Raw genomic sequence first — 57,671 nt, 5'->3', positions numbered from 1 at the left:
CGTAATATGTATTTTTTCATGCAGATCATAATAAAAATCTGCCCTTCTCTCTCCCATTATTTCCGGTACTAAACCAAAATCAAAGTAATACACTTTGCCTCCTTTCATTTTTATTTCTCTTGCTAATTCTTTAGCAAGTAAAGTCTTTCCACTTCCACCTACTGGAGAATAAACGCCAATAATCTCCCCTCTCAAGAATCCATTACAAGGCATATCTGGTAAAGTCTCTAATGCCTTTAACACATTCTTAAGGATTATATCTGCTGACTGGTATCTGTTTATATAGGCAGCATTTGTCTCATGTTCAGATAAATATAACACTTTCTTCACTTTCTCACCTAATTTGAGGTCTTGTAAAGATTCGTCCAAAAGAAGCAATGCAATATCTCTATCTATCTCTTCTAAACTTTTACAATTTGTAATTAGCATTGCTTCAAACAAGGCTTCCCCTTTCTTCATAAAATAAGACAATAGTCTATTCCCATATTCCAAATCCAAATCATAAATCACCAATAACTTTTTTTTCAACTTGCACCCCCAGCTAAAAAAGATAAATATGCCAGTAATATTGGTACACAGAAAGGAATTGTGTCCCTCTTATTTAGTCCATCCCTATAAGATAACCTTTTCCTTTTTGTTAAACATTTGAAACAAAACTGAAGAAAATACAGAAAACGCTCTTTTATATTTCCATAAAGAACAATCTTTAGAAATGACCAGACAGCCCCATATAATAAGGCTATTAGAAAAATCTTCAAACAAACGCTCCAATTGTAAAAACCACCGATTACCGACAACACTTTAATGTCACCAGCCCCTATCATTTTAAAAGCAAACAATAAAAACAGAATCAGAACCGGCACACTAACCCCTGTTACCCAAACAACACTATTTTTTCGATACATACATTGGTATATCATGCTGATATAATAGCCAAGAACTATTAATTCATTAGAAATTTTAGAACAGCACATATCTTGCCATGCTGCAATAATCAGAAACGTAAAAATAAATATGTAAATAAAGAAATCCTCCCACTAAACTATAATGTTAAGACAAATAGGATACTTATACTTATACACGAAAAATTTACCTTTGTCAACAGTTTTTTTCTATTTTATTGAACTTAATGTTTCTATCGAAACGATAAGCAAAAATCCTGGCACCCCTAATAAACCTACTGTTGCAAGTGTTGTTGTATTTATCCCTACATGACATGGAAGCAAAGCCTGACTGCACACAATACTCGTAAGGTAAAGAACTACTCCGCCTATACACAAACGTGTGGCAAAGTTCAAGAACCATTCCATTTTTTTTGCTAAAAGAGAAATTATCAGAATTACTGCTGATAAAATTGGAATAAGAAAAATATAGTAATTCATAACCCAGTCTCCTAGGACATCTTTTTCTTAACTATATGATAATTCTTTCAATTATATTCTAAATTGTAAAAATTATGGAATATTTTTACCAAATCATGACTATACTATATATATAATATTTTGTACCAATTTAAAAGTCTTGAGAACTATGTTCTAGAAAGAAGGGAACAATGAGATTAAGAAAGAACCGAATCCCAAAAGAGTGGGAAATGCTTCACCATCAGATACAACGGACTCAGTTAGCTTTAGAGACAGCTTATTCCAACTTCGATAACGCAGTAGACCCTGAACTGATTGACAGCTTTATCTATGAAGTAAACGCAGTCCAGCAACGCTATCAGTACTTAATTCAGCAAATAAAAGAATTAGATTCTCAATTAGAGTGCAACAATCCAGCATCAGCCTTATAATGGCTGATGCTGGTCTTTTTATTGCTTTATAATTGCCTGATTTCTTCCTTGCTTTACTTCCATGATTTGCAACGTTATTTTCAAGTATTCCTATATAATTTAAAGGAACATAGAAATTCGTGGCCAAAATAAAAAACGGACTATACCACATGATACAATCCGTTTTTTATTCCTTTAAGCACGAAAACCTCTATTTTTACTATCTGCCATAACTGACATCTCATTAATATCTTCTTTTCCGTACGTAAGTCCCGCATAAACTTTTTGTGTATTTTGCATTAGCGGTGCTGACTTATCCTGTTCGCTTACCTGTTTAAAACTTGATAAAAGACTTTCTAGCATACCCTGAATTCTCGAAAGCATTTCACAAGTATTTTTCTGCTTTGCTTCTATTAACTGTTTATTAATAAAAATGTATAACGATAATAAATTACTGGAAATCTCATAGTTAAAATCAAGACTTACCATAAGCTCTTTTAAAAAAGACTGTGCTTTTTCTAAACTATTCACAAATTCTTTTCTGTTTTCATAATATTTTTTTGCATTTTCAACATGTTCAATAATGATTTCATAAGTTATGACCACAAGTTCGGTTCTATTTGCCTGTGTAATCCGCTTACTATATGCCTGTATACTATCTTTCTCCATATCTTCACTACCTTATACCCTACTTTTTTTACTTCAACATTAACTTTGTAATAAGGACAGTACTGTCTGAGGCTGTTCGTTGGCTTGTGCTAACATAGAAGTAGAGGCCTGTACTAATACCTGTAACTGCGTATACTTCGTCATCTCTTCTGCCATATCTACATCCTCAATTCTGGAAAGTGCCTCATCTAAGTTAAGAGAAGCTATATCTACATTTGCAATGGAACTTTCTAAGCGATTCTGATACGCACCTAATTTTGCACGCACTTCAGAAACAAGGTTTACAGCATCATCTACCTTAGTAATTGCATGCTGTGCCCCAGCCTCCGATAAAACATTTATATTTTCTACACCTAATGCCTTTGTTGACATTTCTGGTATGGTAACACCAACTGTCTGATGTTCATTCGCACCAATCTGCAGCACCATTGGCCCCGCATCAAAAACACTAATAACTGCTTCTTGATTTGTTGGATCTGTAAGTGCTGTATTTCCATCCTTAATTGCTTTTAACTGTTTTGCAGCTGGCTCTAAATCAATTTTCATTTCAAATCCATTATAATCTGTTATTATTGCATTATGATTTGTATATGTAATTGTTGCAGTATTTTTAAATCCATCCACTTTTTGTAAAACAGGATCTTTTCCTTTTTCTTCAACATCATTATCCATGCCAAGAGCCGTTGCCAAAGCACTATTGGAAATATTGATTTCCAGCTTTTGTTCAGAACCGTACTCTAAGCTTACAAAACGATATGCTGTTCCAACTGCTGTCAAATCAGCATCCTTTACCTTTGTTTCCATAGCTACATCTACACGAGAACACAAGTCCCTCACTTTTTCAATTACTTCTGCACGAGTTTCCCCTTCATAGATCGTAACGGATTCGTTGTTAATTGTGATAACTCCCTCTTCTCCAGCAGAAACTCTTCCATCTGTTCCTCCAAATGCAGAAGATGCCCCTCCTTCATATCTGGCCTGTTCTGGAACAGCTGCAAGTTTTACTTTATAGGAACCACTTCCTACTGTTTCATTTGCAGAAAATACCTGAATGAGTGGATTAGACGAATGGGATTTTCTATCTAAACTTCCATCTAATAATGCCTTTGTATTAAATTCTGTATCTGTAGAAATTCTATCTACTTCCTGTTTTAACTGGTTAATTTCATCTTGAATCGCATGTCTGTCATCTTCTGTTAATGTTCCATTTGCAGCCTGAACAGACAATTCCCTCATTCTCTGCAACATATTGTGAACTTCCGTCAACGCACCTTCTGCTGTCTGAATAACAGAAATACCATCGGATGCATTTCTTGATGCCTGATTAAGTCCCGCTATTTGGGTCTTCATTTTTCTTGCAATTGCCATTCCAGCAGAATCATCTGCTGCACGATTGATTTTGTATCCTGAGGATAATTTCTCAAGGCTTTTATTCATTCTTCCTGTATTGGTTTTTAACTGGCTATTGGTTCTTAAAGCCGGCATATTATGATTAATAAACATATAATCAACCTTCCCTTCTTTCAACCATTGATAATGTTCCAATAAAGACTTTTGCTATCTGTAACAGCTGCTTTGTACTTACTTTCTCCTTAACTTCATCTTGCAAATCTGCAAACTTCTGGTTAGAAGACATACTGTAGTCTACTTGTCTGACTTGGAATCCTAATGCTTCAAATCCTTTTGTCATAGCATCTTTCTCGGATCTCATCAATTCTAATCCAGGCTGGCTGTCAGCTGTTATAAATCCTTTTATTTCACCATCTCTAACTGTCCATTTTGCCTGAACTTTTCCAAGCGTAGATGATCCATAGGAGACCTGAACTTTTCCTCCTGTCACATCTTTATGTTGAATTGTAACATTTACATTAGATACCTGTTCTCCAATTACCATCGGAATATTATATCTTTCCTGTTTTGCAAGAGAACCTGTTAATTGCAAACTGCTTCCTACTAATTTCAAAAGTGACACATCTACATAAGTATTGGTATCTTTTTGTTTTTCTTTCTGTACCTGCTCCTGAACCTTCTGTGTAAATCGTTCAAATGCTTTATCAAAAGAATCTGAATCCATAACATTTACAAGTTCCTCTGCATCCTTGGCAAATTCCTCTTTCTCTACATCACTTATTTTTTTAAAGACAGGATTCCAGTTTTCATTATTTAAGACCTGTTCCGCTGCTCTAATCATTTCGAAAGTAACTTCCTGATGACTGTTTTCCAGCAGTTCTACACAAGCTTCTGGATTTTCCATTTCTGAAAATAATTTATCTAATTTTTCTTTCTGATAAGATAAATTTTTGCTATTGGCATCCTTATTCACTGTCTCACTAAGCTTTTCTAAGGAAATGCTTCCGTCCTTTAACTGTTCTGGATTTACCTTATCCAAAATATCTCCGCTAAGGCTTCTGTAATAGCGAATCTGCTCCTCTATTGTTTCCCCTTTTTGTTCTAACGCTTCTAAAGTTCCAAAGGATTCATCTAAAGTTATATCCAAATTACCAGCTTTCTTTGTTTTTACAGCTGTCATAAGATTATCTAAGGTAAGTTCTTTTCCAGCCTTTATTACAGATCCAATTGCAGCTCCATCTGATTTTTCAATCTGGTTAAGCATTCGGTACATTCCAATATAAGCTTTACGTTCTTCTGGTGTAATAGAGTCTGATTTATCTAATTTCCATAAAAACTCACTGTATTTATCATCTTCTGATACTCCGATTGATTTCTGAATGTCTTCAATGATCTTGTTTATCTCTTCAATTGGTTTCTCTAATGGATTTACTCCTGACTGGATCATTTCCATTGTAACCGCAGGCTTTAACCCATCCATTAAAGCTCTTACCTGCTTATCGTAGAACTTCATTTCATGAATGGACTGCTCTGTAATTGCAATATTGTTATAGCCTAATATCTTTACTGCTTTTACATTTGCCTCTGTTGGCTCAAGTCCCATGTCTTCTAAGATATCTGAAATATTCTGAAACGCTTTTTTTATAGAATCCCCTAAGTCCTTGCGTACTTCGGTTCCCATGGTATCATATGCTTCTCCAGCCTTTTCAAGCTGATTCTTTAACTGATTTCCTGACTCGACTAATGAATCTAAGGTTTCTTCTCTTCGAGTTGCAAATGTCTTTCCTAGAAGTATATCTGGCATAGCAGCCAGGGCATTGACTTTTTCTGTTGTCTGCTTTAACAGTTCTGTCTGTTCAGGGGTTGCATCTATCCCTGCATCTGTTAATAATCCCTGATAGTAAGAATTTTCAATTTCTTTTAGCCCTTCAATAATATCCGAAATATGTTCCATATCTATCTGGACTCCCATTTCTTTTAACTGCTGGCTAACTTCCATTGTCATCTTCAAACGGATTTCTTCTAACTCTCTGTGGAATGTAACATCCTTAATTACGAAATCCTTGTCAGTCAGCTGTTTTTCTAAATCTTTTAAAAAAACAGCTAAATCAGCCTTAGTCTTAGCTGACCCATATGATTTTAAACTGGCATGTTCTGGCTCTACTCCAGTTTCATACTGTTTGACAATTTCTTCTGCAATATTATCTACATCCACTTCTTTTTTTATCTCTTGAAGTTCTAATAAACCTTCTATGGTTTCCTCTGTAATAGGCAAGTCATTTGCAAACAGCCACCTGCCGTTTTCCATCATATCTTCATCAGCTTCATATCCTGCTGCTTCAATAACCTGTGCTACCTGTCCTTCAATGGCTTTCCAGCCCTCCATATTTAATGAGGATACACTGTTTTCAGAAACATCATAAGCTACATTAATTGCTTCATATGCTTGAATATTCTGGTTTCCTGATCCCATGCCTGTCTTTCCACCAGCATACTCTGCCTGATAACAGTTAAAGATCGTAGGCTCTAACTGATTGGATACCATATAAGACATAGCCTTATCGGAAAGCTCTCGTATTGCTCCTGCCATCTCAACTGCCTGTGAGATTTTTAAAATATTTTCTTCTGTGACTGGAAGATTCGCATTTTCAAGAGCCTCTGCTACCTGGCTGCTTCCTGTACCATGGATTGCTGAATGGATTGCTGCTCTCTCCAGATCCTCAGCCTGCTGCTCACGCTTTTCTACGCTGCTTTCAATTGCTTCTCTCTTTAACTGTTTCTGCTTTTTCATACGGGTTAAGGTTCTGTCTAAACGTTCCATGTTATATTTCTCTAAAGACATGCCTTCCTCTTCTATATCGTTAGCATCTTCTTGTGTCATTCTATTCTTAATGTCTTCAAAACACTCTATCGCTTCCTTATTTTTTACTTCCTGCTTGCCAGATGCCTTTCCCTCTGCCAAAGAAGTTTTTCCATAAGTGTTGCATGAGCTAGCAAGAGCATTCTGAATACTGCTTTGTCCCACTGTTATGTGTGAGCTTTTTTTGGTTTCAAGCACATCACTTGGTCTGTTGGAAACTTTATTTGATTTTTCCGAACTCTGGTTTAATAAACCCACTTGATTAATATTCATAAACTTCACACTTTCCTCTTTGATTACTTACTGTGTATTTCGACTGTTTAAGAGGAAAACTTAACTGAAATTAATGGCAAATTTCAGCACTATCAAGCAAAATAGTAAATGGCCCGTCATTTAACAGAGATACTTTCATGTCTGCTCCAAACTCACCAGATTCCACCTTTCCAAATTCTTTTTTAACCAAATCTAAAAAATATTCATAAAGTTCATTGGCTACATCTGGCTTGGCTGCGTTAATAAAACTTGGGCGATTCCCTTTTTTGCAGTCTGCATATAGGGTAAACTGAGAAATTACCAGCACTTCACCTTCTACATCCTTTATACTAAGATTAGACTTTCCATTTTCATCAGGAAAAATACGAAGTTTCTTCATCTTATCCAATAGCTTATCTGCCAATTCTTTTGTATCTCCTTCTGCCACACCAAGGAAAATCAAGTATCCCTTTCCAATCTGTCCAATTACTTTGCCTTCTACTTCAACTTTTGCTTCTGTCACTCGTTGTAAAAAAACTCTCATCTATTATTCTCCTAGTTTCATTTGATATAGTTTTCTATTAGAATACACTGGATACTCCCTGTCAAACTCATACCCTAGCTTTTCTGCCAGTTTTACAGAAATCAGATTTGCGGCATCCCAGTTTGGATACAGTCCACGTTCCGTACATTCTAAGATAAACTTTGCTCCTAATACAGTGGCTAAGCCTTTTTTTCTGTATGCTTTTTTTGTGTCAATTTCTATCTCAAGCCCCTTGTCATAAAAGGCATAACTTGATATTCCTGCTACTGGCTTGCCATCCCTCAGCACCAGAAAACCTAATGCATGTTCTGCAAACTCTTTTCCTGTCAGTCCATCTGTACAAAGATCTTTTCCCCAAGGGTCCTTTTTCAGCTCTTCAAACCATTTTTCATCAATCGCTGTCAGTTCATAGTCCTTACTCAGTCCTCTTACATATTCCTGTAACCGTCTCCTGTCAAATGGCTCTGTCCGTTTCTTCAATCGGTAACGACAAGACTCATAAAATGTCCCACTCTCCTTAAAAAAGTTTAGCCATTTTGGTGATTCAGGAACCATTATGCTCCATGTTTTATCACATTCTGAAAACATATTATTAAGCTGTTTTTCTATCTCTCCATCTGGCAGTTCTCCAAAATAGAAACTAAAATCTCCATATACCATAACCAGACTCTCTGGTTTCTCTACGGAATCCACAAATGCCCCTCCTCCTAATCCCTGTATTACAGTAAAACAAGTGGAATCATGAAGGACTGATTCATACTCCTTTATTCTATCTAACTGTTCTTTTTTTAAACGGATCATATTTCTTACCTCCATTTTTCATAACCTTCTATCACGCAAAAAAAGAATGACTCCATACTACACTCTACAAGTAGTGTACGAAATAGAATCATTCTTTTCCGAAAGTTTTTGCTCTCTCAATCCCCATTAAAACGAACAAAATACTTTAACTCGAGCAATTATAGTATACTACTTTTTGTACATTATGTCAATATATTATGAAAAAATGAACTTATTTTTGTGAATTATTTTGTTATCTAAATTAATTTATAAATGTATACTACTTTTTTTGATCCCGTTTCTTTTTCTTACGTGTACTAAACTTAAACATCATAACCGACAGTGGCGGCAATGTCAATTCAATGGAAAACGGCTTGCCCTGACAAGGTATTTTTTTGGACTTTATCGGATTTCTATTTATTTTACCGCATCCACCAAACTCAATGGCATCTGAATTTATAATTTCTTTATAACTTGTTAATGCTGGTACCCCTACTAGATACTTTTCCCGAATAATTGGTGTAAAACTACATACCACAAGAATCTGATCTTGTGTATTTTTCCCTTTTCGGATAAAGGAAATTACACTATTTTCACAGTCAGAGCCGTCTACCCATTCAAATCCATTTTCATGATAATCATTACTATAAAAAGCCGGATACATCTGATAGACTTCATTTAATTTTTTCACATAAGCCTGCAGTTTCCTGTTTTTTTCATTTTGTAATTCAAACCAGTCCAGTTCCCGTTTTTCACTCCATTCCCTTGACTGGGCAATTTCCTGTCCCATAAATAAAAGTTTCTTTCCAGGATGTGCATACATAAGACCATAAGCAGCTCGAAGATTAGCAAACTTTTCTTCTATGGTTCCTGGCATTTTATTAATCATGGAACCTTTTCCATGCACTACCTCATCATGAGACAATACCTCAATAAAGTTTTCACTTCCTGCATATGCAAAGCTAAACGTCAGCATATTCTGATTAAATTTTCTAAAGTAAGGATCTAATTTCATATATTCTAAAAAATCATTCATCCAGCCCATGTTCCATTTAAATAGAAAACCTAACCCATCCATTCCAACTGGTGCAGTAACTCCTGCCCATGCAGTAGATTCTTCTGCTATTATAAGAGCACTTGGATGTCTTTCTTCTATTACACGATTTAAGTGCTGCATAAATTGAATCGCTTCCGTATTTTCATTTCCACCCTTTTCATTTGGAAGCCACTCACCATCACTTTTTCCATAATCTAAGTAAAGCATAGATGCAACTGCATCTACCCGAAGTCCATCTATATGAAATTCCTTAATCCAGAAAATTGCATTTCCAATTAAAAAGTTTTCCACTTCTTTCTTTCCATAATTAAAAATGTAGGTTCCCCAGTGTGGATGTTCTCCTCTTCTTTTATCTGGATGTTCATATAATGGCTCTCCATCAAATCTCCCTAACCCATGTGCATCTTTGGGAAAATGTGCTGGTACCCAGTCAAGAATTACTCCTATTCCTCTCTGATGCATATAGTCCACAAAATACATAAAATCTTGTGGTGTCCCATATCTTGAAGTTGGCGCATAATACCCAACTACCTGATATCCCCATGAACCGTCAAATGGATGTTCTGCAATTCCCATAAGTTCTACATGGGTATATTTCATTTCTAATAAATAATCACCTAGTTCCTCTGCTAACTCCCTATATGTATAAAAACCGTCTTCTGTGCCATCTTGATGTTTCTTCCAAGAACCAGGATGCACTTCATAAATGGTTATAGGCGAATCCATTCTGTCCCTGCGTTTTAATTTTGCCTTTCTTTCCTCCCATTGCTTATCCCGCCAGTTATAGTTTTCCAAATCAGTCACTTTAGAAGCATTATCTGGTCTTACTTCTGCATAGTTTCCATATGGATCACTCTTAAACAGTTCTTTTCCATCTCTTGTCCGTATAAAATATTTATAAACAGCATCTTCTCCCACTCCTGGAATAAATAATTCATAAATTCCTGACACTCCAAGGATACGCATTGGATGAAGACGGCTGTCCCACATATTAAAATTCCCTACTACACTTACCGCTCTTGCATTTGGAGCCCACACTGCAAAATATGTGCCAGAAACTCCATCTATAATCATTGGGTGTGCTCCTAATTTCTTATAGATTTCATAATGATTGCCTTCTCCAAATAAGTATCGATCCATTTCTCCAATTACTGGTTCAAAATTATATGGATCATTTGTATATACAACATCATCTTCTCCATAGCGAACTGCTAATGTATAGGTATCAAACTCTAACTTATCAAAATACCTTCCAAATACTCCATTATCATCAATTCTCTGAAGTTCTTCGCGAAAACCTGACTCTTCATGTATCACCTCCACAGACCATGCCTGTGGACGATACACAATAATTCCTTTGCCTCCTTCTATCTGGTGCATTCCTAAAAGCTTATGCGGACAATTGTTTACTCCTTCAATTAACTCTTTATATTGCACCTCATTGATCCAATTTCTTAGAACCTCCTGCATTTATTTACCTCCCTGACTTTCATTAGCCTCTCACATAAAATACTCTTCCGCTGTTTTTTTCTAACATAACTCGAATTGTTCCATTTTCAACCCGCACTTTTTCCCCTGTAAAAATATCCTGTGCTTCTGATGCCTGCATATGAACTGGAACATAGCTTTCCGCTGCCTGTTCGTCATTATTAACTACTGTAATTATAGCTTCTCTATCTAACATTCTTCCAAATGCAAACTGACGGTTTGTCAACATCAATTCTTCATAACGTCCTTTTGCCAGTACTTCACTTTCCTGTCTTAACTCTCCCAGCTTTGCAATTTCTGATATTAACCTGTCCCCTTTATGCTGCTGCTCAAGCTGTTGTAAATCAAGCTCTGGCCTTAACCCATCATCACTGCCATTTACCTTTACACCTTCTACTGCAAACTCTGAACCATAGTAGATGGATGGCACTCCTGGAAGTGTATATAAAAGATAATAGATTGGTACAAGATTGTCTTTATTGTTCACTTTAGATGCAATCCTGTCAACATCATGGTTGTCTAAGAAATTGTATAATTTTAACAAATTTCCATTTACCTGATTATAGACATATTTCACATTATGTGCAATTTCAAAATAATTATGGTCGTTATGTCCTGAGAATAGTGCCTTGTGTAATTGATAGTTCGTAACAGAATGAAGCATATCATCATTTACCCATCTGCCGTAGTCTCCATGTATAACCTCTCCCATAAGCCAAAACTGATCCTTTACTTCTCTTGCAACAGCTCTAAGTGTTTTCATAAATTCAAAATCCAGCACATCTGCTGCATCCAGACGAATTCCATCAATATCAAACTCTTCTACCCAAAAACGAATCACATTACAGATGTAATCTATTACGGCTGGATTTCTTTGATTCAGTTTTACAAGCAGGTTATAACCTCCCCAGTTCTCATAGGAAAAACCGTCATTGTATTCATTGTTTCCGCCAAAATTTACATTACAATACCAGTCCCGGTACTGGGAACCCTCTCTCTTTTCTTTTATATCCTTAAATGCAAAGAACTCTCTTCCTGTGTGATTAAATACGCCATCTAATACAACCCTGATTCCCTGTCTATGGCATTCATCCACAAAGTTCCTTAATGTTTCATTGGTTCCAAGTCTTCGGTCTACTGTTTTATAATCCGTTGTTTCATAGCCATGTCCAACAGATTCAAACACTGGTCCTAAATAAATGCCATTGCAGCCAATCTCTTTAATATGGCTAATCCAAGGCAGGAGTTTATTTAGACGTTCTGTCACTTCCTGTCCTTCATTTAATTTTGGTGCTCCACATAACCCTAATGGATAAATATGATAGAATGATGCATTTTCATACCATGCAAAATTAGGATTTCCCTTTTTCACTACCGGTATTGGAACTCTCTTTCCGTTTACATCCACGGAAGAAGCTGGTGTTTCACAAACAGCAGGATCCTGTACGGCTTCTTTTGATAACTCTGCCTTAAATACCTGTACATTTTCCATTGCATTCTTAGGACTTCTCTCAATAAATGTGTATCCCTGCACAATATATCTGGCATGATCAAATGCAATGCCATTTGATTCCTTTACTGAATATTCTGATATCTGAAGAGGTGTACCTAGCTGTATCTTTTCAACTACAAGTGCTGTCAGTTCCCGTTCTCCTTGTGTTGTCATTGTCAGCCTGTATTCTACCTCCTTCACTGCTCCTTTTTCTGTCTCTGACACTTTAGCCACTTCTACGTTCCACCACTTTGCGTCTTTTGCATCGTCTGCTGCCACTGGTTTTTGTGTCCCATCTTCAACAAGACCAACATATGCAGTTGTAACGACGCGATCTCTTGGGTCTCTCTCTACTTCTCCGTATGTATACATCTGCGTAAGAGGAATATCCGTCAAACCAGTCTCCTCTTTTAATTCACGCTTTGCGGTTTCCACTAAGTCTTCCCTTACTTTGGCAAATCCACCAGGAATTGCCCAAAAACCAATACTTGGATGATTCTTTCTTTTTACCATTAGCAATTTTATTTCATTTAGTAAGTCTTTTTGTCCACTCTGATATGCAAATACTAATACATCTGCTGTTACACTTGGTTTTTCATACTTATTGGCATTATAACCTTCCAGAAACTGTTCCAGTGCCTGTCCTTGTTCATTTACTTCGCCTGTTCCGCGAAACCCTTCTAAATTAGATAAAAATGATGGCATACCCAATTTTCCTTTCTTATCATATTGTTTTCTCTTTTTTAACCTATCTTCCAAAATATTATATCATAAATTTCATTGCAAATGTGAAAGATATAAAATATAATCTTATGTACAATTTATATAAGAAATTTATATAGAAAGAAGGCTTCTACCATGAATGACTACATAAAAAAGATTGACGAGTTATCTTTCAATGCATGGCCATCACACAAAACCGAACTTTATGATGGCTGGATTTTACGTTATTCAAGCAACTATACACATAGAACTAACTGTGTAAATCTTATTGGACAATCCAGCTTGCCACTTTCCCAAAAAGTAGCCTTTTGTGAAAATGAATACAAAATGGAAAAAACGCCTTGTATTTTCAAAATAAGTCCATTAATTGATAAAGAAGTAGATAAATACTTAGAAAGTCAAGGCTACTGTATTGAACATATAACCGATAACATGACTCTTTCTTTTCAGAATTTCATATCATTTCCTAATGATATTGATGTTATATTAGAAAATGAGCTTACAGATGAATGGATCAATAATCTGCTTCACTTAAATGGCACGACGGATCCTAACTTAAAAAAAATTGTTCCTTATATGTACCATTCAATTCCCAAACCAACTGTTTCCGCTTCCATTTATCAAGGCGGAGTCATGGTTGCTTCTGGTCTTGGCATTCTGGATAGAGAACACATTGGCATATATGCTATTTATGTGCATCAAGATTATCGAAGAAGACATTATGCCCATGCAATTTGTGATGCCTTGATTCATGCCGGCATGCAAAGAGGAGCTGTTCATGCTTACCTGCAGGTTGTAAAAGACAATACCCCAGCCCGTACTCTATATGAAAGCCTAGGTTTCAAATATTTGTATACCTATTGGTTTCGTACTAAGTATATGTTATAATGGAAGTAATAAACTGTAAAAGAGGGATACATATGTCTGAAAATACAAATAGTGAAGAAAAATTACAGGAAATAATTCCTTCTATGGATGAATTTAAAGATGAATTAAACCGTTCTTTCCGTTCAGTAAAGGAAGGAGAGCTGATTACAGGTACTGTAATCGGGGTAACAGATTCAGAAGTTATGATTGACTTGGGCTATTACGCTGAAGGAATTATTAAAATTACTGAGTTAAGCAATGACCCAGGATTTTCAATTAAAACTGATATTGCAGCAGGTGATTCCATTACCGCAGTTGTTCTTCGTGAAGATGACGGAGAGGGTAATGTGCTTCTTTCTTTAAAACAAGCTCATGATATACTATCTTGGGAAATCTTAAAGGAAGCTATGAAAAATGAAACGGTTTATTCCTGTAAGATTAAAGAAGTTGTAAATAGTGGCGTCATTACTTATGTTGAAGGGATTCGTAGTTTTATTCCTGCATCTCAATTAGCTCTTTCTTATGTAGAGGATCTGGAACCATACAAAGGAAAAACCATAGATGCCGTTGTCATTACAGTAGATGAAGATAAAAAGAAGCTGGTTCTTTCAGCTAAACAAGTTGCAAGGGAACGTGCAGAGAAAGAACATAAATTAAAAGTTTCCAGTCTTCAAATTGGGCTTGTTACAAGTGGTGTAGTTGAAAAACTTGCTCCTTATGGTGCATTTGTAAAAATCGGCGATGACTTGAGTGGTCTGGTTCATATTTCCCAAATCTGTGGAAGACATTTAAAGAGTCCGAAAGAAGTGTTAAGTGAAGGCCAAGAAGTAAATGTTAAAATTATTGACGTAAAAGACGGCAAAATCAGCTTAAGTATTAAGGCCGTTGAAGACAAAGAAGATATTGTTGAAGATGTAAAAGACGCTCCAATTGAATATACGGAACAGGAAACAGCATCAACTAGTTTAGGAGCTCTATTATCCAACTTTAAATTTGACTAAAGTTAGAAAAATAGGAGGTCATATGAAAAAACAAAAATCAGTGTGGCTAGTATTATTAGCAATTCTTTTATTCGCAACAACTTGCGTACAGCCTGATAATGCTAAGGCGGCTAGCATAAAAGATACCGTCTTCTATGTACAGTTTAATACCAACGGAGGCAGTTCTGTCGCAGCCATAACAAATGTACGCTATGGCTCAACTATTGATGAACCCGATAACCCATCCCGATCTGGTTACTGGTTTCGTGGCTGGTATACGGATTCATCCCTAACCAGTAAATTTGACTTTTCTCAAAAAATATATAGAAATACTACTATATATGCAGGCTGGGAAAAACAAAGTTCTACACCACATATTCTTAGCCAGAGCATTTCCGATGGTACCTATCATTCAACAGTAACGGTTGACATAACTGGACAGCAATACGGAAATGCTTGTGAAATGCAGCTTATGACTTATGAGAGAAGCATATTAAAAACAGTTGTCTTTACACAGAATAAGACAACAAAATACATAGGATTTGAATTAAATATTGCCGACCTTGTATTTCAGGAAAGCTCTCCTTTACCAGTAAAGATAAAACTTCCATCCAGCTTTTCTAAAGAATGTGTACAGGTCATCTATACAACTAACCGAAAATCTGTCTCTGGAATTCCAGAGGGATATGTCAATAGCAATAATGAGTTTGTCTTTGATGCCTATTATTCCGGAACCTATATCTTAATGGAAACTGTAGATAATGTTAAAGCACAGACAGATCCAAAGCCACATTTAGCAATTCGCTGTGCTTCTAATAAAATAAAATTAAACAGACAAATGGACTTAAATTATGCTCTGATTAATTACAATGATGACGAGAGCCAATACGATTTTAAATGGTACAGTTCCAAACCTTATATCGCATCTGTTTCCAAAGAAGGAGTTTTAACAGCAAAACGGCCTGGCCAGACAGTTATCAGCTGTGTTTCTACCAATAGCCGGTTTGTTGCTTCTAAAACTATAACTGTTTATGGACATCTTGTAAAATCAATTAAGACTAACATATCCACAAAGAAACTGAAAAAAGGAACCTTTTTCAACATTCGTTCCACAATATCCCCGTCCAATGCAACAGTAAAAAGATTGCGCTATACTTCTTCTAAAAAAACCGTTGCCAGTATTTCTAAAAGTGGGCGCATTACAGCCAAAAAAAGAGGTATATGTTATATAAAGGTTTCTGCAGCTGATGGAAGTGGAAAATATAAACGTATCAAAATAATTGTTGTTTAACGAAATAACAGAATATAATATCCAAAAAATGCGTACAGTTATAAACATAATCTGTACGCATTTTTTTATGCCTGTTTTTTACGAAAAATCCGCTTCTTCACTTGACCGCCAAGATCCGCAAATGGGTTGGAACTTGTTATAGATTCTGCCCCTGCATTTTTTTCTTCTGGCTTCTTTATATTCTGGTTCTTTGCAGCACCTTCTTCTTCATCATCCTCGACGATTTTTCCATAACTCTCTTTCAGGCAGTTCAGATAATTTTGAGACATAATCTCCTTATAATCACTTAGATTATTTTTCGTATAACTTTGAATTTCACCATTTAAAGACATCATCTTGTGATCTAGATATCCAATAATATCTGCACACTCTTTTAAGTCCTTTTTAATTCTTTCTGGTGCATTTCCTTCAAACTTATAATATATTTTATGCTCTAAACTAGCCCAAAAGTCCATGGCTATAGTTCGTATCTGAATTTCAACTTTGGTGTCAATTACATTATCTGTCAAGAAAATAGGAATTGACACTATCATATGATAACTCTTATATCCATTTTCCTTAGGACTGGTAATATAATCTTTTACCTTTAATACCTTTACGTCATTCTGGTTGGCAATTGCATCTGCCAGTCTGTAAATATCAGATGTAAAAGAACAGATCACACGTATCCCCGCTACATCATTTACATACTTAACAATATTTTCAACTGTCAGTTCCTTATTCTTATGACGGATTTTTTTTGCTATACTTTCTGGTGATTTCACCCTGGAAGTAATGTGTTCTATCGGATTATAACTGTGTGCTAACTTGAATTCATCGTTTAAAATTTCAAGCTTTGTATTAATTTCACGTAAGGCAGAATTGTAGAGGAAGATCGCACTTTTCCACTCTTCTGCCTCATCATAATAAATTGGTAATTCCATATATCCTCTCCTATACTTCTCTGTGTGTTTACATGGTTTTTCACTCAATTTCTAAGCTCATTTTACCACAAAATTGTAACGGAAACTTGAACTTTGAAAATGTTAATAAAAACTTAATAGACTTCACAGAAAACATAGAAGATAAACCCTAATTTTATAAAATACCTTTTACCGTATTTACAACATTTTCAGTTGTGAAGCCAAATTTCTCAAATAGTAGATTTGCAGGTGCACTTGCTCCAAAGGATTTCATTGTTACATATGCGCCGTCTAAACCAACGTATTTTCCCCAACCAAAGTCGGAAAGTGCTTCAATTGCAACTCTCTTTCTACATTCAATTGGTAATACTTTTTCTTTATATTCCTTAGACTGCTGTTCGAATACATCCATAGATGGCATACTTACTACTCGAACATCAATATTTTCTTTTGCTAGTTCTTCTTTTGCACTGATCGCTAAAGACACTTCAGAACCACTTGCAATTAAGATAGCATCTGGTGTTTCTTTTGTGGAATCTGCGATTACATATCCACCTTTTAATGCTTCCTTGCTTGAACCTGCTAACTGAGGCAGATTCTGTCGTGTTAATACTAATGCAGTAGGTGTTTTCTTAGATGTTACTGCATAATACCAGGCTGCAATTGTTTCTGTAGCATCTGCTGGACGGTATACAGTAAAGTTAGGCATTGCACGTAACATTGCTAATTGTTCAATTGGTTCATGTGTTGGTCCATCTTCTCCAACACCAATACTGTCATGTGTTAATACAAATGATAATGGAGCCCCCATAAGTGCAGATAATCTTGCCATTGGTTTTACATAATCACTGAATACAAAGAATGTAGATACGAAAGAACGTAATCCTCCATGTATCATTAAACCATTTCCAATAGCTGTCATAGCTAACTCACGAACACCAAAGTGTAAGTTACGTCCCCCATAATTATCTTTTGAGAAATCTCCCATGTCTTTCATATATGTCTTAGTGGATGGAGCTAAATCTGCTGCACCACCAATAAATCCAGGAACAATATCCTTAATACGGTTGATTACCATTCCAGATAAGTTTCTAGTTGCTTCTGGTTTATCTTCAAATTTCCAAAATTCTTCGTTCTCTAATAATGCCTGTGCATCTACGTCGGAATGCATCTCATCCCATAACGCTTTCATTTCAGGATATGCTTCACAGTATTTTGCAAACATGGCATTCCATTCTGCTTCTTCTTTTGCTAAACCATCTGTGATTTCTTTGTAATGTGCATATACCTCATCAGGCACATAAAATGGCTCTTGTGATGGCCACTGTAAGTTTTCTTTTAATGCTGTTACGTTATCCACTCCTAAAGGTTCACCGTGAGCACTGGCTTTACCTTCTTTTGCTGGACAGCCAAAACCGATTTTTGTTTTGATCGTAATGAAAGATGGTCTTGTTTTGTCTGCTTTTGCAGCTTCAATTGCTTTGCCGATCTCTTCTAGGTTGTTACCATCTTCTACAACTAATGTCTGGAAGCCAAATGCTTCTACACGTTTTTGTACGTCTTCTGTAAACGCAATATCCGTATCACCTTCAATAGAAATTTTGTTAGAATCATAAAGGATAATTAACTTGCTAAGCCCTAATGTTCCAGCAAGGGAAAATGCTTCAGAAGAGATACCTTCCATCATACATCCATCTCCACCAAGTGCAAATGTATAATGATCCACAACATCATAGCCCTCTTTATTAAAACGTGCTGCAAGATGTGCTTCTGCCATAGCCATACCAACTGCCATACCCATACCTGCTCCAAGAGGTCCAGTTGTAGCTTCTACACCAACAGTATGGCCATACTCTGGATGTCCAGGTGTAAGTGAATCTAACTGTCTGAACTGTGCTAAATCCTCTTTTGAAAGGTTTCCATAACCAAATAAATGTAATAAGGAATATAATAAAGCAGAACCATGTCCACCTGATAAAATAAAACGGTCACGGTTAGCCCATTGTGGATTAGCTGGGTTATGTTTCATATGTTTCGCCCATAATTCATAGCCAATGCTGGCACAGCCTAATGGTAGACCTGGATGTCCAGAATTTGCTTTTTGAATAGCATCTGCTGCAAGCACACGGATTGCATTAACTGACATTGTTTCAATATTACTCATAGTTGATTTCCTCCTATCAATCTTCCCTAGTAGCTTTTCTTTCCATATAAACCGAATCCATTATACACTAGATTCTCCAAAAGATCCATTCCTGTTTATATGTTAAAATACCCTACAAACTTCATAATTTCTTTTTTTCCGGGAAGATGTCTCATGCAGTTCCTTTCTTACATTTTCATATAGCATTTTACACCTCATACATTCATAATCAGAAACTGGCTTATTGTTAAAAACTTTCAACTATTGTAATAGAATCAAACGGTGCAATAATCTCCTGTTTGTTTTGCCATAGATCACTCTCCTTCTGTTATTCTATCCACTTCATGATAATGATACTTTACTCTTTTTCCTGTGCTGGTTCTAAATCATCCCATTTTTTATTTATAGGCAGAACCAGTAAAGCTTCTAAGATAAACTGCATAATCATCTCTTTTCACTTTATCCCTAGACAAATCGGAATATCTTCTTTTACGGAAACAATAGACTCTTTATGTGCCTGATACACAACCTTAGGCATTACGGACATGAAAATGACTGCAGCAACTCCCGCACTTACAAATACCAAAACTTTTGCCTGAATTTCTAGCAAACTGTCCTTTTTCCTGTACGAAAGGACAGAGGAAGAAATTCCATTAGAAATGCAACTAAAATATTGTGATTCTGGTATTAATCTTACTACAAAAATAAGGGAAAATACGGATATTGAAGAAATTAAAGCTATTAATGACTTTTTATAAATTTTTCTAAAAGATTTTATCAAAAAAACTGTAATCTCCCTACCCTTTCCTTTATTAAAATTCAATACCCTTTCGGGCATTTACTCCCTTATCATATGGATGTTTTTCCTTTTTAATTTCTGTTACATAATCTGCAAGCTCTACAATTTCTTCCTGTCTGACTGCACCAGTAATTACAATTTCTTTTTTCTGCCCATACTCTTTTAGAAAATCCAGTAACTCCTGCTTGTCTATAAAACCATAGCCAAATACAATATTTACTTCATCCATAACAAACATATCATACTTTTCTACATTTTCTTTAGAGATCGCTTTACGAAGCATTTCTGTATAATAAATCTTTGCTTCTTCCTTCTGCTCTGGTGTCATATCAAATGTAAAACCAAAACTTTTTGTAATGGGCTCAACGATAATGTTTTCAAGTTGTCTTAAAGATTTTACTTCTCCCGAATTTTCTGTCTTTAAGAAACGAACCACATATACTTTCATGCCAGTTCCTGCTGCCCGCACAGCTAATCCTGCCGCTGCAGTTGTTTTTCCTTTCCCATCTCCATAATATACATGAATCATATCATTTCCTCCATTCCCTCTTAGTATTGTTTATTTAAAAAAAGAACTGTATTCTTACTCATTTATTATTGAAAAGATCCATCTTAACCATCCCATTACACTTGAAGCTCTTCGCCCCACCAGATTAGGACCACACACATTTAATTCTGACATCTTCTTTTGTATAAAGTCCTTATCTACTAACCTTCCTGCAATTGCAGACGGAAAAAATGTCTCCCTGAAAATCTCATGTTGAAACATCAGTTCTATATACATAAGCTGACGTTCTTTATATGGAAGATTCATTACCCTTTTTCCAAGTGCCGAAAGTTCTACTTTCTTAGAACCATCTGCATCTGTAATCTTTTCTGTTAAACCTAAGTACTTGGCAGCGTTAAAATAATAATCCCCCTGCCTTGTGGCAAAGCCAATTCGGCTAGAAATCTCCGCAATTGTTTTTGGTTCTTCCGTAACAATTTCCAATAGTGAAATTACCGTATTAAAACTGTCTGCCTGAATAAACGGAATTTCCCTTGGCTCTTTTAAGGCCCTTGTTCTCTGATAACACTCCATTAAATCAGAGTGTTTAATATCTACATCTTCAAAACTATAGTTTTTCTGTCTTATAAACTGGATAGAACTATAACAGTCTGTCTGTGTAAATTCATATTCTAACAAACGGAAAACGTTATTGCTATACACCATAAAAACAGTTCTTACTGGTTTACCTACCTTCTCCTCCCAGCAACGGTATGGATAATAGAGCTGTCTTACAATAAAATCTTTATGGACAACATTTTTTGCTTCCATAATACAGACGCAGTTTTGATTTTCAAAGCCTGCATCAACTTCAATCTGTGCATTTTTTACTGCAATTTTATGAAATACCTGCTGCCTTGTATCCTGTATAAAAAAATCAAATACTCCAGATTTCATTCTGCCGCTAATAGTTTGTATCATTCCATTTTCAGAAAGAAAATCTTCTAAAATATTTGTAACCCCTAAAACATTAATAACATTGGCTTCACTATTAATATTTCTTTTACTTATGGTCTGCAAATAGTCTGGAAATTCCACATGCTTTATTCTTCTTTCCATATCGGGAAACTCCAGATAAGTATCAAAATATCCAATTACATAACTTCCTCTGCTATCAGGCAATATAGACATTTTTTCTTTTCCCTTTCCAAATGCCCTAGGAATGGAATCTCTTGTATCAAACTTTGTCATAAGCCGTGGTTCCCTGAATTCTTTAATCTGACTGGCTGTAATATGGAACATTCCATTTTTTCTTACCTGTTCCACAATATCATACCGTTCAAATATACAATCCCATGCTTTGTCATTTAACGTAACAGATTCTGTTATGCCTTCCGCATTATTGAATTTCATAATTGGCGATTAATACCTCCCCCACTTCTCCACGTTTATCTGCTTTGGAATTAATAGCACGCTTTGCAGACACCTGTTTTATATGGTACTCCTGATATAATTGTGTTATAAAGTCACAATAAGAATTAGATAATAAAAACCTTACTCCCCTTTTGTTGAGTTTATCACACTGTGCCTTTAACTCCTGCTGTTCCTTTATTCCGAACCCATTGTTTGTATAACCTGTAAAAGAACTGGAATAGGATATAGGATGATATGGAGGATCTAAGTAGACAAATGCTCCTTTTCTAGCTCCTTTAATTGCATCTTTGTAATCCCCTGACTTTATTTCTATCTTTGCCTTTTGTAAGTATCTAGAAATAGCACGTAAGGTTTCTTCATTAACAATATTAGGATTTTTATATTTGCCATAGGGTGCGTTAAACTGGCCAGACTGGTTTACCCGAAACAAACCGTTATAACAAGTCTTATTTAGAAACACGATTCTTGCTGCCCGTTCTGTTGCTGTCATGGCCTCATATAATGCCTGATCCCTGTCAAATCCTCTAACTTCATAATAATATTTTGCTGTATTGTTCTCATTATGTTTTTTTAACAGTTCAATCAACTGATCACAATCATCACGGATCGTCCGATACACATTCATAAGTTCTTCGTTCGCATCATTTATAACGGCCTTTTCTGGCTGCGTTTCAAATAAAACTGCACCGCCTCCAAAAAAGGGTTCATAATACATTGTAAGTTCTTCCGGTATCAGCGGCTTTATATCTTTTAGTAATTGTCTTTTTCCTCCCACCCACTTTAATGCCGGTGACACGAAAGGATCTTTATTCATAATTCTTCCTCCGTTTTTTTGCTCTGGTACTAGTATACCACAAAAACATTTTCTAATTTACAGGAAATCAAGCTTCAGATACTCTTTTCCTTAAAAATGTTTTGTCGAATTTATGTTCGAATGCTTAGCAAATAAAAAGCCCTTACCCAACGACTCATATGTTCGCTAAACAAGGACCTTGAGATGCGCCTCCAGGGGTTCGAACCCTGGACACCCTGATTAAGAGTCAGGTGCTCTACCAACTGAGCTAGAAGCGCTTATTTATTAAATTTAATTCATTGCCTTAACGCAAGTATGATTATATATGATTAAACCTAAAAAAGCAAGCTTTTTTTTAAAAAATTATATTTTATTGCGCTCCATTCTCTTTCAGTCTATAATATTGATAAAAGATAATACATTCAACTTATTTTAAAATATGTTTAAAGAATAGAAAGGAACTGAGGAATATGTCCGTAAATGAACACAAATCTGGTAAAGAAAAACGGAATGTTTTTGAAACAAATTCAAAGTACTTTACCATATGTATTTACTCTCTTTTTGTAATAATAACTGGTAGCATTCTTGTTTACTGCATCTTAAACTGGAGCAAAACGCAAAAAACAATAGCAAACCTTTTTCGTACTCTGTCTCCTTTCTTTATTGGATTTTTTATTGCCTATATATTAAATCCTATTGTAAAAAAACTGGATAACCTTCTTGGAAAACTATTTAATGAATCCAAGCTAAGACTAAGTCTTCGTCACACTTTATCTATCTTATTATCTTATTTTATTGCTCTAGGCCTAGTAAGTATCATAATGATTTACATTGTTCCCCAGTTTGGTGCCAGTTTTCAGGATCTGACGGATCGTTTCCCTGATATGTACAATGCTGCTTATGATTTCTTAAACGGCATTCAAGAACGCTATCCAAATCTGGATGTTGCCTTTATTCGCGACAAGATTAACGATTTAAGATCACCTCTTGTTGATTTTGGAACTAATATTGTAACCAATGCATTTCCTTTGCTATTTAATATTTCCATGTCAATTGTAAAGACACTGATTAACATTATTCTTGCCATTGTAATTTCTGCTTACATTTTAATTGACAAAGAACTGCTAATAAGAAATGCAAAACGTTTAGTTTATGCCTTCTTACCAAAGGATACTGCCAACTACTTCTGTTCTACAGCCTCTAAATGTAATGCTATTTTTAGTGGCTTTATTTTTGGTAAGCTTCTGGACTCTCTTATAATTGGAATGATATGCTTTGTACTTATGTCTATTCTTAAACTGCCATATGCAGTGCTTCTTAGCACAATTGTAGGCATAACCAATATGATTCCTTACTTTGGTCCATTTATTGGTGCTGTTCCTGGAGTAATTATTTATTTGCTGCTAGACCCTATTCAAGCCATTGTATTTGCCATTCTGATTTTTATTTTACAGCAATTTGACGGATTGTATTTAGGACCTAAAATTCTAGGTGAGTCTACTGGATTAAAACCAATATGGGTTATCTTTGCCATTACGATAGGGGATGCTTACTTTGGGGTTCTTGGCATGTTCCTTGGAGTTCCTATTGTAGCAGTTCTTGCATTTTTGCTAAATGAATTTATGAACCGCAAGTTAAAGAAAAAAGGAATTCATATGTAACCATGCAAACACTGGAACTAACTCTCCAGTGTTTTTTCTTCAAATACTAAAATTTCTGAATAAATATACATATGTTTTCTTATAGCCTAATAGTCCTACTTCAGCCAAATCAGCTTCTTTCTAAGGTATAAAAAGAGGTTTCTTTCTTGTCTGATATGTAAATGTGTGGTAGTATTTATTTAAAAGATTATATCTTTTTTTATACATAGGAGGTGGATACTATGAAAAGTATTGGGGAACGTATCAAAGCATTACGCAAAAATGCTCACTTAACACAACAGGCACTCGGTGTAATTGTTGATTTACATGGTTCTAACATAAGCCGAGTGGAACAGAACATGGTAGTGCCAACAGGAGATGTAATAGCTAAAATGTCTGAATACTTCCATGTAAGTTGTGATTACATACTTCGAGGTGCATCAGCTGACGGCACCCCACAGACAGATATTGCACTAACAGACCATGTCAAATTACAGATTACAAGTGCAGCTGACGCAGAAGAAGATAATAATGTGAAAATTTTAGAAGAATTCTGTCCTTTGCTAGTTCAGCTTAATGAAAACAATCAGGAAGAATTACTTGAAATCCTAAAAATTAAACTTAAGCATCAGCAAAATGTGTAAAAAGTAAAATGAATTGGAAATACTATGCTGTTTCTTATACGAGAATATTTTCTGTACATAAATTAAATAGGACTGTTCCCTTACTAATACAAAAGTATTAGGGGACAGTTCTGTTTTTTTGTTGTTTTAATGTATTTTTATTTTATCAGATGCTAAATATTTTGCATTTGCTAATTTTTCTAAAAAAATTTTTTATTTGACAATAACATATTTTTTCCCTATAATATTCCAGTAAATAGGAAAGTCTACAGTTTAAACAATTTAGAAGGTAAAAATTAATGAAAATAAAAAATATAATTGGAGCAACTTGTATGTTTGCTTTTCTTACAACCTGCACAATAGTTTTGGCCGCAGAAGAAGAGTATACTACACATTATAGTTTTTCATGCTCCACTACAAGTAGAATTCATAATGCATCAGGAACGCCAACTGTTACAATTATAACATCTAATATGACTGGTGATGACAATGATGATTTATGGATTGAACTTGAAAAAAAATATATCTGGGGTTGGGCTGCAACAGGAAGTGGTTCTGATTCAACCACAGTATCTAGTGTACATGGTTCTACATCGAAATTAAAAGGAGACAAATCCGGTGATTATAGACTTCTCTTTGGTAAAAATAGCATGCTATCAACTGGAAAATATAACATAAAGAGCTCTAAATGGTACGCTGATTTATACATAAAATACAATAAATAAAACTGATAGGCATGGGTGATAACTATGATAACAATTCAACTTTTTCCACAAACATTTTTATTTATGTTTTTAGTGATTTTTATTATAACAGCACTTTTCTACATAATGCACAAACAGCATAAAATTACCTTATGGTTTTTAGGAATTCTAGAGATATATATTTTATTTATTTTTAGTACTGGAATATTGCCAATCAGGATGCCTACTTCAGACCGTATCGTTGAGTACAATCTTTCAGATAGTATTCAGCTTATTCCTTTTCAATCTATAAGTCACTTAATAAAGAATAACACTCTATTCAACAGACAGATTATTGGAAATTTAATTCTTTTGTTTCCACTGCCAATCTTTTTAGGATTTTTAAACAAGAATAGAAAATATATATCTTTATTCCTTTTATCATTTTTAAGTAGTATTATGTTGGAAACACTACAACTTTTTATAAATTTAATTACTAAATATCCAAGCAGAATAATTGATATTGATGATATCATTTTGAATACTACAGGTATTATTGCTGGATTAGTTGTATTTATAATAATAAAAAAAATACCCGTGTTGTATAAATGGATTAGTACAAATATTGTATACAAAACCAATTTTCATATATAGGAACTGATTATGTTTATTAAAATTATAATACTTAGTATAAGAAATAATAAATTATTAATTAATATGCAAATAATTGGGATTTTCTTAACCTGTATAATATTAAACTTTGGCTTTATTGATTTGTACAGTAATTTGCCCTCCCAAAAAAAAGACAAAATAATTTACATTTTACTCAATCTATTTTATTATAATATATGTAACACTATTATTATTATAATTATGCTTCTTATTCTGATAAATGGATATATGTACTATATAAGTAAGAGAAAGTCATTATTTCAAACTCTATACATAAATGGATTTTTTAAAAAGAAAATAAGCTGTTTTATTATTTTAGAAAGCACAGTTATATTTCTTTTTCCAATGTTGTTAAGTAACCTTTTGTACTTTTTATTTTGCTTTTTAACCAGTACAAACTTTACATATAGCTTATTTGTATTGGAACTATTTGTATTACTATTATATGAAATTATTATAGGTATAAACTATGCTAAAAATCATCTCAAATTATTATAAGATAATGAAAAAGCAGAACATTATGGGTGTCATAATGTTCTTTCATATGTTTATGATTTTATTTTACCTTACAGTTGATGAACATTTATCTATGCTAGATAAAGAAAATATTTTTACAAAATTCCCTATAAATGCTCATTATTTATCTCAGCCTTTTTTTAATAATACCAATATCAATTCCAAGGACTTTGTAAATATGATACAGAATAACAACTTAAACTCCTTTGTCGGATTCGAACTTTTAGATACAAAAGCTCAAATTAACGAAACACATACAACCCTTGTATATTTAAATGAATATTTATCAAAATTTCATTACCCTTTAACTAAGGGAAAGTGGCTTAATAAAACCAAAAAAAATGGTATTGTTATTGGGGGAGCACTTACTCAAAAATATAACATTGGAGATAAGGTTTCCTTAACATCTAGCAAACATACTGAAGAGGCTGAAATTATTGGCATTATGGGGATAGATTATAAATTTATGTTTCTAAATGTAGCAGGGAAAAACTTAAACTTTGGAAAAATATTAACCCAAAGCAACGATAATCTTATCTTAACACTAAATATGAACTTTTTGAGTATGTCTAGCTGCAGCTTAAGTACATTAGCTCTAACTGTAGATGAAGGAAAATTACATTCTGTTTCGAATCTTGGTATTAATACGGAGAATAAAACTCCAATTAGAGAGATGAACAATATAAACTCGAAATCAGAATATATAAATGTACACAATAAAGTAATGCTAATTACAATGCTTTTTTCAATTGTATTTAGTATTGTTTATCAAATTTATATTTATATACTAAAAAGCAAAGAATCAATACTAATACTCTATGAACAAGGAATGAGTTACATAGAGTTGTCACTTGTCTTAACTTTTCCTCAATTCCTTAACATGTTAGCTGCCTGTACCCTCGAAATAATATATCGTTTGGTTACACATAGTGAAAAAAAACAGATTATATGTTGGGATATTAGTATATTATTCAGTGTTTTATTTCTAATTACAATATTAGTACATCTTGCTACTAGACGCTTATTAAAAAAAACTATGGCTTAGGAGGCCTTTACTTTATGTGCATTATAAAAATAGAGAATCTATGTAAACGTACTACAAGCAAACAGGACACCAAAATAATTTTAAACAATTTAAGCTTATACATAAATAAAGGAGATTTTGTCGCTATTACTGGGACCTCTGGTGCTGGCAAAACTACTCTTCTTAAAATATTAGCACTAATTGAATCATTTGACTGTGGAGATTACTGGTTGAACCATAAGAAAATCAGCTTTCGTAAAGATGCTATAAATGCCAACATTAGAAAAGTTAATTTTGGATATATCCCACAAAATTTAGGACTTATAGAAAGTATATCCGTCTATGAAAATATTTTAATTCCTCTTTATATACAGAGGCGTAATGTGATAGCCATAAAGCAAAAAATTGATACATTATCCCGTATCCTAAACATCCATCATTTATTAGCAGAAAATACGGACCATTTATCCTTAGGTGAGAAACAGCGTGTCGCAATATTACGTGCATGTATAAAACAACCAAGCATTTTATTTGCAGACGAACCAACTGCTTCTCTTGATCCTGAAAACAAAAAAATTATAATGAAACTGTTTCAAGAATTAAACCATAAAGGCACTACAATTATCATGAATTCTCATGATCATGAAATTATTGAATGTACTAACACAAGATATCTCATTAAAAATGGCATAATAAAAAAATTATAAGTGTTAATTTACAGTTCATTTCTATCCAGCCAGATTAACCACGAACTTCTTTTACAATCTCAACAGCTTCCTTTGTAAGCTCTGTAATCTTATTAAATTCACCTGCTTTTACTAAATCACCTGGAACCATCCAGCTTCCGCCACAGGCAATAATACGATCATATTCTAAGTATCTTCTTATGTTGCTTGGCTTAATTCCGCCTGTTGGCATAAACATTACGTCTACATATGGTGCTGCCATAGCTTTAATCATTGGAAGTCCACCTGCTGGTTCTGCTGGGAAGAATTTCACAACCTTTAAGCCGTTTTCCAATGCTTGCTCGATATCACTTGGATTTGTAGTACCTGGACAGATTGGAATGCCTTTTTCTACGCAGTATTTTACGATTCGAGGATTTGTACCGGGGCTTACAATGAATTTTGCACCTGCTGCAACTGCACGATCTACTTGTTCTGTTGTTAATACAGTTCCTGCACCAACTAACATATCTGGATATTGTTCACTCATGATACGGATGGATTCTTCGGCCGCATCTGTACGGAATGTAACTTCTGCTACTGGAAGGCCGCCTTCACATAAGGCTTTTGCTAAAGGTGCTGCATCTTTTGCATTATCTAGCACTACTACTGGAATAATACCAAGTTCCCTAAATTGTTTAAAAATTTTTTCCATGTCTGTCTCCTCCTATAATCTAAAATAATTCTTTGCATTGTAATAACAGATATTCTGAATCATGGAACCAAGATATTTCACGTCATTTGGATATTCTCCATTTTCCACGTATTTTCCTACCATATTACAAATAACTCTTCTGAAGTATTCATGTCTTGGGAAAGATAAGAAACTTCTTGAATCTGTTAACATTCCCACAAAAGTACTTACAAGACCTGCACTTGCAAGTGTTTCAAAATGACGTTCTATTCCCGGTTTATTGTCAAGGAACCACCATGCACTTCCTAACTGTACTTTGCCACGGATTCCTTCTTCATTACTCTGGAAGTTGCCCATCATAACCGCAAGCATCTGGAAATCCTTTTCATTTAAGTTATATAAAATAACTTTTGGAAGTTCATTGATTCTATCCATAGAATCTAACAATCTGGATAATTGTGGTGCAAAGTTCATATCTGTTACACCATCTGCACCAACATCTACACCTAATTTTTCAAATAAACGAGAGGAGTTATTACGGATTGCCCCAATGTGAACCTGCATAACAAGTTTCTGTTTTGCATACTCACGTCCTAACTCAGATAATATGTATCCATGATACTTTGCACACTCATCTTCTGTAAGCTGTCCACCTGTTAATGCTTTTTTCAGAATACTATCCACTTCTTCCACTGTAGTTTCTACGAAAAAATTATTTTCAATACTATGATCACTGACACAGCAGCCAATTTCTATAAAATACTGTAAACGTTTCTTTAAAGCAGCTAATATGTCTGTTACATTTTCCAGTTTTCTATTTACTGTATTTCCTAAAGTTTCAATATATTCCGTAAAACCAGGCTTTTCAATTGCAATCGCTTTGTCTGGGCGAAAAGTTGGAAGAACTTTAATTTCAAAGCCTTCCTCTTTTAATAGTTTATGGTACTCTAAAGAGTCCACTGGATCATCTGTTGTACAAAGTACTTCAATGCCCTGCATTCTTAATAAGTTCCGAATAGAATATTCTTGTGTCTGTAACTTTGCATTACATACATCCCATATTTCTTTGGCTGTATCCTTATTTAAAGGAGTTGTAATTCCAAAGTATCTCTGCAGTTCAAGGTGCGTCCAGTGATATAATGGATTTCCCAAAGAATTCTGTATGGTTTCTGCCCATGCTAGGAAACGCTCATATGGGTCACATTTTCCTGTAACTACTTCTTCAGAAAAACCGTACGTTCTCATAGCACGCCATTTATAATGATCGCCACCTAACCATACATCAGCAATGTTGTCGTAGCATTTATTTTCATATATTTCTTTTGTATTTAAATGATTATGGAAATCAATAATTGGCATCTCTTTTCCATATTCATGAAATAATGTTTTTGCTGTCTCTGTTGAAAGCAAAAAGTCTTCACCCATAAAAGGTTTCATCCCGATTCCTCCCAAATTATTTTGTATACTTCTCCAATGTTGCACGAACTGCTCCTGTACCAGCTATCATTTCTTTAAAGTAGCTGCATACTGTTGATGCCATCCCTAAGGCATATAAATCTACACCAAATATTTTCTGGTTTTCCAGAACTGGTTTTAATACTTCTTCTACATTTATATCAGAACCTAACTGAATGTCTGCAACATATGGCCTTACTGTATCTAGTAATGGATCTGGACTTGGTGTAAATGCATTGCCATTATCATCAATTGCCATAAGATAACGAACCCATCCTGCAAAAACAAGTGGAATTAACTTAAGGTCTGCAACATTTAATTCTGCTGATGCATCATATGCTTTAATTGTTTCTCCAAAACGGATTGCCAGTTTCTGAGAAGTATCGGTTGCGATTCTCTGAGGTGCATCTGGCATAAATGGATTTGGTAAACGAACACCAATAACCGCATCAAGAAATGCCTTTGGATTAAGGATTTCAGGATTAACTACAACTGGAAGACCTTCTGCATAGCCAATATCTTCTACTAATTTCTTAAGCGTTTTATTTTTCATTTCTTCTGAAATCAATTTATAATCTAATAAACATCCAAAAACAGCTAATGCTGTATGAAGGGGATTTAAACAAGTACAAACTTTCATTTTTTCTACTTTATCTACTGTTTCCATATCTGTAAACATAATGCCTGCTTTTTCAAGACAAGGTCTTCCATTAGGGAATACATCCTGAATTACAAGGTATTCACACTCTTCAGCATTTACAAAAGGTGCTACATAAGAATCTTTAGAAGTTACAATTGGATCTGCTTCTTCTAATCCATCCTCTTCTAACATTTTTTTTACTGACAAGTCTGGCCTTGGCGTAATTTTATCAATCATAGAAAGAGGAAACGATACTTTGCTTTCATCTTCAATGTATGCAACAAATCCCTGCTCTGCTAAGCCAGCTTCTTCCCATCTAAATGCAAAGGAGTAAATAGCATCATGTAGTTTTTTCCCATTGTGGGAACAGTTGTCCATACTTACCATTGCAATTGGTTTCTGTCCTGAAATGAATCTGTGATAAAGAAGTGCCGTAACTTTTCCTAAATAACTTTTAGGAGCCTCTACACCTTTTTTGTAATCTTCTTCAATTGCAGGAAGTACTTCACCCGCACCATTTACAAGGCTATATCCTTTTTCAGTAATTGTAAAACTTGCCATCTGCAAAGAATCTTTTGCAAAGATTTCTTTTAATCTAGTAAAATCCCCATTATTTTCTGTATCCAGTGCTAAAGATTCTACAATGCTTCCAACAACTGTTTTTTCTACTGTATGATCTGCTTTTAATGTAACAAGAATACTAAGATCATCATGTAAGTGATTCATTTTATCTATAATTTCATAGTCATAACCTTCTGCTACAATTAAACCTGTATCTGCATCCCCATTGTTAAGCAATGTCTGTAATGCATTTGCCTGAAATGCACGGAACAGGTTTCCACCTCCAAAATGAATCCATGCTGGATTTTTTTTTGTATTCTTAGTAATCTGCTCACGGTCAAAGAGTGGCAACTTATAGCCTTTGCTTTCCCACTGTTCTCTATTTAAAAGTCCTTGTGCATCTAATTTCATTGTAAATCCTCCGATCCTTTCCACATCTTATTCTAGTAAGACACCCAAAAAGGGCGTCCGAAAAATGTCCGCTATCTGTCTGCTTTTTCAATTGCTTCCCATAAACCTTGTAAATAGCAAGCGCCTAAAGCTCTATCATATAAACCATAACCTGGCATAGCAACTTCATCCCAGATCATACGTCCGTGGTCTGGACGAATCGGTCCTGTAAATCCAATTTCATATAATGCTTTCATAATTTCATACATATCAAATGTTCCGTCAGAAGATAAGTGAGCTGCTTCTTCGAAATCAGTTGGTGTGTTGAATTTTAGGTTACGAACATGCGCAAAATGAATTCTTCCTTTTAAGGAACGGATCATATCTGGCAAGTCGTTTTCTAAGTTTGTTCCATAAGAACCTGAACAGAAAGTTACACCATTATGTGGATTGTCTACCATATTCATCATTCTTAAGATATTTGTCTTATTTGTGATAATACGAGGAAGACCGAATACACTCCATGCTGGATCATCTGGATGAATTGCCATATTAATGTCATATTTATCACAGACAGGCATGATTTTTTCTAAGAAATATTTTAAGTTTTCAAATAATTTATCATCATCAATATCTTTGTACATTTCAAATAAGTCTTTAATTTTTGCCATACGTTCTGGTTCCCACCCTGGCATTACCGTTCCGTTGGTATCTCCAGAAATAGATTCAAACATATTTTCTGGCTTTAATGCATCAACTGCTTCTTGTGTATAAGCAAGTACTGTAGAACCATCTGGGCGCATGCGAGCAAGTTCTGTTCTTGTCCAGTCAAATACTGGCATAAAGTTGTAACATACTAAATGAATTCCTTCTTTTCCAAGGTTTTCTAATGTTTTTATATAGTTTGCAATATACTGTTCTCTTTCAGGAACTCCTGTTTTAATTGCATCGTGAATATTTACACTTTCAATCCCTGCAATATGTAAACCTGCTGCTTCTACTTCTGCTTTTATTGCCTGAATCCTTTCTCTTGGCCATACTTCACCTGGCTGTGTATCATATAATGTCGTAATAACTCCTGTAACTCCTGGAATCTGCCTGATTTGTTTTAATGTAACTGTATCAAAATCTTTACCGTACCATCTTAATGTCATTTCCATAATTCAACATTTCCTTTCTATAAAAACACTGTTAATCTTATAAAATGATTATATAAAACCAATTGTTCAAATCATATAGTGAAAATTGTTGTTCACATTGCAAAAGTTGCTATGTTATAATTTGTATCATATTTTAATTTATCTGGAGTGATCTTATGAAAAAAAATTATAAAACCAAGTTTCATCAAAGACAGTACATGCTTTCTAAAGATTTTGAAATATATTACTATGAAGACAATGCCCCTTCTGCAGTAAAGGAACATATTCACAATTATTATGAATTTTACTTTTTTCTAGAAGGAGATGTCTCTATTATGATTGAAAACAAACTTTACCCTATAAATGTTGGAGACATTTTACTGATTCCACCTAACGTTAAACATTATCCTATTATTCATTCCCATAAAACTCCTTATCGGCGCTTTGTGTTCTGGATAAGTACGGAATACTGTAATACTCTTCTTTCACAGTCCCCTGACTATGTATTCCTCATGCAGCATGCCTGCGTCAAAAAAGAGTACATTTTTCATAATGATATTTTTGCCTTTAATATCATACAGTCTAAAGTATTTCGTTTAATTGAAGAAATGAATGGCGACCGTTTTGGCCGTAATGCACAGATTTCCATATGTGTAAATGATCTGATTCTACACTTAAACCGAATTGCCCATGAAAAAATGTATCGTAAGAATTACTTAGAAGAAACAAGCCTTTATCAAGGACTTTTATCTTATATTGAAGAACACCTAGATGAAAATCTCACATTGGAACAGTTCGCTATTAAATTTTATGTAAGCAAATATTATATCTCACATATCTTTAAAAATAATATGGGAATTTCACTTCATCAGTATATTACCAAAAAACGGCTCTACGCATGTAAAAATGCCATTTGTGCTAATATGTCTATTACCCAAGCATATCTTATGTTTGGATTTGGTGATTATTCTAGCTTTTATCGTGCATTTAAAAAAGAATTTGGCATTTCACCAAAAGAGTTCCGGGAAATCCATATAACCAAAGAAACCTTAAGTTCGCTAGGAACTTAAGGTTTCTTTGGTTTTAATTCCAACTAACACTGCAACATTTATAACTGTAAAAAGAATACAGAACCACCATACTTTATGTATTCCCATCTGCTTAATTATATATCCAAACAATACTGGACTTAATGCATAACCTGCACTTGTTACCATTTTAATCCACGCAGAAAAAGCTCCATTCATTCCTTTTGGTGCATAATTTCCAATATATGTTGTTGCAAAGGGAAGTTCCAGAATATATGATGAAGACCACAAAACAGTTGATATAATATACAAAGGCAGTCCCCAATTAAGAACTAAGATCCCCATGCCACATCCAACTAGTACTGTTGCAGTTAAAACGACCATTAAAGTATCCCGTCCTTTTGCCATTTTATTAATAAATCTGGTACCTGCAGCAATAAAAAATGCATTGAGCATCATAATGATTCCGTAATAAGAACTTCCCATTTCCCCAAACTTATAATGTAACTGAATTGGAAGCGAATAGGCACTCTGTGTATGTACAATAGAAAACAGGCAGCAGCATATGCTAAATAAAAACAAAGCAGGATTTTTAATAAGAATCATCATCAATCCTTCTTTTTTCTTTTCCTGTACCTGCGTATCTTTCTTTATATATGCTTTTTCTTCTTTTTTTGTCTCTGTTCCTGCAAAACAAAGAAAAATACCAATAGACAGTACTTTTAGAATGACTTCTTCTATATAGAGAATTCGATAATGATTCACAAAACCTATGGCACAACCTAAATCAGACAACATATAACCTACATACATGCCAACTAAAAACAGAGCAACTGCATCACTTCTGTTTTCTTCATCGGTTGCTTCAAATATAGCCGCATTACAAACTGGGTATATAGCATTAATAAAAGCAGAATTTAAAATAATCATAATAGGAGTAACCGTCTTATTCTCTACAAAAATAATAACTACAGTTACTGCTACTGCCATTATCTGAAATATAAAAAATGCCTTCTTTACACCCCATGTATCACTTAATTTACCTCCCAGTATAATTCCTGGAACAGCTGCAATTCCTGCCAAAGAAGCTATCATTCCAGAAAATCCAGCTTCCAGTCCCAATATTCCATTAAGATAAAGCGTCATAAACTGACTTACATAATTCCCAGCACTTACTATTAAAAAAGCCCAAAATACTCCCCATACTGCTCGTGGCATAGTTTTTACTTTAATGTATCTCATTTTACCCCCTAATTCTTATAAATAAATTAAAAAGAATACCATAACTGCTGCTGCCAGAACAAATGCTATTAAAGCCTTCCCCTTTGGCTTTGGTATTTTTATATCTGCTACAAACAGATATGCCATTACCAACATTATACCTATATAAATTAATTGAAATGGAACGCTTTCTAACTTTATTGAAAGTACCCAAAGTAATGGGAAAAATACTGCCGAATAAGAAACCGGCAGCCCAGTATAGAATGTAACTGGCTCATCTACATAATGTTCTGATGCATTTACATTAAAAAATGCCAATCGAGTAATCCCAGCTAACACATATAAGATAAATACAATATATGAATACCAGTTACAAATGCCCATTCCTAAACAGACTGCTACTGGCCCAATTAGAAAACTCATTACATCTGATAAAGAATCCAGCTCAATTCCTACACACTTTTCTTCTTTTGTACGCTGAAAAATCCTTGCAAATTTTCCATCAAATAAGTCACATACGGCCGCAAGAATCAAGCTTATCATTGCCAAGTTCGTTTTCTGGCAAAAAGCAAAAATCAAAATACCTACTGAACATCCAGCCCCTGCATAAGTAATCAGATTCGGTAACTTAAATTTACTCATATTATTATCCCCCCCTAAAGAATGCTGTTCCTCAGTTTTAATTTAAATAGCATTGTATTTATTGCCACATGGGTAATTCCTCCTACTGCAACATAAAGCATATATGTTGTAATATTCATCTTGCTGTATAAAGCTACAACCAGTATGACACCAATTAAGGAATCTATCTGATCATAAATTTTAAATAAAAAGCCAAAGCCCCCTTTTCCCTGCTTTCCTGATGAAATATCCATACGTCTTTTTATAAAACTGTTAGGTAACTCTAGTACCGCATACACAAATCCAAATAAAAAACCTGTAAACAGATTATAGGCAACTGTATTGTCAAAATATATGTACATGTAATTCCAGTTTTCCATTCCCTTAAACCGTAAACAAATTTTACCCCATATTGCATTAAGCAAGGCACAAATTACAAATGAACCTAAGAAGCCTTTCCACGTTTTATTTGCTCCAAAAAGCCGCCTTCCATCTTTTAGTTTTTTTCCATTATCAATTGGAACATGCAAAACATCTAAAAATGATGATCTGCAGAATATTGCGTTTACAACCCCCGTAAATGCAATTGGTAACAATGTTATGTACATCATACCAATTTCATGAAACAAAATGCTTCACCTTCCCTCTTCATTTTTATTTACCCCCAATATTATTATATCAATATATTTCTTACAGGAAAAGATTTTCTTTCAGATTCCTATTAAATGCTAAAGATTATCATAAATAAATGTACTAGAATATATACACGATATGCAAAGTTATTTTTCAGCTTTATACTAACTGCCAGATCAGAATACATGTATTGTAAAAAAAGCTCCCCTACTTTTATCAAATAAGGAAGCTTTTTATAATAGCCCTAATTTATCGTAACTCAGCTATTTTTTCTTCAAATGTTTCTTTTCTTTCCACACCAACAATCTTGTGAACTACTTCACCATTTTTAAAAAACAGAACAGTTGGGATTGTCATAACACCATACTTTTGTGCAATTGCTGGTGACTCATCTACATTTAACTTACCGATTTTAACTTTTCCCTCATACTCCTGTGCTAACTGTTCAATTACAGGTCCAAGCATTTTACAAGGTCCACACCAGTCTGCGTATAAATCAACAATTATTAACTGACTGCTTTTTAGTACCTCTTCCTCAAAATTTTCATCTGTAAATTTAAGTGCCATAATAATTTCCTCCTGAATTGGTATTCTATTAACTTCTCATTGTCTTATATTCTTTACTTTATTACAACTTTTTATCCTTTATGATGAAGACTTCTTCTGTTTTTTGGAGCCTTTCTTGCTTAGCAGTTTTTCAACATCATCCCATGACTTTTTCATAGCAATTGCCTTCTTATTTAATGTTCTGTAGTTTCCAGTCTTACGTGACAGAGATGACTTAATATCCATAGGATCACCTAATTCTATTTCTTACTGCCATCATATGCAGCTCTTTAAAAAAACTACCTGGAAATAACCATACGGCAGATAGGATTTCCCATACTAGAAAACTTTTCTTCATATTCAGTCATAACATTTCCTTCATTATATTCACTATGATGCAGATCATAGGTATGGTTTTCTAACTTCCATCCTGCTACAGGTACTTCTTCCAATGAAAAATCAAACAATGCCTTATTATCTGTCTTAAAAATAAGGACTCCATCCTTTTTTAGAAATTTATCGTAACGTTCAAGGAACTGATGGGATGTTAAACGGCGTTTTGCGTGCCTGTCCTTTGGCCAGGGATCGGAAAAGTTAAGATAGATTCTATCAATTTCTCCTTCGGCAAATACTTCATTAATATCCTCTGCATCCATCCGTATAAAAAATAAATTAGAAAGCTCTGTCTCTTGTCTCTTTTCTATCGCACGGATCAGTACACTGGAATATTTCTCAATTCCAAGGTAATTGATGTCTGGATTCTGATTCGAAAGCTCCATTAAGAATCTTCCTTTTCCCATGCCAACTTCTATGTGAATGGGATTATCATTTCCAAAAACTTCTTTCCATTTACCTTTCATTTTTTCTGGATTATGAATGACAAAATCATTCTCTGCAATCTTTTCTCTTGAACCCTTTACATTTCTTAATCTCATTTAATTGCCCTCGCTTGCTAACTAATCAATTTCGCTATTATTATAAAAGTTATCGTGTTTTGTGTCAAACCAATGTTTATTTACGCACTGCTTTACTACAAATTTTATTTCTTTCCTTTTTTTCTGAAAAGTATTATAATTACGTTGAAGTATGTTTTCATTTATATGTTAGGAGGCTCTATATGGAAAAGGTCATTCATCTTTTAGATGATATAGAAAACAAAGCAGCTAGAATACTTGGCCGAGTTTCTGACGAGAAGGCCCGCTTAACAGAAGAGGCAAACCAGAAGATGAAATCATTTGATTCAAAAATACAAAATGAAACGAATGACAAACTGAATGCCTTAAGAGCGAAAGCTAATCAAGAAGTGGAACTGGAACTTTCCCGAATCAGAACGGAACAAGAGAATTATTTAAAACAGCTAGATGAAGATTTTGATACGCACTGTGAAGAATATGCGAACCAGATCTTTCACCGTATTATATCTCTTACATAACAAGGAGGTGCACATGGGAAATGCTCTTGCCTATGGCGGCATTATAACAAAAGTAAAAGCAATGTCAAGTCATCTTGTTACGCCAAAAGACTATGAACACATTGCATCACTTGAAACAACAGCAGACTTTATTAACTTTCTGCGAACAAAGCCATCATATAACCTAATCTTTAAAGACGTGAATGAAACAACCATTCACCGCGGTCAGATTGAAGAACTTATCAAAATATCACTTCTTATGGATTTTCAAAGGATTTATACCTTTGCTACGAGAGAACAGAGAAAATTCCTGGACATATTTTTCTTTCGATACGAAGTGAATATTTTAAAAGACTGCTTAGAACAAATATACAATCAGAAAAGCACTTTGCATTTAGCGGATTTCCAGCCGTTCTTTGAAAAGCACAGTGTCTTAAATCTTAATACATTAGCAGGCTGTACTAGCTTAGATGAATTTATTGTAGGCCTAGAGGGTTCTAGATATTACAACCTGTTTTTAACATTACATAATTCTATGGAGAATGTTTCTCTTAGTGATTACGAAACACAGCTAGACATTTATTTTTTTCAGCAGATTTGGAAAACAATCAATAAACAGTTTAAAGGAAAAGAAAAAAAACGTATGCTGTCACTCTTTGGAACGCAAATTGACATGTTAAATATTATGTGGGTTTACCGCTCGAAAAAGTTTTACACTGTGGATGCTAAGGAAATATATCTCTCTATCATTCCTATCCATTTTCATCTAACAAAAGAACAGCTTATAAGATTAGTCGAAGCAGCTGGCACATCAGAATTTCTGCTGGCAATATCAAATACGCACTATCATAATATAATTCAGCCTGGCAATAAACAGACCATTGAGTACACCACATTTTTTTCAATGAACCATTTATACAAAAAACTGACTAGTGAATCTTCTCATTCTATGTTACATATCTTATACTACCTTTTCTTAAAAGAAAAGGAATTAGACTTTGTAACAACTGCACTTGAATGTATTCGCTATCATTTAGAACCAAATGAAACACTGAAATATATTTATATTACTTAAGGGGGGTATGTGTAGTGATTGAAAAAATGCAGTTTTTAACGATTACAGGTCCTAAAAATGACATCGATCGTGTTATGAATCGTTATCTTTCCAAGTATGAGATTCACCTTGAAAATGCCCTGTCCGAATTAAGCTCTGTGCATGATCTGAAACCATTTGCAGAAATAAATCCTTACAAAGAAGTTCTTATGAAAGCGGAATCCTTAATAGAAAAACTAGGAAATTCTTCACGGATTGCTACTCACGACATGTCAATGCCTGAGGCCCAGTCTATTATTACCCAGGCTTATGACTCTGTTGAGGACTTGACTGCAGACAAAAAAGAACTTACTAGACAAAAAGAAGCTTTAACCAAGGAACTGGCTACAATTGAACCATTCCGTATGTTAGATTATGAACTAAAGAAAATCCTTAACTTTAAATTCCTTAAGTTTCGTTTTGGAAAAATATCACATGAGTATTATAAAAAGTTCTCGGATTATGTATATGAAACATTAAATGCTGTTTTTATAGAATGCGATCGAAATGAACACTATGTCTTTGGAGTATATTTTGTGCCTGCCTCATCCTCTGCCCAGGTAGATGCCGTATTTACTTCTCTTCACTTTGACCGCATCTATATGCCTGATGAATACGAGGGAACGCCTGAAGAAATCTATCAGACTCTTTTAAATAGACAGAAAGAGTTACGAGTTGCCAGAAAAGAGCTTACAGCCCAGATACAGAACCGTCTTCAGGATATTGCTCCAGAACTTACCTTAGCTTACGAAAAAGTAAAGGACTTCTGTAACAATTTTGAAATCCGCAAACTGGCAGCTTGTACCAAAGCTACTACACAAGGCATTGTCTTTTACATATTGTGTGGCTGGATGACAAAGAAAGATGCAAAAAAGTTTAGCAAGGAAATTGAATCCGATCCTGATGTTTACTGCTTGTGTGACGAGGAATATGAAAGCTCGACTTCCAAACCTCCTACCAAGCTTTGTAATCCTAAGATCTTTAAACCATTTGAACTCTTTATACAAATGTATGGTTTGCCCGCATACAATGAAATGGATCCTACTATCTTCGTCGCCTTAACCTATACTTTAATATTCGGCATTATGTTTGGGGACGTGGGGCAAGGAGCTTTACTTATGATAGGAGGTTTCCTTTTATTTGAATTTAAAAAAATGAATCTGGCTGCTATTATTTCCATTGCCGGCTTCTGGTCCACCATTTTTGGTTTCCTGTACGGAAGTATTTTCGGTTTCGAAGACTTTATGGAAGCTGTCTGGCGCAGGCCAATGGAAGATATTATGACAACCTTGATTATGGCCATTGGGTTTGGCATTTTCTTAATTCTTATAGCAATGATACTTAATATTATTAATGGAATCCGTGCAAAAAACATTGAGAAAATATTTTTTGATGCCAGTGGTGTGGCAGGTTTTGTCTGTTATGGTTCCGTTGTAGGATGCATTGGCTTATACTTCTTAGGATATGCCATTCCAGGAACTATCGTACTTGCTGTTTTAGTAGGAGTTCCTCTTCTTTGCATTTTCTTAAAAGAACCTCTAAGCAACTGGCTTTCAAAGAAAAAAAATATTTTTCCAGAAGGAAGCAAAGTTATGTTCTTTGTAGAAAATCTGGTAGAACTGTTTGATGTAGTCCTAAGCTATGCCACTAATACCATTTCTTTTGTCCGTGTAGGAGCTTTTGCTCTGAGCCATGCAGGTATGATGGGGGTTGTTCTTTCCTTAGCCCATGTGGAAAGCGGCAAACCTAACATTCTGGTTATTATCCTTGGTAACCTGGTTGTTATGGTCTTAGAAGGATTAGTTGTAGGAATTCAGGTATTACGTCTGGAATACTATGAAATGTTTAGCCGTTTCTACCGTGGAACTGGTAAAGCATTTAAACCATTCAAGTCAAAAAAGACAAATTAGGAGGATAAAAATATGTTTACAAAAATTTTATTATGTGTCATTTTAATCGCTAGCATTTTAGTACCTGGCGGCTACTACTTGTTTAGTGAAAAGAAAAAAGGAAATTTTAAAGCTGCACTAGGATTTAATATACTATTCTTCTTTGGTACCTTAATTATCGGTGACATATTGCTATTTAGTGGCAACATTCAGGCTGCTGAAACTGCTAAAGCAGCTTCTAGCACAGAAGGCTGGCGTTATCTTGCTGCTGCTTTATCCACTGGATTATCCTGCGTAGGTGCTGGTATTGCCGTTGCATCTGCTGCCAGCTCTGCCCTTGGTGCATTAAGTGAAGATTCCAGCATTATGGGTAAAGCCCTTATCTTTGTTGCTTTAGCCGAATCCATTGCATTATATGGCTTAATTATCTCCTTTACTATTTTAGGATAAAACATAGTAATATCCTGTTTAAACATAGTGGAGGCGATTTCATGAAAATGTTTTTAATCAGCGATAATGTTGATACATACACAGGCATGCGTTTAGCTGGGGTTGATGGTGTTGTGATTCATTCAAGAAAACACTTAAAAGAACAGCTTGAGAAAGCATTTAATAATAAGGAAATCGGAATTGTTCTTCTCACTGAGAAATTTGGAAGAGAATTTCCAGATATTATTGATGATGTAAAGCTAAACCGCCGCCTGCCCTTAATTGTAGAGATTCCAGACCGTCATGGTACTGGACGAAAACCAAACTTTATAACAGATTATGTCAATGAAGCAATCGGTTTAAAACTGTAAACAAGGAGGCAAATTAATGACCCTCGAAGAAAAATTAGATATTTTTTATAATGCAGCAATTAATGATGCTACAAACCAAAGTATACAAATACTGGATGAGTATAAAGCAAACTTAGAAAAACTTCAAAAGGAACATGAAGAAGAAACACTAAAAAAGGCAGAAACAACTTTGAAAAATGAAACAGAGTATTTAGTCCGTGATAAAAATAAGAGAATTTCTGACCATTCCCTAATTCTTAGACGAAAAATTACTCAAAAAACAAATGAACTGGAAAAGTCTGTGTTTGAAAGAGTCTTGCAGAAACTGCAGGACTTTATGGCTACTCCAGCTTACCTTGATCTTATAAAGGAACAAATCCAGTACGCTCTAAACTACGCCAATGGGGAAGCAATTGAGCTTTACTTAAATGAAAGTGACTCACGTTTAAAAAGTACCCTTGAAGATTTCTTTCATTGTACTATTTTATTAAGTAAAATTGATTTTATGGGTGGTACTCGTGCTGTTATCCAAAGCCGCAATGTTTTGATTGATAATTCCTTTGCTACTAAGATCACGGAAGAACGAGAATCATTTACTATAAAATGATTCATTAACTATATAGATAGGAGGCTTCCTAGATGCAATTAACTGGTGAAATATATGGAATCAACGGACCTATTGTCTACCTGCAAGGCAACTTAGGTTTTAAAATGGCCGAAATGGTCTATGTTGGAGATGACAAACTGGTCGGAGAAGTAATTGGGCTTACCAAAGACATTACAACCATTCAGGTATTTGAAGAAACTACAGGTTTAAAACCAGGCCAGACAGTTTATTCAACAGGCAGTGCCATCTCCGTTACCTTGGCACCTGGTATTATTGGCAATATTTTTGATGGAATTGAGCGTCCCCTGAAGGAAATTGCCAAAACAGGCGGTGCCTTTATTCCTAGAGGTGTAAATGTTGAATCTTTAGATAAACAGAAAAAATGGCATGTTCATATTACCGTAAAAGAAGGAGATCACATTTTTGGCGGAACAATTATTGCAGAAGTTCCTGAAACCTCTGCAATTATCCATAAATCCATGGTTCCCCCCGATACTAACGGAGTTGTAACAAAAGTATATCCTGATGGACTTTATACGATTGATGAACCTATTGTGGTAATTCAGACAGATGCAGGAGAAGAAAAAATCCTTACCTTAACCCAGCACTGGCCAATTCGTATTCCAAGACCAACCCAGAAGCGTTATCCATCAGATCGTCCTCTTTTAACCGGACAGCGAATTCTGGACACCTTATTTCCTATTGCAAAAGGCGGCACTGCTGCCATTCCAGGTGGTTTTGGTACAGGAAAAACTATGACACAGCATCAGCTTGCAAAATGGTCTGATGCTGATATCATTATTTACATTGGCTGTGGAGAACGTGGCAACGAAATGACAAATGTTCTGGAAGAGTTTTCAGAATTAGTCGATCCAAAATCAGGAAACCCTTTATTAGACCGTACCACTCTAATTGCTAATACTTCAAACATGCCTGTGGCTGCCCGTGAAGCAAGCATTTACACAGGTATAACTTTGGCAGAGTATTATCGAGATATGGGATATCATGTGGCAATTATGGCAGATTCTACATCCCGTTGGGCAGAAGCACTTCGTGAGTTATCTGGCCGTCTGGAAGAAATGCCTGCCGAAGAAGGTTTCCCTGCATATCTTGCTTCCAGGCTTTCTGCCTTTTATGAACGTGCAGGCTTTATGCAAAACTTAAACGGCACAGAAGGCAGCGTCTCTATTATTGGAGCTGTTTCCCCTCAAGGTGGAGACTTCTCTGAACCAGTAACTCAGAATACGAAACGATTTGTCCGATGCTTCTGGGCGTTAGACAAAGCACTTGCCTATGCAAGACATTTTCCTGCAATCAACTGGCTTACCAGTTACAGTGAATATATCAGTGATCTGTCCCCTTGGTATTCCAAACATGTAGGAAACAATTTTGTAAACTGCCGTAACCAGCTTGTCAGCCTCCTTACACAAGAAAACAGTTTAAATGAAATTGTAAAATTAATTGGCAGTGATGTACTTCCTGACGATCAGAAACTGGTTTTAGAAATTGCCCGTGTTGTTCGCCTCGGCTTTGTCCAACAGAATGCATTTCACAAAGAAGATACTTATGTTCCTATGGAAAAACAGCTTAAAATGATGGAAGTCATTCTCTACTTATACGATAAATGCAAGAAACTGGTGGCTATGAATATGCCAATGTCATTGCTTCGTGAAAATGATATATTTGAAAAGATTATTTCTATTAAATATGATGTTCCAAACAGTCAGCTAGACAAATTTGATGACTATTTTAAAATGGTGGATGCCTTTTATGAGCATATGATTGCAACTAACGCATAAAAGGAACACAAGAAAGGAGTTTCATTATGGCAATTGAATATTTAGGCCTAAGTGAAATCAATGGACCTCTCATTGTCCTAGAAGGTGTGCAAAATGCCTCTTACGAAGAAATTGTTGAGTTTACCGTAGACCAGAAACAAAAAAAACTTGGAAGAATCGTTGAAATATATAAAGATAAAGCCATTATACAGGTATTTGAAGGGACAGAAGAAATGTCTTTAAAAAATACCCGCACCAAATTAACAGGACACCCTATGGAAGTTTCTCTATCCGAAGACATTTTAGGCCGCGTTTTCAACGGACTTGGGCAGCCTATTGATGGTTTAGATCCTATTGTTTCAGATATAAAAAGAAATGTAAATGGACTTCCCTTAAATCCTTGTACAAGGGAGTATCCAAGAAACTATATCCACACTGGTATTTCTGCAATTGACTGCTTAACTACTCTAATTCGTGGACAGAAACTTCCTATTTTTTCGGGCAATGGACTTCCACATGATGAACTTGCCGCACAAATTGTACAACAGGCTTCTCTTGGTGAAGATTCTGACGAAAAATTTGGTATTGTATTTGCTGCCATGGGTGTAAAACACGATGTAGCTGAGTTTTTTCGCCGCACCTTCGAGGAAAGCGGTGCTAGCTCACACGTAACTATGTTTTTAAACCTTGCAAATGATCCTGTCGTAGAAAGACTTATTACTCCAAAAGTAGCTTTAACAGCTGCTGAATATCTTGCATTTGAAAAAAATATGCACATCTTAGTTATCTTAACAGATATGACCTCTTTTGCAGAAGCAATGCGTGAAGTTTCTTCTTCTAAAGGGGAGATTCCAAGCCGAAAAGGTTATCCTGGATATCTGTATAGTGAGCTGGCTACTTTATATGAGCGTGCAGGTATTGTTCGTGGTGTCAATGGTTCTGTTACACAGATTCCGATTTTAACTATGCCAAATGATGATATTACCCACCCTATTCCTGACCTTACTGGATATATTACTGAGGGGCAGATTGTACTAGACCGTTCCCTTCACCAGACCGCTATATATCCGCCAATCAGCGTATTACCTTCCCTGTCCCGTTTAATGAAAGACGGAATTGGTGCTGGTTATACAAGAGAAGATCATCAGGATCTGGCAAACCAGCTGTTTTCCTCTTATGCACATGTTGGTGATGCAAGGGCTCTTGCCAGTGTTATTGGAGAAGATGAACTTTCTCCTCTCGATAAAAAGTATTTAAAATTCGGTAATGCCTTTGAAAACAGATTTGTTGCCCAAGGAAAAAGTGAAAACCGCTCTATGCACGAAACCTTAAATCTTGGCTGGGAACTGCTTTCCATGCTTCCACGAGAAGAACTGGATCGTATTGATACCAAAATTCTTGATAAGTATTACCATACAGAAGCGGAGTTACTCAACAAAAAGGAAGGAACTTCCGAAAATAACCTTGAAGAAGCGAATCATTAATTGATATAATAAAGAGGTGAGTCTATGAATCCCAATACATTTCCAACAAAAAGTAACTTAATTCTTGCCAAGAATTCTCTTGCTCTTGCCAGACAAGGTTTTGAATTAATGGATAAAAAAAGAAATATTCTAATTCGAGAATTAATGGATTTAATTGCACAGGCAGCCGATATACAATCAGAGATTAATGAAACCTTCTCCTCTGCATATCTTGCCTTGCAAAAGGCAAATATTGAGTTAGGTATTTATAATGTAGAAGAATTAAGTCATACCGTACCTGAAGAGGATTCTATTGTTATTAAACAAAGAAGTATTATGGGTACAGAAATACCTCTTGTTGAATTTGAAAGCAAAACTGTCAAACCAGCCTACTCCTTTTATGGAACAAAGATTTCATTGGATGAAGCTGTAATGAAGTTTAATAAAGTAAAGGAATTAACCATACGTCTGTCTATGATTGAAAATTCTGCATATCGTTTAGCTACGAATATTAAGAAAACCCAAAAACGTGCTAACGCTTTGCAGAACATTACAATTCCTAACTACACTGCACTTACTGTAGCAATTCAAAATGCACTTGAGGAAAAAGAACGAGAGGAATTTACTCGACTTAAAGTCATAAAAAAAATGAAAAAAAAGTAAAACAGTACGAGGGATTGCAATGAAAAAGCTAATAAAAATAACCTGTATTATGCTTTCGCTTTTATTAGGCATGGTACAATCTCCAATTATGAAAGCCAGTACAAAAAATTGGCCAGAGGCACCAAAATCGTCCTCAATTGTTGCTGAATCAGCAATACTAATAGAAGCATCAACAGGTCTTGTTCTATACGAAAAAAACGTGGATAAACGCCAGTATCCAGCCAGCATCACAAAAATTATGACTGCACTTGTGGCAATTGAAAACAGCTCATTGGATGAAGTTGTTACTTTCTCCCATAATGCCGTTTATGGAATTGAACTAGGCAGCAGCCATATAGCTGTAGAAGTTGGCGAAAAACTGACTATGGAACAATGCCTATATGCCATGCTACTAGAATCTGCTAATGAGGTTTGTCTTGGGGTCGCAGAACATGTCGCTGGAAATGTGAAAGCCTTTGTTAAAATGATGAATGCCCGTGCCAAAGAACTTGGCTGTACAAAAACGAACTTTGTAAATCCAAACGGATTGCATAATGACAAACACTATACTACTGCTCATGACATGTCATTGATAGCACAAGCAGCAATTAAAAATAAAACTTTTGCCAAGGTTACTGGTACTAAACAGTATACAATTCCTAAAACAAACAAAAAAGAACCACGTACGTGGATCAAAAATCATCATCAGATGCTTCATGGATATAAATATAAGCGATATCAATATGAAAACTGCATCGGAGGAAAAACTGGTTATACTACCAAAGCACAGTCTACGCTTGTAACTTATGCACAGGAAAAAGGGGTTACCCTTATAGCCGTAGTTTTAAAGGATTTAGGACCTGCTTATGAAGCTAATGAATATACAGATACTAAGCAGCTATTCCAATACGGATTCCATAACTTCTCACTATATGATGTAACTAAAGATGTACAAACTACTACTGATCCGGGACTATTTACTAAGTACTCTGCACTGCTTAATGATAAAAATCCATTAATATATGTGCAGCCTGGTACCAAGATACTTCTTCCAAAGAATATTTGCTTTGAAGAAGCAAAACAGAACCTGTCCTACAATAGTCCATCTTCTTTTCATCAAGGAGAAAATGTCATTGGTACCATTGAGTACACTTACAATGGTATATGTTTAGGAACTGGAAATATCATTTACAACATTGCAGATATATCAAAACTTACTACGAATTCAGATGTAAATAAGACAAGCTCTACAAATCTGGCAAAGAAGAAGTCAAGTTCCACTGGCAATATGATTGCTTTTATTATTGCCCTAGTAGTTGTATTTCTTGGTTGTATTTATTATACCTTTATTGTTCGAAAGAGAAGAACCAGATGCGACTATTACCTAAGCAAAAGCAGCTCTGGTTATAACTCCAATAATATTTACCATTAAGAGACCTCTTTTGCCCATATCCTTGTATATTATTTGTATTTTAAATATTGTTATGATAAAATTATTTTATGTTTATTTATAAATTGCAGGAGGATATCTTATGGATTATAACAACAATGAAGATTCTAATTCACAGGAAAATGAAGAATTAAATACGTCGAGTCAAAACCTGAATGAAGGTTCTGATAATGATTATAACAGCACCTTTAACTATAACAATAGCTTTAATAATGATTACAACAGCAGCTTTAATAGTAATTTTAACGCTCCAAACTATAACAGGCAAAATTCAACTAACGGACTTGCTATTGCTAGTTTAATTGTAGCTATTTTATCAATTCCTTTGTCTTGCTGTTATGGTATTGGAGGTATTATTAGTGCTATTGCTGGTATTATTTTAGCCATTGTATCAAGAAAATATAGTGAAGGAAGAATCTCTGGCATGGCTATTGCTAGTATTGTGATTTCCATAATAGGATTTATTCTTGGTATCATTATGTTGATCGCATTCATACTTGTACTCAACGATCCTGAATTAATTGAAATAGTAAGAAGGGCTCAGAATGGGTATTATTAGTTAAAGACAAGATGTTCGTATCTTAAGCTTACACAGTCTTGATTGTTAGGAAAAAACCTTGTAAGGACATGTCTTTACAAGGTTTTTTCAAGTTACATAATAACTACAGAAATAGATCAACGCATTCTTTACAGCAAACTGTATGAAAATAATAATTGCCATACCATAAACATACTGGACTCTAAATCTGATTCCTCTTATCTTGCCTTTACTTAATCGCTGAATGGTCTGAGTCAGCATAAAGGCTCCCCCTCCAAAAGCTAAATACGACACAAGAGGATGATACAGAAAACTTTTTATAAAATCCCCAGATAAAAACGCCTTAACAGCCCTTGTTCCTCCACAACCTGGACAATAATAACCTGTTAGTCTATAAAAAAGACAAGGAAACTGAAATCTTTTAAAAAACAGTTCATGCCTTTTGTATAGAAAAACTCCTATAAGCATTAGGCCAATGCTAACCCAGCCAATCCAATATAATTCACTGTCTATTTTTTGTGCCTCATATTCACTCACACCTTTTCTTCTCTTAACAGCCATTTCGTACAAACCTTACCATAAATTTTTTGACACTTGTTATGATACAAAAGAATTTTTGACACTTCAACTTCCCCCTGCCTTTTAAGAAGCATCCTTGCTTTATAAGATAATCTTCACTAGAACTTTCATAATAAAAATGTTTGGGCATATTGCTGTCTGCAACATGCCCAATTATTTTTTATTTAATAATAAATGTAAACTCTGCTTCAGCAGCAAGAACATCCTCTACATATGCTTTTCCCTGACCAATACCAATAGGTCCTTTTATTTTAATCAATTCTGTCTCTAATCGTAAAATACAACCTGGTTTTACCTGATTACGAAACTTTGCCTTATTTATGCCACCAAAAAATACGAGCTTACTCTTATATTCTTCACTGCTCATTAATGCAACTGCACCTGTCTGAGCTATTGCTTCTATAATCAATACACCTGGCATTACAGGATAATCTGGATAATGGCCTTGAAAAAATGGCTCATTGTACGTAACCCCTTTATATCCTATAGCTGATACACCTGGAACCAGTTTATCCACTCGATCAATTAAAAGCATTGGACTTCTATGTGGAATAATTTTTTTAATATCTTCTACTTCTAACATAAGCTACTCCTCATATTTTTTTATTACAATACTAGCATTATGTCCTCCAAATCCAAGAGAGTTAGAAACTGCATATTGAATATTATGCTTTCTTCCCTCATTTGGAACATAATCCAAGTCACACTCAGGATCTGGTGTAGTCAAACCTACTGTTGCATGTACAAACTGATTTTCAATTTCTTTTACCGTTGCAACACACTCAACTGCACCTGCTGCACCAAGCAAATGCCCAACCATTGATTTTGTTGAATTCACAACTAACTTATATGCATGTTCACCAAATGCAGATTTAATTGCCTTTGTTTCAATAGAATCATTTAAATGTGTACTTGTTCCATGTGCATTAACATAATTTACTTCCTCTGGCTGAATTCCTGCTTCCTTCATGGCAAGTTTCATTGCCTTTGCAGATCCTGAACCATCTTCTTTTGGACAAGTAATATGAAAGGCATCACAAGTTGCACCATATCCAACAATTTCAGCTAAAATTTTTGCATTTCTAGCTTTTGCAGACTCCAGATCCTCTAATATTAAAATACCTGCTCCTTCACCAACTATAAATCCATTTCTTTCTGCATCAAACGGAATAGAGGCCTTCTTTGGATTGTCCGAAACGCTAAGTGCATTTAGGCTATCAAATCCTGCAACACCAGAAGCAACAATTCCTGCCTCTGTGCCACCAGTAACCATAGCATCTACTTCACCATATTTAATCGAACGATATGCCTCTCCTATGCAATGTGTTCCTGTTGCACAAGCTGTACTAAGGGAAAAGCATTTTCCTTGTAAACCTAAATCAATTGCAACATTTCCTGCCGCCATATTGGATATGAACATAGGTACCATAAATGGGGATACCCTTCTTGGTCCCTTTTCAAAACAGCGTCTGGTTTCTGATTCCTGTGTCTGAATACCTCCTACTCCAGAACCGATAATACATCCAATACGATCTGCATTTTCTTCCGTTACTTCAAGACCAGCCTGCTTTATTGCTTCTCTAGCTGCAACAATAGCGTATTGACTAAATAAGTCAAGTCTCTTACATGCTTTTGGATCCATATACTCTTTTCCATCAAAATCTTTAATCTCTGCAGCAAGTTTTACTTTGAACTTTTCTGTATCAAATCTTGTAATAGGCCCAATTCCTACTTTTCCTTCCTTTAGGCCTTCCCAAAATAAGTCCACTGTATTACCTATAGGAGTTACGGCTCCCATCCCTGTTATTACAACTCTACGTTCCATACACTATTTTCCTCTCTAACTTCTACATATTCATGCCACCATTTACTTCTAATACCTGTCCAGTAATATAACTTGCATCATCTGACGCTAAGAAACACACCGCATTTGCTACATCCTCTGGAGCCCCAATACGTTTCATTGGAAGAGAATTCGTAATATCGTTCTTAACAGACTCTGATAAAACATCTGTCATATCTGTCTGAATAAAACCTGGAGCAACCGCATTTACGGTAATTCCCTTTGCCGCAACCTCCTTAGCTACACTTTTCGTAAAACCAATAATTCCAGCTTTCGATGCACTATAATTTGCTTGACCACTATTTCCTGTAACACCAACAACAGAAGTTATGTTAATAATTCTTCCACCACGATTTTTTAACATTGGACGAAGTACATGTTTACACGTATGGAAACATCCTTTTAAATTTACATCCATAACACTATCAAAATCCTGTTCACTCATTTTTAGCAATAAATTATCCTTTGTAATACCTGCATTGTTTACAAGAATATCAATAGCACCATACTCTTTTACTATATAATCAATCATTTCCTTTACAGCAGTAAAATCATTGACATTACACTGATATGCAAATGCCTCTCCACCCTGTTCATTAATTTCTTTTACAACTGCGTCGGCTGCAGCCTGATTTCCTGCATAATTTACAATGACTTTAGCTCCTTTAGCTGCCAGTTGCATTGCAATAGCTCTCCCAATGCCACGACTTGCCCCTGTAACTAACGCAACTTTTTCCTTAAACATTTTTGTCTCCCTTCAAAGATAGTTATTAACAATTTTCCTTTATCATATCTAACTTATCCAAATCACTTATACTCTTTATGTTAATAATTTTTACTTTTTTAGATATTCTTTTTATAAAACCACTTAATGTTTTACCCGGTCCTATTTCAATAAATGTATCTACGCCTTCTTCTAAAAGGGTTTCTACTGCCTGTTGCCAGCGAACAGATACATGAACCTGCTTTTCCAAAAGTGTCTTAATTTCATCTCTACTTGCATCTGGTGCAATCGTCTTTGCATTTACACTAGATACATATGGTGTAGTTCCTTCATGAAATGCTACAGTTTTAAATTCTTCTCTTAGCTTTTCTTCTACACCTTCCAACATCACCGAATGAAAAGGCCCGCTAACTTTTAAAAGAACTGTTTTACGTGCTCCTGCCTCATCTAACCGTTCTTTTGCAAGAACAACCGCACTAGTTTCCCCTGAAATTACAATTTGTCCTGGACAGTTGTAGTTTGCCGGTTCAACTGGCTTTCCTGTTTCCTTTGTAACCTGCTCACAGATTTTTTCTATTTCTTCTGTATCAACTCCTATTATGGCTGCCATAGTTCCTTGTCCCGCAGGTACTTCATTTTCCATATACAATCCTCTTTTACGAACAACTTTCACTGCATCTTTAAAGGATAATGTTCCATTAGCTACTAACGCTGAAAATTCACCTAAACTTAAACCTGCTGTATAATCTGGTTTTACGTTTCTTAATTCCACTGCCTTCATGATAGCTGTACTAGCTGTCAGAATTGCTGCCTGTGTATATTCTGTCTTATTAATATCCTCGTTTTCCTCAAAACAGATTTTCTTAATATCAAAATCCAGCTCCTGTTCTGCTATATCAAATACTTCTTTGCTTTCTGGAAATGTATCGTAAAAATCTTTTGCCATCCCAGCTACCTGGGCACCCTGACCTGGAAATACAAAAGCTATCTTTCCCATTTTCACACCATCCTTTAGATTTTTAACATTTTATAACTTTATGTGCGACTGCTTACCTGACCATAGAAATTAATCTGAAGTGGCATTTCCTATGACTTGAAAAAGGCAAACTATCTCTAAATAGATAGTTTGCTCTATGTTTACTTAACTAAGCTAATTTTTCCTCTACATATTTTGCAGCATCACCTACAGTAATAATTTTCTCTAAATCTTCACTAGGAATTTCAATTTCAAATTTTTCTTCCATAGCCATAGCTAACTGGAATAAATCTAGGGAATCTGCACCTAAGTCATCAATAAACTTTGTAGATTCTGTTAATTCCTCAACTGATACATTTAGTTCTTCTGCAACGATTTCCTTTAATTCATTTAATTTCATTTCATATCCTCCTAAAATATTCTTTATATACTAATAAACATTGTTTATTATTTAACATTTCCACTGAAACAAAGATGCTCCCCATGTCATTCCAGCCCCAAAGGAGCTTAAAAGAACGTAGTCTCCTGACTGAAGCATTCCTTTTCTGTTTATCTCATCTAATAACACAGGAATTGAAGCTGCCGATGTATTGCCCATTTTTTCAATATTACAAGGAAACTTATCAAAACTTACCCCAAGTTTCTTTGCAATTATTTCGTTCATTCTCTTATTTGCCTGATGAAGTATAAAATATTTTACGTTTTCTATATCAATACCTGATTTTTCAATAACACGTTTTATCAAAAGAGGAATTTCCTTCACAACAAACTTGTAAACTTCCCTTCCTTCCATATGTATGTAATCTATTTCATCTTTTCCTTCTACCAAGCAGTTATTTAATGGTTTCTGCTTACAGTGAATTACATCATGTTTTGTTCCATCTGCCCCTAACTCAGTCCAAAACCGTTCATTTTCGTCTCGTTGTACTACCGCAGCACCTGATGCATCTGCAAATAAAATACAGGTCTGTCTATCTGTATAATCTGTAATTTTAGATAATGTCTCAGATCCTATAATAAGTGCATTATTCACCATTCCACTAGCAAAAAAACATCGTGCTGTATTCATTGCATACAAAAAGCCTGCACAAGCTGCATTAATATCAAATGCAATAGCTTTAGGTATGCCAAGTGCTTCTTGTACAATACAAGCTATACTTGGCGTAACATAATTTGATGTTACTGTTGCTACAATAATAAGCTCTATATCCTCAGGCTTTAACCCTGAGTCTTCCAATGCACATCTGCCAGCCTTTATTGCTTGCTCACTGTTTTCCTCACCTTTAGAAATTCGTCTCTCTCGAATCCCAGTACGCTCTACAATCCACTCATCTGATGTATCAACTAAGTGCGTCAGTGCTTCATTTGTTACAACATTCACTGGTAAGTAACTTCCAGTACCTAATATTTTCATTTCTCTACGATTATGCCTCCCAAATACTTTGATAATCAAAGTATATTATTCTATTAGCTACCTGTCAACCTTTTTCCATATTAAAAATAGAACCTTACCAAAAAATACAATACCATATAACATATAAAAATGCAAATGTGTAATGTACTACTTCATTTTTTCTATTACTTTTTTCATAACCATTGCTATATCCTCATTTATTACTAAATCTGCCTTCTTATCAGCAGGTGTAGTAGTCTTATTAATTAACACTAACTTTCTTCCTTTAAAATAGTTAATTAATCCTGCTGCCGGATATACTATTAGAGAAGTTCCCCCAATAATTAAAGTATCCGCTGCACGAATAGCGTTTATTGAATTTGTAATTACTTTATCATCCAACCCCTCCTCATACAAGACCACATCTGGTTTAATTACTCCTCCACAATTATCACATCTAGGAATACCCACTGAGTTTAAGACATACTCAGCATTAAAAAATGAATGACAGCTCATACAGTAATTTCGTAAAACTGATCCATGTAGTTCATAAACTATTTTTGAACCTGCTGCCTGATGCAACCCATCAATATTCTGCGTAACTACTGCCTTTAGTTTTCCCATACTTTCTAACTGAGCAAGTGCAAAATGACAGTCATTAGGTTTTGCATCTGGATACACTAAATTTTTTTTATAAAATTCGTAAAATTCTTCTGGATGCTGTCTAAAAAAAGAATGTGAAACAGCCTGTTCAGGTGTAAAATTTCGATTTAAACTCTTACTATACAATCCAGTTGAGCTACGAAAGTCTGGAATTCCACTAGCTGTACTAATACCTGCTCCCCCAAAAAAAACAATACTATTACTCTGCTCTATTATTTCACTTAATATCTGAATCTTATCGTTCATTTCTCTCTCCTTACTCTTTATTAAACTCTCCTACTCTTTTTCTCGTGTTTTTCATGATACTCTTGCTCAGTATTTACATCCCAGACATTAGATTTATCTTTTTTTCCATTTATAATATTATTGACAGCTTCAAAAGCAGTTACCATGGAATGATCCATATTATTATACCTGTGCTGTCCATTTCTTCCAATACAGTATAAATTAGTAATTTGATCTAAGTATTCCCTTACTAAAAAAAATTCATTATATGTATCAAAATATGCTGGATATGCCTTTTCTATCTTCTCCTTATGGTAATCAAGAATATCCTCTTGGCTATCAATAACTCCCATATGGATCAGTTCATCTGCTGCAAGTTTAAGACTATCTTCATCTGACATATTCCAAAAACTATCCTCTTTATCACAAAAATACTCAAGACCTATCCATACTTTAGACTCAATATCTTTCACCATATATGGAGACCAGTTATTAAATATCTGGATTCGTCCTAGCTTAACTCCTTCATCTTGCACATAAATCCAGCAATCTGGTATAATATGATTTATTGTTTTTATTTTTGTTTTATTCTTTAAATTAAGCTTATTAAGCAATAACCCCATAGTTACAAAATCCCTGTACGGAAGTCCACTAGCTACTTGTCTGACTTTATCAGGCACTGATTGCCCCATTCCTTTAACTAAATCTTTTATAGACATTGAAGAAATTATAATGTCTGCTTTTTCCTTTACTGTTTTTCCTTCTTGATTTAAATAGCTTATAGAACTTATTATATCTTGTTGTATAGTAACCTCAGTTACTTTCGCATTTAAAATGACTTTGCCTCCCATACTTTGTACCTGATCCGCTACAGTTTCCCACAACTGACCTGGTCCATATTTAGGATAAAGGAATTCTTCTATTAACGATGTTTCTACTTTACCTGACTTATTAAAACTACCCACCATAAATATATTTTTTAAGATAGACATAATGGATAACCCTTTAACTCTCTGGGCCCCCCAGTCTGCTGATATATCTCTAGGATGACGTCCCCATAGTTTTTCCGTGTACCCTTCAAAAAACATAGCATAGAGTACATTACCAAATCGATTTATGTAGAAATTCTCTAAGGAAGTATTCGGTCTCTTGTGAAAAATAGAACTTATATAACTAAAACCAGAACTTACTGTCTTTACTAGTCCCATATTAATAAACGTCTGAGGTTTAAGAGAAATGGGATAATCAAAAAATTTTTTCTTGTAAAATATACGAGATACTCGCTGTCGTATTAACATCACCCTATTTTCTTTTTCTGGATCGGGTCCATTTTCTTCTAAACTTTTTTTTCTTCCCAGTAACTTATCATCAAATGAAGGTCTCCCCTGAATAGGCATAAACTGCTGCCACCAGTCTAAAACCCTCTGATCTTTTGAAAAAAATCTATGACCTCCTATATCCATTCTATTTCCTTTATAGTTTACAGTTCTGGATATTCCACCTATTGTATCGGTTTCCTCAATTACTAATACTTCATACTCTACGGATTTTTTTAATAAATCGTAAGCAGCAGTTAAACCTGCAGGCCCAGCTCCAATTATTATTACTTTCTTCATTTATATTTCCTCTTCCAGTCTAAATTTTATGAATAACTAAGAATAATAATCTAACTTTACTTACTATCATATCATAAAATGCAATTGCACAAAAACTATTTTGTAAATACAAAAAAAAGTGCTGTAACACAACACTTTTCCAAATGAGACATCGGGGATTCGAACCCCGGACAACTTGATTAAAAGTCAAGTGCTCTACCAACTGAGCTAATATCCCATATGTATACTTAATTTTTTACAAATTAAAATGCCCAGAACCGGAATCGAACCAGTGACACGGGGATTTTCAGTCCCCTGCTCTACCGACTGAGCTATCTGGGCAAGTTACCACAATAAACAATGATGTCAGTACTAAAATGTTACTTAATGAGTAACAATTGCGGGGACAGGATTTGAACCTGCGACCTTCGGGTTATGAGCCCGACGAGCTTCCAGCTGCTCCACCCCGCGATAATATTATTAAATTGAACCTTCATAAGTTCAAATGGATGGAGAAGGATTCGAACCTTCGAAAGCGTTGCTAACAGATTTACAGTCTGCCCCCTTTGGCCACTCGGGAATCCATCCAT

At 35.0% G+C, this 57,671-nt stretch carries 56 protein-coding genes, 5 tRNA genes and 1 pseudogene (1 of these 62 running past the window's edge); 22 read left to right on the top strand and 40 right to left on the bottom strand.

Features of this window, described 5'->3' with window-relative positions:
• From BMY85_RS09530 to BMY85_RS09520, 3 genes are all read right to left on the bottom strand, one after another.
• Positions 1–528: the 5' portion of a hypothetical protein gene (locus BMY85_RS09530; protein WP_092478045.1), read on the bottom strand. The gene continues 378 nt to the left of window position 1, outside the view; the window shows 528 of its 906 coding nt (coding positions 1–528); it begins with the start codon at positions 526–528; its stop codon lies off the left edge, out of view.
• Positions 525–1,010, bottom strand: coding sequence for a prepilin peptidase (locus BMY85_RS16365; RefSeq protein WP_408643186.1), 486 nt, complete (start codon positions 1,008–1,010; stop codon positions 525–527). Before BMY85_RS16365 ends, BMY85_RS09530 begins: the two co-directional genes overlap by 4 nt.
• Before the next feature lie 102 nt (positions 1,011–1,112).
• Positions 1,113–1,382, bottom strand: a complete 270-nt coding sequence (locus BMY85_RS09520; protein WP_092478043.1) for a pro-sigmaK processing inhibitor BofA family protein — start codon at positions 1,380–1,382, stop codon at positions 1,113–1,115.
• Positions 1,383–1,552: 170 nt separating this feature from the next.
• Here BMY85_RS09520 and BMY85_RS09515 point away from each other — a divergent pair, with 170 nt between their 5' ends.
• Complete coding sequence (locus tag BMY85_RS09515; RefSeq protein WP_092478042.1) at positions 1,553–1,792, top strand: YaaL family protein; 240 nt, start codon at positions 1,553–1,555, stop codon at positions 1,790–1,792.
• Positions 1,793–1,966: 174 nt separating this feature from the next.
• On the opposite strand, the gene BMY85_RS09510 is transcribed toward BMY85_RS09515, so the two are convergent.
• The 7 genes from BMY85_RS09510 to BMY85_RS16180 form a co-directional block, all read right to left on the bottom strand.
• The gene (locus tag BMY85_RS09510) at positions 1,967–2,440 is read right to left on the bottom strand and encodes a flagellar export chaperone FliS (protein ID WP_092478041.1); all 474 of its coding nucleotides are present in this window, start codon (positions 2,438–2,440) and stop codon (positions 1,967–1,969) included.
• A gap of 39 nt (positions 2,441–2,479) precedes the next feature.
• A complete protein-coding gene (locus BMY85_RS09505) occupies positions 2,480–3,943 on the bottom strand; it encodes a flagellin N-terminal helical domain-containing protein (protein ID WP_092478040.1) in 1,464 nt (487 codons plus the stop codon).
• A 4-nt stretch (positions 3,944–3,947) separates the two neighbouring features.
• The gene (locus tag BMY85_RS09500) at positions 3,948–6,923 is read right to left on the bottom strand and encodes a DUF6240 domain-containing protein (RefSeq protein ID WP_242939716.1); all 2,976 of its coding nucleotides are present in this window, start codon (positions 6,921–6,923) and stop codon (positions 3,948–3,950) included.
• 70 nt (positions 6,924–6,993) lie between these two features.
• Positions 6,994–7,446, bottom strand: a complete 453-nt coding sequence (dtd, locus tag BMY85_RS09495; protein WP_092478038.1) for a D-aminoacyl-tRNA deacylase — start codon at positions 7,444–7,446, stop codon at positions 6,994–6,996.
• 3 nt (positions 7,447–7,449) lie between these two features.
• On the bottom strand, positions 7,450–8,247 hold the full coding sequence (locus BMY85_RS09490; protein ID WP_177180728.1) for a GNAT family N-acetyltransferase: 798 nt from the start codon (positions 8,245–8,247) through the stop codon (positions 7,450–7,452).
• A gap of 259 nt (positions 8,248–8,506) precedes the next feature.
• A complete protein-coding gene (gene glgB, locus BMY85_RS09485; RefSeq protein WP_092478036.1) occupies positions 8,507–10,753 on the bottom strand; it encodes a 1,4-alpha-glucan branching protein GlgB in 2,247 nt (748 codons plus the stop codon).
• Positions 10,754–10,775: 22 nt separating this feature from the next.
• Positions 10,776–12,968, bottom strand: coding sequence for an alpha-amylase family glycosyl hydrolase (locus tag BMY85_RS16180; protein ID WP_092478035.1), 2,193 nt, complete (start codon positions 12,966–12,968; stop codon positions 10,776–10,778).
• 153 nt (positions 12,969–13,121) lie between these two features.
• On the opposite strand from BMY85_RS16180, the gene BMY85_RS09475 reads away from it, so the two are divergent.
• Genes BMY85_RS09475 through BMY85_RS09465 form a run of 3 tightly spaced genes read left to right on the top strand, consistent with a single transcriptional unit; the run spans position 13,122 to position 16,124 of the window.
• Positions 13,122–13,874, top strand: coding sequence for a GNAT family N-acetyltransferase (locus tag BMY85_RS09475; protein WP_092478034.1), 753 nt, complete (start codon positions 13,122–13,124; stop codon positions 13,872–13,874).
• 32 nt (positions 13,875–13,906) lie between these two features.
• Complete coding sequence (locus BMY85_RS09470; protein ID WP_177180727.1) at positions 13,907–14,854, top strand: S1 RNA-binding domain-containing protein; 948 nt, start codon at positions 13,907–13,909, stop codon at positions 14,852–14,854.
• 22 nt (positions 14,855–14,876) lie between these two features.
• On the top strand, positions 14,877–16,124 hold the full coding sequence (locus BMY85_RS09465) for an InlB B-repeat-containing protein (RefSeq protein ID WP_092478033.1): 1,248 nt from the start codon (positions 14,877–14,879) through the stop codon (positions 16,122–16,124).
• A 305-nt stretch (positions 16,125–16,429) separates the two neighbouring features.
• On the opposite strand, the pseudogene BMY85_RS09460 reads toward BMY85_RS09465, so the two are convergent.
• From BMY85_RS09460 to BMY85_RS09430, 7 genes and pseudogenes are all read right to left on the bottom strand, one after another.
• A pseudogene (locus BMY85_RS09460) lies at positions 16,430–17,047 on the bottom strand (GTP pyrophosphokinase); the annotation flags it as partial.
• Positions 17,048–17,201: 154 nt separating this feature from the next.
• A complete protein-coding gene (gene tkt / locus BMY85_RS09455; RefSeq protein WP_092478031.1) occupies positions 17,202–19,190 on the bottom strand; it encodes a transketolase in 1,989 nt (662 codons plus the stop codon).
• A gap of 433 nt (positions 19,191–19,623) precedes the next feature.
• The gene (locus tag BMY85_RS15645) at positions 19,624–19,779 is read right to left on the bottom strand and encodes a hypothetical protein (RefSeq protein WP_177180726.1); all 156 of its coding nucleotides are present in this window, start codon (positions 19,777–19,779) and stop codon (positions 19,624–19,626) included.
• 202 nt (positions 19,780–19,981) lie between these two features.
• A complete protein-coding gene (locus tag BMY85_RS09445; protein WP_092478029.1) occupies positions 19,982–20,497 on the bottom strand; it encodes a cob(I)yrinic acid a,c-diamide adenosyltransferase in 516 nt (171 codons plus the stop codon).
• A gap of 54 nt (positions 20,498–20,551) precedes the next feature.
• Entirely contained in the window at positions 20,552–21,868 is a 1,317-nt protein-coding gene (locus BMY85_RS09440) for a type II restriction enzyme (protein WP_092478028.1), read from the bottom strand.
• The gene (locus tag BMY85_RS09435) at positions 21,855–22,703 is read right to left on the bottom strand and encodes a DNA adenine methylase (RefSeq protein WP_092478027.1); all 849 of its coding nucleotides are present in this window, start codon (positions 22,701–22,703) and stop codon (positions 21,855–21,857) included. Before BMY85_RS09435 ends, BMY85_RS09440 begins: the two co-directional genes overlap by 14 nt.
• Positions 22,704–22,887: 184 nt before the next feature.
• Positions 22,888–22,960: transfer RNA gene (locus BMY85_RS09430), tRNA-Lys, on the bottom strand.
• A 192-nt stretch (positions 22,961–23,152) separates the two neighbouring features.
• Between BMY85_RS09430 and BMY85_RS09425 the strand changes: the two genes are divergently transcribed.
• From BMY85_RS09425 to BMY85_RS09395, 6 genes are all read left to right on the top strand, one after another.
• Complete coding sequence (locus BMY85_RS09425; protein ID WP_092478026.1) at positions 23,153–24,343, top strand: AI-2E family transporter; 1,191 nt, start codon at positions 23,153–23,155, stop codon at positions 24,341–24,343.
• 221 nt (positions 24,344–24,564) lie between these two features.
• Positions 24,565–24,966, top strand: a complete 402-nt coding sequence (locus BMY85_RS09420; protein ID WP_092478025.1) for a helix-turn-helix domain-containing protein — start codon at positions 24,565–24,567, stop codon at positions 24,964–24,966.
• Positions 24,967–25,244: 278 nt separating this feature from the next.
• Positions 25,245–25,670: a hypothetical protein gene (locus BMY85_RS09415; protein ID WP_092478024.1), complete on the top strand. Its 426-nt coding sequence runs from the start codon at positions 25,245–25,247 to the stop codon at positions 25,668–25,670.
• Positions 25,671–25,694: 24 nt separating this feature from the next.
• Complete coding sequence (locus BMY85_RS09410) at positions 25,695–26,282, top strand: VanZ family protein (protein WP_092478023.1); 588 nt, start codon at positions 25,695–25,697, stop codon at positions 26,280–26,282.
• Between the two features lie 538 nt (positions 26,283–26,820).
• Entirely contained in the window at positions 26,821–27,861 is a 1,041-nt protein-coding gene (locus BMY85_RS09400; RefSeq protein ID WP_143066358.1) for a hypothetical protein, read from the top strand.
• A gap of 14 nt (positions 27,862–27,875) precedes the next feature.
• Positions 27,876–28,547 (top strand): ABC transporter ATP-binding protein, encoded by a 672-nt coding sequence (locus tag BMY85_RS09395; protein WP_092478020.1) that lies wholly within the window; start codon positions 27,876–27,878, stop codon positions 28,545–28,547.
• A gap of 34 nt (positions 28,548–28,581) precedes the next feature.
• Here the strand turns inward: BMY85_RS09395 and BMY85_RS09390 are convergent, their stop codons facing one another.
• The 4 genes from BMY85_RS09390 to uxuA form a co-directional block, all read right to left on the bottom strand.
• Entirely contained in the window at positions 28,582–29,220 is a 639-nt protein-coding gene (locus tag BMY85_RS09390; protein ID WP_092478019.1) for a bifunctional 4-hydroxy-2-oxoglutarate aldolase/2-dehydro-3-deoxy-phosphogluconate aldolase, read from the bottom strand.
• Between the two features lie 12 nt (positions 29,221–29,232).
• Positions 29,233–30,636 (bottom strand): glucuronate isomerase, encoded by a 1,404-nt coding sequence (uxaC, locus tag BMY85_RS09385; protein WP_092478018.1) that lies wholly within the window; start codon positions 30,634–30,636, stop codon positions 29,233–29,235.
• A 16-nt stretch (positions 30,637–30,652) separates the two neighbouring features.
• A complete protein-coding gene (locus BMY85_RS09380) occupies positions 30,653–32,266 on the bottom strand; it encodes a mannitol dehydrogenase family protein (RefSeq protein WP_092478017.1) in 1,614 nt (537 codons plus the stop codon).
• A gap of 71 nt (positions 32,267–32,337) precedes the next feature.
• The gene (gene uxuA / locus BMY85_RS09375) at positions 32,338–33,405 is read right to left on the bottom strand and encodes a mannonate dehydratase (RefSeq protein WP_092478016.1); all 1,068 of its coding nucleotides are present in this window, start codon (positions 33,403–33,405) and stop codon (positions 32,338–32,340) included.
• Positions 33,406–33,560: 155 nt separating this feature from the next.
• Here uxuA and BMY85_RS09370 point away from each other — a divergent pair, with 155 nt between their 5' ends.
• Positions 33,561–34,454, top strand: coding sequence for an AraC family transcriptional regulator (locus tag BMY85_RS09370; RefSeq protein WP_092478015.1), 894 nt, complete (start codon positions 33,561–33,563; stop codon positions 34,452–34,454).
• Here BMY85_RS09370 and BMY85_RS09365 read toward each other — a convergent pair.
• The 6 genes from BMY85_RS09365 to trmB all read right to left on the bottom strand — a co-directional run bounded on the left by BMY85_RS09365 (position 34,443) and on the right by trmB (position 38,368).
• Positions 34,443–35,654: an MFS transporter gene (locus tag BMY85_RS09365; protein WP_092478014.1), complete on the bottom strand. Its 1,212-nt coding sequence runs from the start codon at positions 35,652–35,654 to the stop codon at positions 34,443–34,445. The two genes, BMY85_RS09370 and BMY85_RS09365, sit on opposite strands and share 12 nt — an antisense overlap.
• A gap of 15 nt (positions 35,655–35,669) precedes the next feature.
• Complete coding sequence (locus tag BMY85_RS09360) at positions 35,670–36,275, bottom strand: CDP-alcohol phosphatidyltransferase family protein (protein ID WP_092478013.1); 606 nt, start codon at positions 36,273–36,275, stop codon at positions 35,670–35,672.
• Positions 36,276–36,289: 14 nt separating this feature from the next.
• Positions 36,290–36,883 (bottom strand): CDP-archaeol synthase, encoded by a 594-nt coding sequence (locus tag BMY85_RS09355; RefSeq protein ID WP_092478012.1) that lies wholly within the window; start codon positions 36,881–36,883, stop codon positions 36,290–36,292.
• Positions 36,884–37,136: 253 nt separating this feature from the next.
• The gene (trxA, locus tag BMY85_RS09350) at positions 37,137–37,454 is read right to left on the bottom strand and encodes a thioredoxin (RefSeq protein ID WP_092478011.1); all 318 of its coding nucleotides are present in this window, start codon (positions 37,452–37,454) and stop codon (positions 37,137–37,139) included.
• A gap of 78 nt (positions 37,455–37,532) precedes the next feature.
• The gene (locus BMY85_RS15640) at positions 37,533–37,679 is read right to left on the bottom strand and encodes a hypothetical protein (RefSeq protein WP_177180725.1); all 147 of its coding nucleotides are present in this window, start codon (positions 37,677–37,679) and stop codon (positions 37,533–37,535) included.
• Positions 37,680–37,732: 53 nt separating this feature from the next.
• Positions 37,733–38,368, bottom strand: coding sequence for a tRNA (guanosine(46)-N7)-methyltransferase TrmB (trmB, locus tag BMY85_RS09345; RefSeq protein WP_092478010.1), 636 nt, complete (start codon positions 38,366–38,368; stop codon positions 37,733–37,735).
• Positions 38,369–38,550: 182 nt separating this feature from the next.
• On the opposite strand from trmB, the gene BMY85_RS09340 reads away from it, so the two are divergent.
• The 11 genes from BMY85_RS09340 (at position 38,551) to BMY85_RS09290 (ending at position 49,104) form a co-directional block, all read left to right on the top strand.
• Entirely contained in the window at positions 38,551–38,865 is a 315-nt protein-coding gene (locus BMY85_RS09340) for a hypothetical protein (protein ID WP_092478009.1), read from the top strand.
• A gap of 13 nt (positions 38,866–38,878) precedes the next feature.
• Positions 38,879–39,919 carry a V0D/AC39 family V-type ATPase subunit gene (locus BMY85_RS09335; RefSeq protein WP_177180724.1) on the top strand — a complete coding sequence of 347 codons (1,041 nt, stop codon included), beginning with the start codon at positions 38,879–38,881 and terminating at the stop codon, positions 39,917–39,919.
• 14 nt (positions 39,920–39,933) lie between these two features.
• Positions 39,934–41,847, top strand: a complete 1,914-nt coding sequence (locus tag BMY85_RS09330) for a V-type ATP synthase subunit I (RefSeq protein ID WP_092478007.1) — start codon at positions 39,934–39,936, stop codon at positions 41,845–41,847.
• A 12-nt stretch (positions 41,848–41,859) separates the two neighbouring features.
• Positions 41,860–42,276, top strand: a complete 417-nt coding sequence (locus BMY85_RS09325; protein ID WP_092478006.1) for an ATP synthase subunit C — start codon at positions 41,860–41,862, stop codon at positions 42,274–42,276.
• A gap of 41 nt (positions 42,277–42,317) precedes the next feature.
• Entirely contained in the window at positions 42,318–42,626 is a 309-nt protein-coding gene (locus BMY85_RS09320) for a V-type ATP synthase subunit F (RefSeq protein ID WP_092478005.1), read from the top strand.
• Positions 42,627–42,642: 16 nt separating this feature from the next.
• Positions 42,643–43,212, top strand: coding sequence for a V-type ATP synthase subunit E (locus BMY85_RS09315; RefSeq protein ID WP_092478004.1), 570 nt, complete (start codon positions 42,643–42,645; stop codon positions 43,210–43,212).
• 32 nt (positions 43,213–43,244) lie between these two features.
• Positions 43,245–45,011, top strand: coding sequence for a V-type ATP synthase subunit A (locus BMY85_RS09310; RefSeq protein WP_092478003.1), 1,767 nt, complete (start codon positions 43,245–43,247; stop codon positions 45,009–45,011).
• Positions 45,012–45,037: 26 nt separating this feature from the next.
• Positions 45,038–46,474, top strand: coding sequence for a V-type ATP synthase subunit B (locus BMY85_RS09305; RefSeq protein WP_092478002.1), 1,437 nt, complete (start codon positions 45,038–45,040; stop codon positions 46,472–46,474).
• Positions 46,475–46,498: 24 nt separating this feature from the next.
• Complete coding sequence (locus tag BMY85_RS09300) at positions 46,499–47,116, top strand: V-type ATP synthase subunit D (protein ID WP_092478001.1); 618 nt, start codon at positions 46,499–46,501, stop codon at positions 47,114–47,116.
• A 19-nt stretch (positions 47,117–47,135) separates the two neighbouring features.
• Positions 47,136–48,527: a D-alanyl-D-alanine carboxypeptidase family protein gene (locus tag BMY85_RS09295; RefSeq protein ID WP_092478000.1), complete on the top strand. Its 1,392-nt coding sequence runs from the start codon at positions 47,136–47,138 to the stop codon at positions 48,525–48,527.
• A gap of 100 nt (positions 48,528–48,627) precedes the next feature.
• Complete coding sequence (locus BMY85_RS09290; protein WP_092477999.1) at positions 48,628–49,104, top strand: hypothetical protein; 477 nt, start codon at positions 48,628–48,630, stop codon at positions 49,102–49,104.
• Between the two features lie 87 nt (positions 49,105–49,191).
• Here the strand turns inward: BMY85_RS09290 and BMY85_RS09285 are convergent, their stop codons facing one another.
• The 13 genes from BMY85_RS09285 to BMY85_RS09225 all read right to left on the bottom strand — a co-directional run bounded on the left by BMY85_RS09285 (position 49,192) and on the right by BMY85_RS09225 (position 57,669).
• On the bottom strand, positions 49,192–49,620 hold the full coding sequence (locus tag BMY85_RS09285; protein ID WP_242939713.1) for a DUF2752 domain-containing protein: 429 nt from the start codon (positions 49,618–49,620) through the stop codon (positions 49,192–49,194).
• 202 nt (positions 49,621–49,822) lie between these two features.
• The gene (gene fabZ, locus BMY85_RS09280) at positions 49,823–50,245 is read right to left on the bottom strand and encodes a 3-hydroxyacyl-ACP dehydratase FabZ (protein ID WP_092477998.1); all 423 of its coding nucleotides are present in this window, start codon (positions 50,243–50,245) and stop codon (positions 49,823–49,825) included.
• A gap of 3 nt (positions 50,246–50,248) precedes the next feature.
• On the bottom strand, positions 50,249–51,487 hold the full coding sequence (fabF, locus tag BMY85_RS09275) for a beta-ketoacyl-ACP synthase II (protein ID WP_092477997.1): 1,239 nt from the start codon (positions 51,485–51,487) through the stop codon (positions 50,249–50,251).
• A gap of 22 nt (positions 51,488–51,509) precedes the next feature.
• Positions 51,510–52,250, bottom strand: a complete 741-nt coding sequence (fabG, locus tag BMY85_RS09270) for a 3-oxoacyl-[acyl-carrier-protein] reductase (protein WP_092477996.1) — start codon at positions 52,248–52,250, stop codon at positions 51,510–51,512.
• A gap of 25 nt (positions 52,251–52,275) precedes the next feature.
• Positions 52,276–53,226 (bottom strand): ACP S-malonyltransferase, encoded by a 951-nt coding sequence (fabD, locus tag BMY85_RS09265; RefSeq protein WP_092477995.1) that lies wholly within the window; start codon positions 53,224–53,226, stop codon positions 52,276–52,278.
• Positions 53,227–53,374: 148 nt separating this feature from the next.
• On the bottom strand, positions 53,375–53,605 hold the full coding sequence (gene acpP / locus BMY85_RS09260) for an acyl carrier protein (RefSeq protein WP_092477994.1): 231 nt from the start codon (positions 53,603–53,605) through the stop codon (positions 53,375–53,377).
• Between the two features lie 51 nt (positions 53,606–53,656).
• Positions 53,657–54,619: a beta-ketoacyl-ACP synthase III gene (locus BMY85_RS09255; RefSeq protein WP_092477993.1), complete on the bottom strand. Its 963-nt coding sequence runs from the start codon at positions 54,617–54,619 to the stop codon at positions 53,657–53,659.
• Positions 54,620–54,766: 147 nt separating this feature from the next.
• On the bottom strand, positions 54,767–55,507 hold the full coding sequence (locus tag BMY85_RS09250; RefSeq protein ID WP_092477992.1) for an NAD-dependent protein deacylase: 741 nt from the start codon (positions 55,505–55,507) through the stop codon (positions 54,767–54,769).
• 20 nt (positions 55,508–55,527) lie between these two features.
• Complete coding sequence (locus BMY85_RS09245; RefSeq protein ID WP_092477991.1) at positions 55,528–57,102, bottom strand: NAD(P)/FAD-dependent oxidoreductase; 1,575 nt, start codon at positions 57,100–57,102, stop codon at positions 55,528–55,530.
• Positions 57,103–57,246: 144 nt separating this feature from the next.
• Positions 57,247–57,319: transfer RNA gene (locus BMY85_RS09240), tRNA-Lys, on the bottom strand.
• Positions 57,320–57,350: 31 nt separating this feature from the next.
• A tRNA-Phe gene (locus BMY85_RS09235) sits at positions 57,351–57,423 on the bottom strand.
• 56 nt (positions 57,424–57,479) lie between these two features.
• Positions 57,480–57,552: transfer RNA gene (locus BMY85_RS09230), tRNA-Met, on the bottom strand.
• A gap of 35 nt (positions 57,553–57,587) precedes the next feature.
• Positions 57,588–57,669 (bottom strand) — tRNA-Tyr (locus BMY85_RS09225).
• Positions 57,670–57,671: the final 2 nt, after the last annotated feature.

This window comes from [Clostridium] polysaccharolyticum, assembly GCF_900111595.1.
GTDB classification, from domain to species: Bacteria; Bacillota; Clostridia; order Lachnospirales; family Lachnospiraceae; genus Clostridium_AI; species Clostridium_AI polysaccharolyticum.
Note: the sequence above shows the minus strand (reverse complement) of the source record. Positions and strands in the feature narration are given on the sequence as shown.

Bases quoted from the DNA above. Each gene is read 5' to 3' on its own strand.
- BMY85_RS09415 (WP_092478024.1), top strand. From the start codon at position 25,245: ATGAAAATAAAAAATATAATTGGAGCAACTTGTATGTTTGCTTTTCTT.
- tkt (WP_092478031.1), bottom strand. From the start codon at position 19,190: ATGAGTAATATTGAAACAATGTCAGTTAATGCAATCCGTGTGCTTGCA.
- BMY85_RS09500 (WP_242939716.1), bottom strand. From the start codon at position 6,923: ATGAATATTAATCAAGTGGGTTTATTAAACCAGAGTTCGGAAAAATCA.
- BMY85_RS09420 (WP_092478025.1), top strand. From the start codon at position 24,565: ATGAAAAGTATTGGGGAACGTATCAAAGCATTACGCAAAAATGCTCAC.
- BMY85_RS09505 (WP_092478040.1), bottom strand. From the start codon at position 3,943: ATGTTTATTAATCATAATATGCCGGCTTTAAGAACCAATAGCCAGTTA.
- BMY85_RS09290 (WP_092477999.1), top strand. From the start codon at position 48,628: ATGGATTATAACAACAATGAAGATTCTAATTCACAGGAAAATGAAGAA.
- BMY85_RS09400 (WP_143066358.1), top strand. From the start codon at position 26,821: ATGGGTGTCATAATGTTCTTTCATATGTTTATGATTTTATTTTACCTT.
- dtd (WP_092478038.1), bottom strand. From the start codon at position 7,446: ATGAGAGTTTTTTTACAACGAGTGACAGAAGCAAAAGTTGAAGTAGAA.
- BMY85_RS09390 (WP_092478019.1), bottom strand. From the start codon at position 29,220: ATGGAAAAAATTTTTAAACAATTTAGGGAACTTGGTATTATTCCAGTA.
- BMY85_RS09305 (WP_092478002.1), top strand. From the start codon at position 45,038: ATGGCAATTGAATATTTAGGCCTAAGTGAAATCAATGGACCTCTCATT.
- BMY85_RS09325 (WP_092478006.1), top strand. From the start codon at position 41,860: ATGTTTACAAAAATTTTATTATGTGTCATTTTAATCGCTAGCATTTTA.
- BMY85_RS09445 (WP_092478029.1), bottom strand. From the start codon at position 20,497: ATGATTCATGTATATTATGGAGATGGGAAAGGAAAAACAACTGCAGCG.
- glgB (WP_092478036.1), bottom strand. From the start codon at position 10,753: ATGCAGGAGGTTCTAAGAAATTGGATCAATGAGGTGCAATATAAAGAG.
- BMY85_RS09440 (WP_092478028.1), bottom strand. From the start codon at position 21,868: ATGAAATTCAATAATGCGGAAGGCATAACAGAATCTGTTACGTTAAAT.
- BMY85_RS09335 (WP_177180724.1), top strand. From the start codon at position 38,879: ATGGGAAATGCTCTTGCCTATGGCGGCATTATAACAAAAGTAAAAGCA.
- BMY85_RS09320 (WP_092478005.1), top strand. From the start codon at position 42,318: ATGAAAATGTTTTTAATCAGCGATAATGTTGATACATACACAGGCATG.
- BMY85_RS09380 (WP_092478017.1), bottom strand. From the start codon at position 32,266: ATGAAATTAGATGCACAAGGACTTTTAAATAGAGAACAGTGGGAAAGC.
- BMY85_RS09475 (WP_092478034.1), top strand. From the start codon at position 13,122: ATGAATGACTACATAAAAAAGATTGACGAGTTATCTTTCAATGCATGG.
- BMY85_RS09520 (WP_092478043.1), bottom strand. From the start codon at position 1,382: ATGAATTACTATATTTTTCTTATTCCAATTTTATCAGCAGTAATTCTG.
- fabD (WP_092477995.1), bottom strand. From the start codon at position 53,226: ATGGGAAAGATAGCTTTTGTATTTCCAGGTCAGGGTGCCCAGGTAGCT.
- acpP (WP_092477994.1), bottom strand. From the start codon at position 53,605: ATGAAATTAAATGAATTAAAGGAAATCGTTGCAGAAGAACTAAATGTA.
- BMY85_RS09300 (WP_092478001.1), top strand. From the start codon at position 46,499: ATGAATCCCAATACATTTCCAACAAAAAGTAACTTAATTCTTGCCAAG.
- BMY85_RS09395 (WP_092478020.1), top strand. From the start codon at position 27,876: ATGTGCATTATAAAAATAGAGAATCTATGTAAACGTACTACAAGCAAA.
- trmB (WP_092478010.1), bottom strand. From the start codon at position 38,368: ATGAGATTAAGAAATGTAAAGGGTTCAAGAGAAAAGATTGCAGAGAAT.
- fabF (WP_092477997.1), bottom strand. From the start codon at position 51,487: ATGGAACGTAGAGTTGTAATAACAGGGATGGGAGCCGTAACTCCTATA.
- uxuA (WP_092478016.1), bottom strand. From the start codon at position 33,405: ATGGAAATGACATTAAGATGGTACGGTAAAGATTTTGATACAGTTACA.
- BMY85_RS09310 (WP_092478003.1), top strand. From the start codon at position 43,245: ATGCAATTAACTGGTGAAATATATGGAATCAACGGACCTATTGTCTAC.
- BMY85_RS09250 (WP_092477992.1), bottom strand. From the start codon at position 55,507: ATGAACGATAAGATTCAGATATTAAGTGAAATAATAGAGCAGAGTAAT.
- BMY85_RS09370 (WP_092478015.1), top strand. From the start codon at position 33,561: ATGAAAAAAAATTATAAAACCAAGTTTCATCAAAGACAGTACATGCTT.
- BMY85_RS09425 (WP_092478026.1), top strand. From the start codon at position 23,153: ATGTCCGTAAATGAACACAAATCTGGTAAAGAAAAACGGAATGTTTTT.
- trxA (WP_092478011.1), bottom strand. From the start codon at position 37,454: ATGGCACTTAAATTTACAGATGAAAATTTTGAGGAAGAGGTACTAAAA.
- BMY85_RS09315 (WP_092478004.1), top strand. From the start codon at position 42,643: ATGACCCTCGAAGAAAAATTAGATATTTTTTATAATGCAGCAATTAAT.
- BMY85_RS09245 (WP_092477991.1), bottom strand. From the start codon at position 57,102: ATGAAGAAAGTAATAATAATTGGAGCTGGGCCTGCAGGTTTAACTGCT.
- BMY85_RS09410 (WP_092478023.1), top strand. From the start codon at position 25,695: ATGATAACAATTCAACTTTTTCCACAAACATTTTTATTTATGTTTTTA.
- BMY85_RS09510 (WP_092478041.1), bottom strand. From the start codon at position 2,440: ATGGAGAAAGATAGTATACAGGCATATAGTAAGCGGATTACACAGGCA.
- BMY85_RS09435 (WP_092478027.1), bottom strand. From the start codon at position 22,703: ATGAATAAAGATCCTTTCGTGTCACCGGCATTAAAGTGGGTGGGAGGA.
- BMY85_RS09295 (WP_092478000.1), top strand. From the start codon at position 47,136: ATGAAAAAGCTAATAAAAATAACCTGTATTATGCTTTCGCTTTTATTA.
- BMY85_RS09515 (WP_092478042.1), top strand. From the start codon at position 1,553: ATGAGATTAAGAAAGAACCGAATCCCAAAAGAGTGGGAAATGCTTCAC.
- BMY85_RS09465 (WP_092478033.1), top strand. From the start codon at position 14,877: ATGAAAAAACAAAAATCAGTGTGGCTAGTATTATTAGCAATTCTTTTA.
- fabZ (WP_092477998.1), bottom strand. From the start codon at position 50,245: ATGTTAGAAGTAGAAGATATTAAAAAAATTATTCCACATAGAAGTCCA.
- BMY85_RS09255 (WP_092477993.1), bottom strand. From the start codon at position 54,619: ATGAAAATATTAGGTACTGGAAGTTACTTACCAGTGAATGTTGTAACA.
- BMY85_RS16180 (WP_092478035.1), bottom strand. From the start codon at position 12,968: ATGCCATCATTTTTATCTAATTTAGAAGGGTTTCGCGGAACAGGCGAA.
- fabG (WP_092477996.1), bottom strand. From the start codon at position 52,250: ATGTTTAAGGAAAAAGTTGCGTTAGTTACAGGGGCAAGTCGTGGCATT.
- uxaC (WP_092478018.1), bottom strand. From the start codon at position 30,636: ATGAAACCTTTTATGGGTGAAGACTTTTTGCTTTCAACAGAGACAGCA.
- BMY85_RS15640 (WP_177180725.1), bottom strand. From the start codon at position 37,679: ATGGATATTAAGTCATCTCTGTCACGTAAGACTGGAAACTACAGAACA.
- BMY85_RS09365 (WP_092478014.1), bottom strand. From the start codon at position 35,654: ATGAGATACATTAAAGTAAAAACTATGCCACGAGCAGTATGGGGAGTA.
- BMY85_RS09490 (WP_177180728.1), bottom strand. From the start codon at position 8,247: ATGATCCGTTTAAAAAAAGAACAGTTAGATAGAATAAAGGAGTATGAA.
- BMY85_RS09470 (WP_177180727.1), top strand. From the start codon at position 13,907: ATGTCTGAAAATACAAATAGTGAAGAAAAATTACAGGAAATAATTCCT.
- BMY85_RS09360 (WP_092478013.1), bottom strand. From the start codon at position 36,275: ATGAGTAAATTTAAGTTACCGAATCTGATTACTTATGCAGGGGCTGGA.
- BMY85_RS09340 (WP_092478009.1), top strand. From the start codon at position 38,551: ATGGAAAAGGTCATTCATCTTTTAGATGATATAGAAAACAAAGCAGCT.